The organism is Pseudomonas sp. NPDC087614, from assembly GCF_044743485.1.
GTDB classification, from domain to species: domain Bacteria; phylum Pseudomonadota; class Gammaproteobacteria; order Pseudomonadales; family Pseudomonadaceae; genus Aquipseudomonas; species Aquipseudomonas baetica_A.
This window is the reverse complement of the sequence record NZ_JBIUWN010000047.1, coordinates 1-49,024: the sequence shown is the minus strand read 5'-3', so window position 1 is coordinate 49,024 and position 49,024 is coordinate 1. Positions and strand designations below refer to the sequence as shown.

The 49,024-nt window shown below is 58.2% G+C and carries 44 protein-coding genes and 1 pseudogene; 26 read left to right on the top strand and 19 right to left on the bottom strand.

Annotation, left to right across the window (positions count from 1 at the left end; translation table 11 throughout):
• Window positions 1-208: 208 nt before the first annotated feature.
• Entirely contained in the window at window positions 209-505 is a 297-nt protein-coding gene (locus ACIOWA_RS17835) for a hypothetical protein (protein ID WP_401161036.1), read from the bottom strand.
• Between the two features lie 496 nt (window positions 506-1,001).
• Here ACIOWA_RS17835 and ACIOWA_RS17830 point away from each other — a divergent pair, with 496 nt between their 5' ends.
• Both ACIOWA_RS17830 and ACIOWA_RS17825 read left to right on the top strand, forming a co-directional pair.
• Window positions 1,002-1,271 (top strand): DUF2790 domain-containing protein, encoded by a 270-nt coding sequence (locus ACIOWA_RS17830; protein WP_401161034.1) that lies wholly within the window; start codon window positions 1,002-1,004, stop codon window positions 1,269-1,271.
• 89 nt (window positions 1,272-1,360) lie between these two features.
• On the top strand, window positions 1,361-1,759 hold the full coding sequence (locus ACIOWA_RS17825) for a hypothetical protein (protein ID WP_339466507.1): 399 nt from the start codon (window positions 1,361-1,363) through the stop codon (window positions 1,757-1,759).
• Here the strand turns inward: ACIOWA_RS17825 and ACIOWA_RS17820 are convergent.
• Entirely contained in the window at window positions 1,756-2,025 is a 270-nt protein-coding gene (locus ACIOWA_RS17820; RefSeq protein WP_221729859.1) for a DUF1652 domain-containing protein, read from the bottom strand. The genes ACIOWA_RS17825 and ACIOWA_RS17820 overlap by 4 nt on opposite strands.
• 371 nt (window positions 2,026-2,396) lie before the next feature.
• On the opposite strand from ACIOWA_RS17820, the gene eco reads away from it, so the two are divergent.
• Window positions 2,397-2,882 carry a serine protease inhibitor ecotin gene (gene eco, locus ACIOWA_RS17815; RefSeq protein ID WP_401161032.1) on the top strand — a complete coding sequence of 162 codons (486 nt, stop codon included), beginning with the start codon at window positions 2,397-2,399 and terminating at the stop codon, window positions 2,880-2,882.
• A gap of 21 nt (window positions 2,883-2,903) precedes the next feature.
• Complete coding sequence (locus ACIOWA_RS17810; protein WP_339466513.1) at window positions 2,904-3,209, top strand: NIPSNAP family protein; 306 nt, start codon at window positions 2,904-2,906, stop codon at window positions 3,207-3,209.
• A gap of 28 nt (window positions 3,210-3,237) precedes the next feature.
• Here ACIOWA_RS17810 and ilvA read toward each other — a convergent pair.
• A pseudogene (gene ilvA / locus ACIOWA_RS17805) lies at window positions 3,238-4,227 on the bottom strand (threonine ammonia-lyase, biosynthetic); the annotation flags it as partial.
• Window positions 4,228-4,479: 252 nt separating this feature from the next.
• On the opposite strand from ilvA, the gene ACIOWA_RS17800 reads away from it, so the two are divergent.
• From ACIOWA_RS17800 to pncA, 5 genes are all read left to right on the top strand, one after another.
• Window positions 4,480-4,815, top strand: coding sequence for a DUF2834 domain-containing protein (locus tag ACIOWA_RS17800; protein WP_339494540.1), 336 nt, complete (start codon window positions 4,480-4,482; stop codon window positions 4,813-4,815).
• Between the two features lie 311 nt (window positions 4,816-5,126).
• Window positions 5,127-5,660: a hypothetical protein gene (locus tag ACIOWA_RS17795; protein WP_401161029.1), complete on the top strand. Its 534-nt coding sequence runs from the start codon at window positions 5,127-5,129 to the stop codon at window positions 5,658-5,660.
• Window positions 5,661-5,679: 19 nt separating this feature from the next.
• Window positions 5,680-6,210 (top strand): RNA polymerase sigma factor, encoded by a 531-nt coding sequence (locus tag ACIOWA_RS17790; RefSeq protein WP_401161038.1) that lies wholly within the window; start codon window positions 5,680-5,682, stop codon window positions 6,208-6,210.
• Window positions 6,207-6,965: a transcriptional regulator gene (locus tag ACIOWA_RS17785; protein WP_339466516.1), complete on the top strand. Its 759-nt coding sequence runs from the start codon at window positions 6,207-6,209 to the stop codon at window positions 6,963-6,965. Before ACIOWA_RS17790 ends, ACIOWA_RS17785 begins: the two co-directional genes overlap by 4 nt.
• 50 nt (window positions 6,966-7,015) lie before the next feature.
• Entirely contained in the window at window positions 7,016-7,642 is a 627-nt protein-coding gene (gene pncA / locus ACIOWA_RS17780; RefSeq protein ID WP_339494544.1) for a bifunctional nicotinamidase/pyrazinamidase, read from the top strand.
• A gap of 43 nt (window positions 7,643-7,685) precedes the next feature.
• On the opposite strand, the gene ACIOWA_RS17775 is transcribed toward pncA, so the two are convergent.
• On the bottom strand, window positions 7,686-8,987 hold the full coding sequence (locus ACIOWA_RS17775) for an ATP-binding protein (protein WP_339466518.1): 1,302 nt from the start codon (window positions 8,985-8,987) through the stop codon (window positions 7,686-7,688).
• A 4-nt stretch (window positions 8,988-8,991) separates the two neighbouring features.
• The gene (locus ACIOWA_RS17770) at window positions 8,992-9,693 is read right to left on the bottom strand and encodes a response regulator transcription factor (RefSeq protein WP_122607702.1); all 702 of its coding nucleotides are present in this window, start codon (window positions 9,691-9,693) and stop codon (window positions 8,992-8,994) included.
• A gap of 221 nt (window positions 9,694-9,914) precedes the next feature.
• Between ACIOWA_RS17770 and ACIOWA_RS17765 the strand changes: the two genes are divergently transcribed.
• From ACIOWA_RS17765 to ACIOWA_RS17750, 4 genes are all read left to right on the top strand, one after another.
• Window positions 9,915-11,072, top strand: coding sequence for an efflux RND transporter periplasmic adaptor subunit (locus tag ACIOWA_RS17765; protein ID WP_339494545.1), 1,158 nt, complete (start codon window positions 9,915-9,917; stop codon window positions 11,070-11,072).
• Between the two features lie 15 nt (window positions 11,073-11,087).
• The gene (locus ACIOWA_RS17760) at window positions 11,088-14,186 is read left to right on the top strand and encodes a multidrug efflux RND transporter permease subunit (protein WP_401161026.1); all 3,099 of its coding nucleotides are present in this window, start codon (window positions 11,088-11,090) and stop codon (window positions 14,184-14,186) included.
• A 104-nt stretch (window positions 14,187-14,290) separates the two neighbouring features.
• A complete protein-coding gene (locus ACIOWA_RS17755; RefSeq protein ID WP_339466523.1) occupies window positions 14,291-14,932 on the top strand; it encodes a DUF1345 domain-containing protein in 642 nt (213 codons plus the stop codon).
• 167 nt (window positions 14,933-15,099) lie between these two features.
• Window positions 15,100-15,606 carry a hypothetical protein gene (locus ACIOWA_RS17750; RefSeq protein ID WP_339494548.1) on the top strand — a complete coding sequence of 169 codons (507 nt, stop codon included), beginning with the start codon at window positions 15,100-15,102 and terminating at the stop codon, window positions 15,604-15,606.
• Window positions 15,607-15,658: 52 nt separating this feature from the next.
• Here the strand turns inward: ACIOWA_RS17750 and ACIOWA_RS17745 are convergent, their stop codons facing one another.
• From ACIOWA_RS17745 to ACIOWA_RS17735, 3 genes are all read right to left on the bottom strand, one after another.
• Entirely contained in the window at window positions 15,659-18,100 is a 2,442-nt protein-coding gene (locus ACIOWA_RS17745) for an autotransporter outer membrane beta-barrel domain-containing protein (protein WP_401161024.1), read from the bottom strand.
• Between the two features lie 250 nt (window positions 18,101-18,350).
• Window positions 18,351-20,435 (bottom strand): hypothetical protein, encoded by a 2,085-nt coding sequence (locus ACIOWA_RS17740; RefSeq protein ID WP_401161022.1) that lies wholly within the window; start codon window positions 20,433-20,435, stop codon window positions 18,351-18,353.
• 104 nt (window positions 20,436-20,539) lie between these two features.
• Entirely contained in the window at window positions 20,540-21,394 is an 855-nt protein-coding gene (locus ACIOWA_RS17735; protein WP_401161020.1) for a hypothetical protein, read from the bottom strand.
• A gap of 234 nt (window positions 21,395-21,628) precedes the next feature.
• On the opposite strand from ACIOWA_RS17735, the gene ACIOWA_RS17730 reads away from it, so the two are divergent.
• The 5 genes from ACIOWA_RS17730 (at window position 21,629) to ACIOWA_RS17710 (ending at window position 26,951) form a co-directional block, all read left to right on the top strand.
• Window positions 21,629-22,654, top strand: a complete 1,026-nt coding sequence (locus ACIOWA_RS17730; protein ID WP_401161018.1) for a LacI family DNA-binding transcriptional regulator — start codon at window positions 21,629-21,631, stop codon at window positions 22,652-22,654.
• A 155-nt stretch (window positions 22,655-22,809) separates the two neighbouring features.
• Complete coding sequence (locus ACIOWA_RS17725; RefSeq protein ID WP_401161016.1) at window positions 22,810-23,592, top strand: sugar phosphate isomerase/epimerase family protein; 783 nt, start codon at window positions 22,810-22,812, stop codon at window positions 23,590-23,592.
• The gene (locus ACIOWA_RS17720) at window positions 23,585-24,604 is read left to right on the top strand and encodes a sugar kinase (RefSeq protein ID WP_401161014.1); all 1,020 of its coding nucleotides are present in this window, start codon (window positions 23,585-23,587) and stop codon (window positions 24,602-24,604) included. The genes ACIOWA_RS17725 and ACIOWA_RS17720 overlap by 8 nt, the downstream gene beginning before the upstream one ends.
• A 57-nt stretch (window positions 24,605-24,661) precedes the next feature.
• Entirely contained in the window at window positions 24,662-25,960 is a 1,299-nt protein-coding gene (locus ACIOWA_RS17715) for an MFS transporter (protein ID WP_339466535.1), read from the top strand.
• A 13-nt stretch (window positions 25,961-25,973) separates the two neighbouring features.
• Window positions 25,974-26,951, top strand: coding sequence for a 2-hydroxyacid dehydrogenase (locus ACIOWA_RS17710; RefSeq protein ID WP_401161012.1), 978 nt, complete (start codon window positions 25,974-25,976; stop codon window positions 26,949-26,951).
• 111 nt (window positions 26,952-27,062) lie between these two features.
• Here the strand turns inward: ACIOWA_RS17710 and ACIOWA_RS17705 are convergent, their stop codons facing one another.
• The 4 genes from ACIOWA_RS17705 to ACIOWA_RS17690 all read right to left on the bottom strand — a co-directional run bounded on the left by ACIOWA_RS17705 (window position 27,063) and on the right by ACIOWA_RS17690 (window position 32,556).
• Window positions 27,063-28,250: a pyridoxal phosphate-dependent aminotransferase gene (locus tag ACIOWA_RS17705; protein WP_401161010.1), complete on the bottom strand. Its 1,188-nt coding sequence runs from the start codon at window positions 28,248-28,250 to the stop codon at window positions 27,063-27,065.
• 41 nt (window positions 28,251-28,291) lie between these two features.
• On the bottom strand, window positions 28,292-29,917 hold the full coding sequence (locus ACIOWA_RS17700) for a methyl-accepting chemotaxis protein (protein WP_401161008.1): 1,626 nt from the start codon (window positions 29,915-29,917) through the stop codon (window positions 28,292-28,294).
• Window positions 29,918-30,150: 233 nt separating this feature from the next.
• On the bottom strand, window positions 30,151-31,290 hold the full coding sequence (locus ACIOWA_RS17695; RefSeq protein WP_401161006.1) for a glycerate kinase: 1,140 nt from the start codon (window positions 31,288-31,290) through the stop codon (window positions 30,151-30,153).
• 147 nt (window positions 31,291-31,437) lie between these two features.
• Window positions 31,438-32,556, bottom strand: a complete 1,119-nt coding sequence (locus ACIOWA_RS17690) for a sugar diacid recognition domain-containing protein (RefSeq protein WP_401161005.1) — start codon at window positions 32,554-32,556, stop codon at window positions 31,438-31,440.
• Between the two features lie 172 nt (window positions 32,557-32,728).
• Between ACIOWA_RS17690 and ACIOWA_RS17685 the strand changes: the two genes are divergently transcribed.
• Window positions 32,729-34,039 (top strand): MFS transporter, encoded by a 1,311-nt coding sequence (locus ACIOWA_RS17685; RefSeq protein WP_401161003.1) that lies wholly within the window; start codon window positions 32,729-32,731, stop codon window positions 34,037-34,039.
• A gap of 48 nt (window positions 34,040-34,087) precedes the next feature.
• Here ACIOWA_RS17685 and ACIOWA_RS17680 read toward each other — a convergent pair whose 3' ends face one another.
• Window positions 34,088-34,444 (bottom strand): hypothetical protein, encoded by a 357-nt coding sequence (locus ACIOWA_RS17680; protein WP_401161002.1) that lies wholly within the window; start codon window positions 34,442-34,444, stop codon window positions 34,088-34,090.
• Window positions 34,445-34,542: 98 nt separating this feature from the next.
• On the opposite strand from ACIOWA_RS17680, the gene ACIOWA_RS17675 reads away from it, so the two are divergent.
• From ACIOWA_RS17675 to rarD, 3 genes are all read left to right on the top strand, one after another.
• A complete protein-coding gene (locus tag ACIOWA_RS17675) occupies window positions 34,543-35,442 on the top strand; it encodes a LysR family transcriptional regulator (protein ID WP_401161000.1) in 900 nt (299 codons plus the stop codon).
• Between the two features lie 68 nt (window positions 35,443-35,510).
• On the top strand, window positions 35,511-36,524 hold the full coding sequence (locus ACIOWA_RS17670; RefSeq protein WP_401160998.1) for an aldo/keto reductase: 1,014 nt from the start codon (window positions 35,511-35,513) through the stop codon (window positions 36,522-36,524).
• A 197-nt stretch (window positions 36,525-36,721) separates the two neighbouring features.
• Window positions 36,722-37,603, top strand: coding sequence for an EamA family transporter RarD (gene rarD / locus ACIOWA_RS17665; protein ID WP_339538487.1), 882 nt, complete (start codon window positions 36,722-36,724; stop codon window positions 37,601-37,603).
• Window positions 37,604-37,669: 66 nt separating this feature from the next.
• On the opposite strand, the gene hppD is transcribed toward rarD, so the two are convergent.
• Window positions 37,670-38,746 carry a 4-hydroxyphenylpyruvate dioxygenase gene (gene hppD / locus ACIOWA_RS17660; RefSeq protein WP_339466548.1) on the bottom strand — a complete coding sequence of 359 codons (1,077 nt, stop codon included), beginning with the start codon at window positions 38,744-38,746 and terminating at the stop codon, window positions 37,670-37,672.
• A 448-nt stretch (window positions 38,747-39,194) separates the two neighbouring features.
• On the opposite strand from hppD, the gene ACIOWA_RS17655 reads away from it, so the two are divergent.
• Both ACIOWA_RS17655 and ACIOWA_RS17650 read left to right on the top strand, forming a co-directional pair.
• Window positions 39,195-40,730: an EAL domain-containing protein gene (locus tag ACIOWA_RS17655; protein ID WP_401160995.1), complete on the top strand. Its 1,536-nt coding sequence runs from the start codon at window positions 39,195-39,197 to the stop codon at window positions 40,728-40,730.
• A 235-nt stretch (window positions 40,731-40,965) separates the two neighbouring features.
• Entirely contained in the window at window positions 40,966-41,331 is a 366-nt protein-coding gene (locus tag ACIOWA_RS17650; RefSeq protein ID WP_401160993.1) for a histone-like nucleoid-structuring protein, MvaT/MvaU family, read from the top strand.
• Window positions 41,332-41,550: 219 nt separating this feature from the next.
• On the opposite strand, the gene ACIOWA_RS17645 is transcribed toward ACIOWA_RS17650, so the two are convergent.
• Window positions 41,551-42,069 (bottom strand): DUF4946 domain-containing protein, encoded by a 519-nt coding sequence (locus tag ACIOWA_RS17645; protein ID WP_339466561.1) that lies wholly within the window; start codon window positions 42,067-42,069, stop codon window positions 41,551-41,553.
• Window positions 42,070-42,209: 140 nt separating this feature from the next.
• Here ACIOWA_RS17645 and gloA point away from each other — a divergent pair, with 140 nt between their 5' ends.
• Entirely contained in the window at window positions 42,210-42,731 is a 522-nt protein-coding gene (gloA, locus tag ACIOWA_RS17640; RefSeq protein ID WP_339466550.1) for a lactoylglutathione lyase, read from the top strand.
• Window positions 42,732-42,814: 83 nt separating this feature from the next.
• On the opposite strand, the gene ahpF is transcribed toward gloA, so the two are convergent.
• From ahpF to ACIOWA_RS17625, 3 genes are all read right to left on the bottom strand, one after another.
• On the bottom strand, window positions 42,815-44,377 hold the full coding sequence (gene ahpF, locus ACIOWA_RS17635) for an alkyl hydroperoxide reductase subunit F (RefSeq protein ID WP_339466551.1): 1,563 nt from the start codon (window positions 44,375-44,377) through the stop codon (window positions 42,815-42,817).
• Window positions 44,378-44,501: 124 nt separating this feature from the next.
• Complete coding sequence (ahpC, locus tag ACIOWA_RS17630) at window positions 44,502-45,065, bottom strand: alkyl hydroperoxide reductase subunit C (RefSeq protein ID WP_007958941.1); 564 nt, start codon at window positions 45,063-45,065, stop codon at window positions 44,502-44,504.
• Between the two features lie 138 nt (window positions 45,066-45,203).
• On the bottom strand, window positions 45,204-46,142 hold the full coding sequence (locus tag ACIOWA_RS17625) for a site-specific integrase (protein WP_401160990.1): 939 nt from the start codon (window positions 46,140-46,142) through the stop codon (window positions 45,204-45,206).
• 177 nt (window positions 46,143-46,319) lie between these two features.
• Between ACIOWA_RS17625 and ACIOWA_RS17620 the strand changes: the two genes are divergently transcribed.
• The gene (locus ACIOWA_RS17620; protein WP_401160988.1) at window positions 46,320-47,336 is read left to right on the top strand and encodes a DNA-binding protein; all 1,017 of its coding nucleotides are present in this window, start codon (window positions 46,320-46,322) and stop codon (window positions 47,334-47,336) included.
• On the opposite strand, the gene gorA is transcribed toward ACIOWA_RS17620, so the two are convergent.
• Entirely contained in the window at window positions 47,333-48,691 is a 1,359-nt protein-coding gene (gorA, locus tag ACIOWA_RS17615; RefSeq protein WP_401160986.1) for a glutathione-disulfide reductase, read from the bottom strand. The genes ACIOWA_RS17620 and gorA overlap by 4 nt on opposite strands.
• Window positions 48,692-49,024: the final 333 nt, after the last annotated feature.

Genomic DNA, 49,024 nt, shown 5'->3' with positions numbered 1-49,024 from the left:
AGCGGGCAATCTGATCGTTTTTGATCGGTCTACCGCTTTCAAAATTGGATGAGGTTGAAGTTGGCCGGAAATACAGGGCTACTTCAGACCATCCCAAGGATCTGGTCGAATACGCTCGCAACCTGCAACCACAATGACCTTTTCGAATGCCGCGCTACTCCCCCCTCAGCCTGCCCTCTTTCCACGGCAGGCTTTTTTGAGGGTGAACTCAAGCAGGCGCTTTCCAGTTCAACATTTGCTGCTGCGCGACCTGGAGCAAGTCATTGCCATCCTGCGTCAGCAGGTAAAGCGCATGGGTAATGTGTGGGATGTCCTGCACGTCGGCGTGCTTGAAGCACAGGCAATGCAGGGTTTCGAGCAGGTCGGCGGCGGCGCGGATGCGCTGGACGGCGGCTTCGAGGATGTCTTTCGGGTTGGCTTGGGTGTCGATGAGCAGTGCCGGGGTTTCGGTGACGTTGCTGCTGAGGGGGAGATAGCGGTTTTGTAGCATTTTAATTATTGGCATTCTGAGTTACTCAACTGTATTAGAAGGTAACCGCCATAGCCGTGACCAAACGGTGGGAGGCGGCCGTGTACAGGCTTGGTCAACCGAGAACAGTTCAAACTCAGCTCGCCCGAAGGCGTCCTGCACACAGCCGCCACAGCAATGCACTTCACGGATCGTGAAATCCGAACGGTGCAAATGATGGCACATATGCAATGAACTTTTCTCAGGTGACCAAACCCGAACCACTGATTTTGCAGCGGCAACCGACAATAACTGTCCCGCTCCAGCCGCCGAAAGCAGACAAGGCACCAGCCTTTGTAGGAATTCGCCAAACGTTCCTGAGAAAACCGCCGCACTCCCTGACAGCCGGCGTTCAGCTCGGTTAACCATCTCTTAACGCCGTGGTCAAAAACTCTACTGAACTGCACGCCCTCAGCCGTTTTGGCTGTCGCCCAGTGCGGCAGGTTCGGGTGCATCACGCCGAACTCTAGAACCGCCACTCGGGAGTCCTTTCATGAACATTTGTCCTTTATTGCTCACTGCCGCCCTCGCCTGCACCGCGTTTGCCGGGCTGGCCCAGGCCAATGACACCTCTGCCACTTCCAAAGCCGTGCCGTATGAGTACGGCATGCCGCTGCATGTGGCCAAAGTGGTGTCGTTGACCGAGCCGCTAACGCATCTGTGCAAAGTGGTCACGGCCGATATGAAGTACATCGACAATGCCGGTAAGCCTGAGGAAATCAGCTACCGGAAATTGTCTGACGCATGCAACTTCCAGAACTGACAGAAACGTCTGATTTGCGGGTTTGCGGTAGGCGTGGGGAGTTTCGGCGGGTATGCTCGGAGCCCTCCCCACTGCCGCAAGGATTCGCCATGCAGTTGTCGTTTCGCACGTTGTCGGGCTTCACGTGTTCGTTGTGTTTTTTGCTGGCGCTGGCCTGGGGCGTTTTCCCGCAGAGCCTGCTGGCGATCTGGAGCATCGAGTACTCCGAAGGTGCCGGATTTGTCGCACGGCGCAGCGCGGTGCTGTTTGCAGCGTTGGGCGTGATGTTTTATCTGGTGCGCAAAGCGCCGGTGTCACTCGCGCGTAATGCCCTGAGCAACGGTTTTATCGTTGGGTGTTTTGGTCTGGCGGTGCTGGGTTTTGCTGAATGGTTGAACGGCCACGCCGGCCCCGGGATTCTGCTCGCGGTGCTGGTCGAGTTCGCGCTGGGCCTTGGTTTTTTGCAGGCCCGGCGCGTGACGGTCGAACTGGGTGAAACAGTGCGTTAAACGGCTTTTGATCGAGGACTGTAATGATGTGGCGTCGCTTGTTGCGCCAGATCCGAGCGCAATCCGGCAATGAGGTCGTTGATTGCGCGAGAGCCATTGAGGTGGCTGGCATCGATGCCGCTGACGAGCAAATCGACCTGATCGGTCTGGTGATCGCCGAAGACCTTGACGGTCATCGACAACTCCGGCGACAGCGTGCATTGGCAACGTTTCGGCAGAAAACTGCTTTCAATGATATTGCGTAGTTCCAAGGCAGACAGAAACATGGTGAAACTCTCCTTAATAATGAAACCGCCAATCAACGCTTCACGCTGACCGTTTTTACTGCCCCTGCACGGGTGGATCCCCGCTATTTCCCTGGGTGCGGCAAACGGTTGTACGGCGAAATGCCTCTTGGAGTGTAGGCGCCCGAACCCGGTGCGCCGCACCAAACAGAGGCATAAAACGTGCCTTTCATCGGATCGTTTTGCCCCTATAAAAATCAAGCACTTGGCGAAGAGGCCAGTATTTGGCCAGTTGCAAAATGCAAGAAAAGGCCTGCCAGTCCCTGCAAATTGCAACTCGGCGTCGGTTTGCATTCGACGCGCGTGAGGGTAAGAATGCCGCTCAACCACACTACACCCGCAAGGAGGCTCCCATGGTTTCTTTCCGCGCCTGCGCGACCACCGGCCTGATCATCGCCAGTCTGTCCACGTTTGTTCACGCCGCCAAACTGGAAGATGTGGCGCCGTATCCCAAGGCAGAAACCGGCTTCACCCGCCAGGTCATTCATCTGCCCAAGCAGGATCAGGAAGAGAACTTTCAGGTCGAAATCCTCGCGGGTAAAATCCTTGAAGTGGACTGCAATCGCCAACACCTGGGCGGCGTGCTTGCCGAGAAAAACCTCGAAGGTTGGGGCTACCCGTTCTATCGACTGGAAAAGGTCAGCGGTCCGATGAGCACGATGATGGCCTGCCCTGCCGGGATCCCGAAGAAACGCGCGTTCGTGCCCGTCGTCGGTGACGGCTTCCTGCTGCGTTACAACAGTAAACTGCCGGTCGTGGTTTATGCGCCCTCGGACGTCGAAGTGCGCTATCGCATCTGGTCGGCTTCGGACAAAGTCGGCACTGCCATTCAGGAATGACCTGAGCAAGGAGCGACATCTGTGATTACCTGCCACGTCAGATACGTGATCGACCCTTACCAATTGACGGAGTTCGAGGCCTACGCCAAGGCTTGGCTCGGCATTGTCGAGCGACTGGGCGGTACCCATCACGGCTACTTCCTGCCGTCAGAGGGTGCGAGCAATATCGCTTACTGCCTGTTCAGTTTTCCGTCGCTGGCGGATTACGAAAGCTACCGGCATATCACCCTGACTGATCCGCAAAGCAGCGCGCTGGTGCAATCACTGCTCGAGAAGAAGTTCATCGTCAGCTACGAGCGCAGCTTTCTGCGCCCCTTGCTGGCTTGAGCGCTTACGCCGGAACGCCGCATGCAGCGGCGCGCTCGGCGACGTGGCGCAGGCTGTCGAAGTTGATGTTGGCACCCGAGTCGATCGCCACGAAGGTCTGATCCCGCACACCGCTTCGCGCCACGTACTGTTTGATCCCGGCCACCGCCAATGCACCGGAAGGTTCGGTGATCGAGCGGGTATCGTCGTAGATATTCTTGATTGCCGCACAGAGGTCGTCGTTGCTGACCGTGAGCACCTCATCCACGCAAAAGCGGCACACCTCAAACCCATACTCACCGATCTGCGCCACGGCCACACCGTCGGCGAAAGTACCGACATTGGGCAATACAACCCGCTCTCCGGCGTGCATGGCCGCTTTCAGGCACGCTGAATGTTCGGACTCGACGCCGATAATGCGCACTTGCGGGCGCAGGTATTTGACGTAGGCGGCGATCCCGGCGATCAAACCACCACCGCCAACCGGGATGAAGATCGCGTCCAGCGCGCCTTGATGCTGACGGAGAATTTCCATCGCTACGGTGCCTTGCCCGGCAATCACCTCCGGATCGTCGAAGGGCGAAACAAAGGTGCGCCCGGTCTGCTCGGCCAGTTGCAGCGCATGGGCCAGGGCAAACGGGAAGCTTTCGCCATGCAGCAGCGCTTCGGCGCCGCGACTTCGAACACCCAGCACTTTCAACTCCGGCGTTGTCGACGGCATGACGATGATTGCAGCGATCCCTAACTCCCGCGCCGCCAGCGCCACACCTTGGGCATGATTGCCGGCCGAGGCGGTGATCACCCCGCGCGCCTTTTGTTCGTCGCTTAGCTGCAGCAGTTTGTTGTAGGCGCCGCGGATCTTGAAGGAGAACGTCGGTTGCAGGTCTTCACGCTTGAGCAGGATGCGGTTGCCCAGTGCTTCAGACAACGCCGGCGCGGCCTGCAACGGCGTGCGTATGGCAATGTCGTAGACCGGCGCGGCAAGGATCTTTTTCACGTATTGCTCAAGCAAGGCTTGCTGGTCGGGGCTGTGCGGCATGGTCGTCTCCTGACGTTTTGATCAGAACCCCGGAGACAGAAAGTAAAAACCCGCCTCTAGGGCGGGTTGGGTGCTGCAGTCGTGAGCTAACCCGCCAAATGAGGAATGGCGGTAATAATGCTTGGCTGGCAGCGCAATACGATGGAAATCATGGCCTGAAAATTAGCCCGGGCGTTGCTCACAAGTCAATGGTCAATTCTGCGTGGCAACGCTAGGCTGTCGATTGCACTCATCACTTCAAGGAACGAACGCATGATGTCTATCGCCCTGCCCCTCACCGCTTTGCTTGCGTTTACCGGTTATACGGTTTCGGTGATGCTTCAGGCTGAACAGTCGTTGATCGACTTCGGGATCAGCCTGATGTCGCGCCCCGATACCGCGCAGGTGGTGATTGATTTGTACCTGCTGGCGACACTGGCCGGCGTCTGGATGGTCAAGGATGCCAAGGCCCGTGGGCAGTCAGGTTGGTCGGTGGTGCCTTACTTGCTGTTGACGGCGGTTTTCGTGTCCGTTGGGCCTTTATCGTATTTGGTGGTTCGTGGGGTTCGGGAGCGGAAGAAAATTGACGAGGCGGCTCAACTGAGCTGAACCGGATTTGGTGTTGATGCTCAATCAGCGTTCGCGGGCAATTCCCAAAGGTTTCAGTGTCAATTGCGGTGTTATGCCCATCAAGGCCCGCCGTCGCGGTCAGCCATTCACTGACTTGCCGCTTGCGGCGCAGTGATGGCCCTGATCTTTCCTGGCAACTCTCCTGCGCCAAAGCTTCGGATCAACGGCAGATGCCCATAAGCATAGCGCCCGAATTCAGGCCTGCCTTGAACAGTCACTGACAAAGCAATGAATAAAATTTCGCTCTGTGGTGTTCAAAGTCAGACACAACCCTCTGTGGAGCCTTGCCCATGACTATCCGTTGCGTTATGTTCGCCGCCCCGTTGCTGCTGGCCGCAGCCCTGTCCAGCCATTTGGCGTTTGCCAATGGCGATGAGGGCGAGCCGGTCAAGAAGCCCGAATGCCCCAAAGGCCAGGTCCGGGACAGCAAAACGCAGAAGTGTGTGTTGCAAACCAGCAGCCTGTTGCCCGACGCCGATCGTACCGATTACGCCTATCGTCTCGCCAAGGACGGTCGCTACGAGGAAGCACTGGCGCTGCTCGACACCCTGCAACAACCGAACACCGCCAAGGCTCTGAACTATCGCGGTTACGCCACACGCAAACCGGGCCGTACCGATGAAGGTATTGGCTATTACCTGCAATCGGTGAAACTCGATCCGCACTACGCGCAAGTGCGCGAATACCTCGGCGAGGCCTATGTGATCAAAGGTCGCGTCGATCTGGCGCAGGAACAGTTGCAGCAGATCAAATCGATTTGCGGCACGTCTTGCGAGGAGTACCAGGACTTGGCTGAAGCCATCAACGATTCATCGAAAACCTGAGCATCAACTAGCGGAGGCGATCATCGTCAGCGATCAGGCATTCAGAACAGAACTCGGGCAGCACCTGGCGCGATTGTGGCGTTACGGTTTGTTGCTGTCGCGCAATCGGCATGTGGCCGAGGATCTCGTGCAGGCCACATGCGTGCGGGCGCTTGAGCGTTCTGCGCAGTACGTGACCGGCACGCGGATGGATCGCTGGCTGCTGAGCATTCTGCATTCGATCTGGCTTAACGACGTGCGCGCCCGACGTGTGCGTCAGGGTTCGGGTCAGGTCGATGCCGATGGGCGATTGGCGTTCGATGGCGAGTACGCAGCGCAGACTCACGTCATGGCGGCGCAGGTGATCCGCCGGGTCGATGCGTTGCCGGAAACCCAGCGCGAGACGGTGTATCTGGCCTACGTCGAAGGCCTGTCGTATCGCGAAGTCGCCGAGATTCTACAAGTGCCAATCGGCACGGTGATGAGCCGCCTGGCGACCGCACGCCTGAAACTCGCCGAATACCCGCCGTTGCAATCAGTGCCGAAAACCACCGAAGGAGACCGCTCGTGAACACACCTTCGGATGAGCAACTGGTGGCGTATCTGGACGATGAACTCGACCCGGATTATCGCCGCCAACTCGACCACGCCATCGCCGACGATCCGTTGCTCAACCTGCGCGTGCAGTGGCTGAGCCGCAGCAGCCTGCCGTTCAGGAATGCTTACGATGAACTGGCGCAACAGGCGCCACTGGATCGACTGCAAGCGCGGCTCGACGCCATTGCTTCGCCGCAAAAGCCAGGGCTGAGCCGACGCTGGTTTACCGGCGCGGCAGCCGCTGCACTGGTCGCCGGTGGCGTGCTGGCGGATCGTTTGTTTCTCGGCTGGCAGACGCAGCAAGCGCATAACTGGCGCGGTGTGGTCGGCGACTATATGGCGCTTTACGTGGTGCAGACGCTGGAGCACTTGCCCACGGATGAGGCCTCACAACGCGCGCAGTTGCGCAGTATTGATGCAAGGCTTGGTCTGAGCCTTTCGCCAGCCGCGTTGAAACTGCCCGGAGCTGAACTCAAACGCGCACAAATGCTTGAGTACGACGGTGTACCGATTGCGCAGATCGTTTATCTGGATGCGGAACATGGGCCGCTGGCGCTGTGTGCCACGCGTTCGAACAGCGGCGCCCGGCCGCTGGCACATGAACGTCGACATGAGATGAACGTGGTGTTTTGGACCGAGCAAGAACATGCGTGGATGCTGATCGGCCGTGAAAGTAGCGCAGGACTGGAAGACAAAGCAAATTTGTTGAGAAGTCGTTTAGCGGTATGAGAAAAACCGCTTCTATGCTGGAAAGTCATCTTCCAAGGAGTATTTAACCGATGCCGATTTCGTCTCGCACTGCGTTACTGGTGATCGACGTTCAAAACGACTTCATCCCCGGCGGTCACTTGCCGGTGCCTGAAGGCGGCCGGATTGTACCGCTGATCAATCGCATTGCCGGCAGTTTCAAACAGGTCGTCATTGCCCAGGACTGGCACCCGAAGGGTCATGTCTCGTTCGCCTCCAGCCATCCTGGCCATCAACCCTTCGAGGTCATTGAACTGCCTTACGGTGAGCAGACACTGTGGCCCGACCATTGTGTGCAAGCCACACCCGGTGCCGACTTCCACCCGGAACTGGACCTGCCCCACGCCCAATTGATCATCCGCAAGGGCTGCAATCCGGACATCGACAGTTATTCAGCGTTTCTCGAGGCAGACCGGCGCACCACCACGGGTTTGTCCGGTTATCTGAAAGAGCGCGGTATCGATACGGTGTACATGGTGGGCCTGGCGCTGGATTTTTGCGTGATGTTCTCGGCACTGGATGCGCGGGCGGCGGGGTTCAATACTTTTGTGGTGCTGGATGCCTGCCGGGCGATTGATCTGGATGGATCACTGGCGTCGGCGATGGATCGCATGAAAGGCGCCGGCGTCGGGTTGATTCAATCGACCGACCTGTTATGAACGGTAGGAGCTGCAGCACGCAGCGCCTACAGGCATTTGATGATCAGGCGTTGGTGGGTAGCCACAGGCGGAATCGCGCCCCACCCAACGGCGAAGTCTGGACGGTCAATGTGCCGCCCTGCGCTTCCAGTGCGCGGCGACTGATCGCCAGCCCAAGGCCGAAGCCACCTGTGGCCCGATCTCGGCTGCGATCGAGCCGATAGAACGGTTCGAAAACCCGCTCACGCTCATCGTCGGGAATACCGATGCCGTCGTCATCCACCCAGATCTCACAACCGGCAGCGCTAACCTGCACGCCGATCTGAATACGCTTTTCGCAATAACGCATGGCGTTGCGCAGCAGATTCTGAATGGCCCTTGCGGTCAATCGAGGATCGAGCGAAAAACGCTCCAACTGGCCGTGCAGCAACACATCGATGACGATATCCGGCGACTCCAGTTCTTCGTCGACGCTGCCCAAAATGCTGTCGATGAACTCATCCAGCGATACCTCGACCTGCTCGGGCAACTGCGCCGGGTTTTGCAGCCGACTGTAAGACAGCAACTCCAACACCAGCTCGTCCAGCTCACGAATGTGCGCAACCAATCCCTGCAAACGCTCGCGGCTCGTGGCTGGCAATTCGTCGGACAGCGCCAGCGCCAGGCCGAAATCCAGGCGCGTCAACGGCGTGCGTAATTCGTGGGAGACCGCATTGAGCAAATCGCGCTGCTGGTTGAGCAGGTTCTCGATGTCGCCGGCCATGGTGTCGAACACATTGGCCAAGCTGCCGATGTTCGAACTCGGGGCGATTTTTGTGCGTTCACTCAAATGGCCTTTACCAAAACGCTCAGCGGTACCTTTGAGGCGCTCCAGATCACGCCAGTGAGGGCGCAACCACATCAACAGGCAGGCGAGCAGCGTCGCGCCGACCAATACGTTGATGCTCCAGTACAACAGATTGACGTCCAGTGGATCCGGGGGCACGACCATTTGCACCACAGAGGTGTCGTCAAGCGGCGTGACGGCAAGCGTACGCCAGCCCCAGTCGCCGATGCGGACCACGTTCTCGCCGCGCTGCAATCGCTCTCGCTCAATGGCGGTGAAGTCGGCATCGTCGATGCGCGCCAGTACGATGTGCAGCGGCTGGAAATCTTTGTCCATGGATGCCGCCACAGCGGGCCATTGTTCCTTGGGCACCGCATGAAACTGTTTGGTGATCAGCGTTTGCAAACCACGGGAAAAATCAAGGTTATAGGTGACGAAGCGCTCCCTGAAAGCCATGACCACCAGGTCCGGCACCAGATAGATCGCTGCGCTGTACGAGACAATCGTCACCAGATAGAGACGAAACAGGATGCGAAACATCAGCTCAACATTCCCATTCAGAGCGACTGAACAAGTAACCCTTGCCCCACACGGTCTTGATCTTGCGGGCCTCACCGGCATGGTCATCGAACTTGCGTCGCAACTTGGAAATCGCCACGTCCACGGAGCGGTCAGTGCCGTTGAACTCTATGCCGCGCAGACGTTGCAGAATCTGGTCGCGGCTAAGCACTTCGCCGGCGTGTCGCGCCAGCACCACCAGCAAGTTGTACTCGCCGCTGGACAACTCGACGGGCTGCTCGCGCCAGGTCACGGTGCGTTCCGACAGGTCGATGCACAGGTTACCCATGAGGATGCGATCGTTGGCCGTCAACGGCTCGCCAAGGCTGCTGCGGCGCAATAACGTGCGCACCCGAGCCAACAGCACCCGTGGTTCACAGGGTTTGGTGACGTAATCGTCGGCGCCCATTTCCAGGCCCAGCACCTGATCGTGGCTGTCGTCGCGTGCGGTAAGCATCAGGATCGGTAGCGTCGCCGAGTCGGCGCGCAGCAAACGACAGACTTGCAAGCCGTCGAGCCCTGGCAGCATCAGATCGAGGATCACCAGATCCGGCGGATTGACCCGCGCCCGCTCGCGCACATGGTCGCCACGGCCAATGACGCTGACGGAATAACCGTTGCGCTCAAGGTAGCTGGAAATCAGTTCGGCGAGGGCGGTGTCGTCTTCGACCAGGAGGATGTTGGGCATGGGGTGTTCCAGAAAGTGCTGTGGCGACCGGGTGGGCCTCATCGCGAGTTTGCTCGCGAAAGCGGTTTATCTGTCGCAATAAATTTCAAGGCCTGAAGGATATACGCCCTCGCCCATTCCTGAGTAAAACCCTTACACAATTTCACACAGCGCCTACAAAGCTTCACCGCTACTCTCGGCAACTGCCCGTAGGATGCGGGCATCAATATTGGGGGTGGTAAATGTCGAACAAACTGTTGGCCGGTCTCGGCCTGATCGCGATAGCACTGACGCTGGGCGCCTGCGATTCTTCCTCGAACGCCGAAGAACAATCCCCGCCAGCCACCGTGCGCATCGAGACCATCGAAGCCCACCCCCTGTCGATCAGCAGCGAACTCAGCGGTCGAATCGCCGCGCCGCGTATTGCCGAGGTGCGCGCCCGGGTCGCCGGCGTGGTATTGCAACGCACCTACCGCGAAGGCAGCGACGTGAAAAAGGGCGACGTGCTGTTCCGCATCGATCCGGCACCGTTCAAGGCGGATCTGGACAGCGCTCAAGCCTCATTGCGCAAAGCGGAAGCCAATGCATTCCAAGCCAAACTGCAGGAGCAGCGCTACGCCCAGTTGATCGACGACAACGCCATCAGCGCTCAGGACTACGACAACGCCCGCGCCAACACCCGGCAAACGGCCGCCGATGTCGCCGCCAACAAGGCCGCGGTGGAGCGCGCGAAGCTGAACCTCGGCTACGCCACCGTCACCGCGCCGATTTCCGGACGTATCGGCCGCGCGCTGGTCACCGAAGGCGCGCTGGTCGGGCAGAACGAGACCACCCCCTTGGCGCTGATCCAGCAACTCAACCCGATCTACGCCGACCTCACCCAGTCGACCCGCGAGCTCAATGAATTGCGCCGCGCGTTCCGCTCCGGGCAATTACAGGAAGTCGGCCAGGACGAGGTCAAGGCCACGCTGATTCAGGATGACGGCAGTCTGTATCCATTGCCGGGGAAACTCTTGTTCAGCGACATCACCGTTGATCCGGGCACCGGCCAGATCATCCTGCGCAGCGAATTCCCCAATCCCGACCTCGACCTGTTGCCTGGCAGCTTCATTCGCGTGCGTCTGGAACAGGCAACCATCGCGAACGGCATCACCGTACCGCAACGCGCCGTGCAGCGTGACAGCGCCGGCATTGCTCAGGTGCTGACCGTCGATGAGCAGATGCGCGTCGCTGAGCAACCAGTGCAACTGGGCGCGGTGCAGAACAATCGCTGGATCGTCACCGGCGGCCTCAAGCCCGGCGACCGCATCGTCATCGAAGGCCTGCAACACGCCCGCCCCGGCGAGAAAGTACAGATCGACGACACCCCTCTTCCACTTGCCCAGACCTCTGGTCAGTAAGCAGGACGCTTCTATATGCCGCAGTTCTTTATCGATCGCCCGGTGTTTGCCTGGGTGGTTGCACTGTTCATCCTGTTGGCCGGCGCACTGGCCATCCCGCAGTTGCCGGTGGCGCAGTACCCCGATGTCGCGCCGCCACAAATCGAAATCTATGCCGTGTACCCCGGCGCGTCAGCGCAAACCGTCGATGAAAGCGTGGTCAGCCTGATCGAGGAAGAACTCAACGGCGCCGACCACCTGCTTTACTTTGAGTCGCAAAGCAGCCTCGGTAGCGCGACGATCAAGGCCACGTTCCAACCGGGAACCAACCCGGAACTGGCGCAGGTCGACGTGCAAAACCGCCTCAAAGTCGTCGAATCGCGTCTGCCGCAAGCGGTGACTCAGCAGGGTTTGCAGGTGGAGAAAGTGTCCTCCGGCTTCCTGTTGCTGATCAGCCTGACGTCCAGCGACGGCAAGCTCGATGACGTGGCGCTGAGCGATTTTCTGGCGCGCAACGTGATGAACGAGATCAAGCGCCTGGACGGCGTCGGCAAGGCTCAGCTGTATGGTGCCGAGCGGGCCATGCGTATCTGGATCGATCCGCAGAAACTCATCGGTTTCAATCTGACCCCGGCCGACGTCAACGCTGCCATCGTTGCGCAGAACGCCCAGGTGTCGGCAGGCAGCATCGGCGATCTGCCGAACCCTTCCAGCCAGGAAATCACCGCAACGATTCTGGTCAAAGGTCAGTTGTCGACGCCTGAAGAATTCGCCGACATCGTGCTCAAGGCCAACCCCGACGGCTCCACCGTGCGCATCGCTGACGTCGCGCGGGTCGAGATCGGCAGTCAGGAATACCAGTTCGGTACGCGTCTCAACGGCAAGCCGTCCACGGCGGTGGGTGTGCAGTTGTCGCCGGGGGCCAACGCGCTGAGCACCGCGACCCTGGTGCGGGCGAAGATGGATGAGCTGTCGCGCTACTTCCCGACCGGTGTGGAATACAAGATTCCGTACGACACCTCGCCGTTCGTCAAAGTCTCGATCACCAAAGTGATTTACACCTTGGGCGAAGCGATGCTGTTGGTGTTTGCGGTGATGTTCCTGTTCCTGCAGAACGTACGCTACACGTTGATCCCGACGCTGGTGGTGCCCGTGGCGCTGATGGGCACGTTCGCGACCATGCTGGCGCTGGGCTTCTCGATCAACGTGCTGACAATGTTCGGCATGGTCTTGGCCATCGGTATTCTGGTGGACGACGCCATCGTCGTGGTGGAGAACGTCGAGCGGATCATGGCCACCGAAGGCCTGTCGCCCAAGGAAGCCACACGCAAGGCGATGACGCAGATCACCGGCGCGATCATCGGCATCACGCTGGTGCTGGTCGCGGTGTTTATTCCGATGGCGTTCATGCAAGGCTCGGTCGGGGTGATTTACCAGCAGTTCTCGCTGTCGATGGCGACGTCGATTCTGTTCTCGGCGTTCCTCGCCCTGACCCTGACGCCGGCATTGTGCGCGACGCTGCTCAAGCCGATTGCCAAGGGTGAGCATCACGAGAAGCCCGGGTTTTTCGGCTGGTTCAACCGCCGCTTCGAGCGCCTGACTGATCGCTATCAGGGCTGGGTCGGCTATGCGTTGAAACGCAGCGGCCGTTACCTGCTGATCTACGCTGTGCTGCTGGTTGGACTGGGCCTGTGCTTTGCGCGTCTGCCCTCCTCGTTCCTGCCGGTGGAAGATCAGGGCTACACCATCACGGATATTCAACTGCCGCCCGGTGCGACCAAGAATCGTACGGTGGCCGTGGCTGAACAGCTTGAGGCACATAACGCCGGCGAGCCAGGGATCAGTGACACGGTGGTGATTCTCGGTTTCAGCTTCTCCGGTAGCGGCCAGAACGCAGCCTTGGCGTTCTCGACGCTGAAGGACTGGTCGCAGCGCAGCAGTGATGATGCCGCCAGCTCGATTGCCGATCGCGCCAATATCGCACTGACTGAAATCAAGGACGCCATGGCGTTCTCGGTGCTGCCACCGCCCGTGGATGGCCTCGGCACGTCCAGCGGTTTCGAGTTCCGTTTGCAGGATCGCGGCGGCCTCGGCCATGCGACCTTGATGCAAGCGCGCACCGAACTGCTCGCCGCCGCCGAGAAAAGCCCGGTACTGATGAACGTGCGAGAAAGCGCGCTGGCCGAAGCGCCGCAGGTGCAGTTGGTGGTCGACCGCAAGCAGGCCAATGCCCTTGGCGTATCGTTCGCCGATATCGGCAACGTGCTGTCGACTGCCGTCGGCTCCAGCTACATCAACGATTTCCCCAATCAGGGGCGCATGCAGCGTGTTGTCGTGCAAGCCGAAGGCGATCAACGCAGCCAGGTGGCCGATCTGCTGAAAATGCACGTACGCAACAACACCGGGCACATGGTGCCGCTGTCAGCGTTCGTGCAGGCCAACTGGATTCAAGGCCCGGCGCAGTTGACTCGTTACAACGGCTATCCGGCGATTGCGATTTCCGGCGAACCGTCGCCGGGACACAGCACCGGTGAGGCCATGGCGGAGATTGAACGTCTGGTGGCGCAGGGGCCGAAAGGTCTGGGTCAGGAATGGACCGGGCTGTCGTTGCAGGAACGCTTGTCCGGCAATCAGGCGCCGATTCTGCTCGGTCTGTCGCTGCTGGTGGTGTTCCTGTGTCTGGCAGCGCTGTACGAGAGCTGGTCGATCCCGACTTCGGTGTTGCTGGTGGTGCCCTTGGGCGTGCTCGGTGCGGTATTGGCGGTGACGCTGCGCGGCATGCCCAACGACGTGTTCTTCAAGGTTGGCCTGATCACAATCATTGGCCTTTCGGCGAAGAACGCGATCCTGATTATCGAATTCGCCAAGAGCCTATACGACGAAGGCCACGATCTGATCGATGCGACGTTGCAGGCAGCGCGTTTGCGTCTGCGGCCGATCGTGATGACTTCGCTGGCATTCATTCTCGGTGTGGTGCCGCTCGCGATTGCCACTGGCGCAAGCTCGGCGAGCCAACAGGCGATCGGTACTGGTGTGATCGGTGGGATGATCACCGCCACGCTCGCAGTAATTTTCGTACCTGTCTTCTTCGTCGTCGTCATGAAGCTCGTACAACGATTCACCAAACCCCACTGATAGCAGGCTCGCTCCCATAGGAATTTTGCAAACATCCAACGTTGTGGTCACAACTGTCATCGCTGGGCTAAGGTGTCTGAACCACCCTGGCCCATCGAGTCCTCATGCGCTTCCTCGCCCGCACCCACCCTCGCCTGTCCGCCGCCGCCCTCCTCGGCCTCGCCAGCGGTTTGCTGGTCCCCGCCGATTCCATCGTCAGCAAAATCCTCATCGGCTGGAACGCCGGTGTCTGGACTTACCTGATCCTGATGTTCTGGCTGACCGTGCGCGCCAAGGCCCCGGACGTCAAACGCATTGCTGAAGTCGAAGACGAAAATGCCGGGCTGGTACTGTTTGTGGTGTGCATCGCCGCGCTGGCCAGTCTGGCGACCATCACCTTCGAACTGGCGGGCAGCAAGGATCTGGAAACCACGCGCAAACTCATGCATTACGGTTTTACCGCGCTGACGGTGATCGGTTCATGGCTGCTGATCGGGGTGATTTTCTGCGTGCACTACGCGAGGTTGTTTTACACCTGGGATGGAAAGGAGCCGGCACTGCGATTCTCCGAAGGACTTACTACCCCCAATTATTGGGACTTTCTGTACTTCTCGTTCACCATCGGGGTGGCTGTGCAAACGTCGGATGTGGGTGTTGCGACGCGGGAAATTCGAAAAATCGTGCTGGCGCAGTCGTTGATCGGTTTTGTGTTCAATACGGCGATCCTCGGGTTCTCGATCAACATTGCAGCAGGGTTGTTCGGCTGAAAAACACGGCAGGTTCCTGCCGTTCAAAGATCACAAAAAAGCACGCCTGTAAACTGTCAACACTGACAGTTTACAGGCGTGCTGTATTCAGGCTTCCATACAACATCCAGAAGTAGGACGGGTCAGTCTTTGGATGTCCCCCACCATATCGTATGGAGATAAAACTCATGAGCTATGCAGCCCGTGCCTACGCGACAATCTTTCCGGCTTCAGCGCATACCTATTTGTCAGCCACGATCAACGGCGATGCCAATCCACGCTACAGGTTTGTAAAAGTCCCTCAATTCATGGAGTTTCGATCTACCTCTGCGCCTACCTTCGGGCCGAAGCCCTACCCGGAAGGCACGCGTTACGTCCTGAGCGCTGGATACACGGTGAATGGTGTGACGCGAACGATTGATTTTGTGTTCCCTTCCAAACCCCAATCGATGACATATGACCTGTCCGAAGATAGCGATGATGTCAGAAGCACCTACTATTCCAATCCCGCGACGGGTGATCTGCACATCTCTGTGAGCGGGAGCCTGACAGTGAGATATGACGACATTGAAAAAACACTGAGTGGCACCTGGTCCGGCGCCTTTGACCATGGTGGAGAGAACGGCAACGAAGAATTCCCGATCACAGGGGAGTTTGTCGCTGTCGCCGACCTGAGCAAAAGAAAAAACGCTTAATGACTACGGAAAAAGGAAGCTGCGAAGCTTCCTTTTTTTAATGCTGATGCGATCAGAAATTGAAGCTCAACCCGACACTCGCTCCTAGCTCCTGGTCAGCTTTGCTGCCCCTGCTAGTCCCTATCTCACCATACATCTGCCATTTGTTATTGGCTGGCACCCAGTTCAGGCCAGCGGTCAGCTCAAGACTGGTGCTGGACAAATCGTTGTTGAAGTCAGTGTCATTCACGCTGACACGATTGTTGTTGACGAATTCATGACTTACCGCCGCGTGCAGCCTGGGTTGCAGTTTGCCGCCATTGTTCAGCACCACCTCGCGGCCAACTGTCATTCCGACCTTGCCGAGCAATGAGCGGGTCTCGTTGCTGTCTACCTGCAGTCCATTGTCCAACTTGTAGTCTTTGCCTTTCACAGTCGCGACACCAAACTGAGCAGAGGGCTCGATGAAGTAACCTCGGTTCAAGACGATATGCTTACCCACTTCGACGGTTCCACTGATGCCGATATTATCGAAGTCTCCCTTTGTTCGAGTGTCATCGCTCAAGGTGACTTTGACGTCATTACTAAAACGGTTGATTTTGCCAACGGTATCCACGTAGTACCCGGTCATTTCGTCATACCACGACAGATACATCCCGCCATAGGTGCTGTCGATCGTGCCGGCGCTGCCACGGGCAAGGTTAAGTCGAGTGGTGCTGTATCCACCAAAAACTCCGATCAACCATTGGCCATCACCTATCGGTAGTGGCGTATCCACCCCCAACGAGACGCCAGTCTGATTTTGTTTATAACCATCACCGTAGGCATTCTTGACGTTGTACTGATTGGCATGTGTCCGTATCCACAGGCCGGATGTCGCGTTCTGATTATTTGAGTCCAGTGCAGCAACCGATCGCGACCGGGGTTGAGTACCGGCCATGCGACGGTCGCCGAGGCGGGTATTGAGAGTGGTCATTTCCGAATAGATAACCGTCGGTGCGGTACCGGCAATAGCCAGTGCTGTTTGTGAACCTGTGCTCGGCGTTGTCCCATCCGTTCGTAGGAAAATACCTTCGCCCTCTCGCACCAGTTTGTACGCCAAAGCACCAAGATCAACCTGACCGTTTCTCAGATCGAACTGAGCATCCCCGCCAGCGATGTTAGCCACTTGAACGGGTGCACCAGTGACAGGTTCGCTGGCGCTTGCACCGACCACCAGCTCATGACGGCCACTGGCTGACTCCGTGACATTGAGAAAGTCGGTTTCACCGGTGGACACGTCAGCATCCAAAAAAAACCGGCCATTGCCTGACAAGTTGGCAACGTCCAGGCGGACGAACTCGGCGGGCGTGCCGAGTCTCACGTTCCCGCCATGCATTTGGACATTCGATAACGAATTGTTGCCAACCAGGTTCCATTCAGCACCACGCCCGATGGACATAGTACTGACGCCGGTAACCGAACCGTGCAGGATCGAGTCGTTGTCCAGCGTCACGACGCCAGTCCCCGAGCCCTGAATGTTACCGGTGAGTATGCTTCGGGTATCGAGCGAAACAGAGGCAACGTTGAGCAAATTGCCATCAAGGCTGGCATTGTTTTGCAAGAAAACGGCGGCGGTTCCACCGTCAGCAACCTCTACATTGCCCGTCAACTGGCTGTTGTCGACCTGAAATCGCGCCGCTGCGCCATCGATGACTTCGAGGATATTGCCGTTGCCGCCGATCAGGTTCGAACGGTTGGCTATTTCGATCAATACCGGTTGATCGTCCGGCGTCGCAAAATCGACTTTGATCGCTGCGCCGGTGCGGCCCTGCACGGTTGACCCATCAACCTTCAATACGCTCTGTGCGGTGACATCGCTCGGGTTCAAAACGGTGTCCTCGCCGAAGATGATCCCGTTCAGTTCTCCGATGACCCGGCTGTCTGCACTGATGTTGGCGTTGCCGCCATAAAGCTCGAGGCCAACACCACCTGCGTCGGTCCCTTCAACCCGGCTGTCCACCAGATTCAACGTACTGAGGGATGTCACCGCGGCACCCGAGAAACCTCCTGTCAGCGTACTGCCAGTGACGGTCGCTGTTGAGCCAACGGGTATGTTCAGGTCGCGCGCAAGCAACATAGCTCTGCCATCGCTGGACAGCGTACTGCCGGATACCACTGCCGAACTGTCGGTCAAGCTCAGCGCAGTGTCAAAATTGCTACCGGTCACCGTCGCCCCATCCAGAGTCACGAGGGCATCTGCGGAGGCTTCAATCTGTGAAGTGTTGGCGGAAATCGCGTTTAACGTCCCACCGCCGACAACGATGTTAAGCGCATCACCACCATTGAGGTTGAGCGTGGCAGTGGTAGGGATGAACCAGGCCTCTGGCGTAGCACCGACGGATACGGTTTCGACCTCGCCAGGGTTGAGATTTCGCGAAAAAGAAACCTCCGAGAACGCAACTAGCACTGCCGCGTATGAGAGCGTGCCAGTAATTTTTAAAACTGTCGGCCCCAGTCTTTTTTCAATCGTCATATTAACTTCTCATTGAGTTTAATCGGGACTGAAAAACGACGGCTCAGATAATCAAGCCCCTTCAGTCACCCGTGGTTGAGGGGGGGCAGAGGATACCTGCAGGCCCGAACCATCTCTGTAGGAACAATCCTCTTTGTTAGTGGGTTTAATCCTTCAGAATCGAGATGCAACGTACGTTTTTAGTCGTCAACGAGGTTGCATTGCCGGAGGAGTTTCGCTCTCCCGGCAATGCAATAACACCGATTGCCGATTAAGGAGCAGGCGCAGGATCCCAACCCGGTTCCGTCTCGCAGTACTTGAGGTCACCGTTGAGCAAGTAAACCACCATTTCTTCAACTTCCGATGTAGGCACAGTCGGCGTGGAGTACCAGATTTTCACATAGCCCGCATAAAAATCGGCTGGATCAGCTGGGGTAGCAGGAGGACGAGGAAGATTGCGAATATTAGGTGTATACGGAATGTCCCAGATCATGCCAGCCGTTAGTTCTGTCGCGGTGATAGCACGAGTCTCACTAAACACGGTATCGGCCGGCGCATCTATCGTATAAGCTTCGTCATGCCAGCCTTGCCAATTGAATGTGATTTGCATCCCATCGGTGAAATGATCATTTGGCTGGATCTTGAACCTCGCAACGTGTTCATCTCCCGTCAAACTTCCGCAAATGATGTACGGGTATCCGGTGCCATCGGTAGGTGGACGTTGGAATTCCGGTTTATCGAGGACGATGACTACAGTATTGACAGTTACCGTCTCTTTTTCCGACTTTTGAGTATTATTTCGAGCCGGGTTTTCATATACCCACCAAGCGTCTTTAGATCCAATACCACCCGGGCCGACAACGCTATATGGCAAATCTACCTCAATGATTGTATTGATATTCGATAGATTCATTAGCATTGAATTAACGATAATTTCGCCTTGATCCCCGAGATACATCAGAGTGACCAGATCGCCCGCTTCGGGATCGGGAAATGTCGTCCCGACTGTGACAGGCGATACATCGATGTGAGCCTTGGCTGTTTGATTGACGTCATGAGGGCCGAGCACGTTGTCCGTAACAGGGGCCTGTCCGCGGACAATAAGTTTCTTGAACTCGGTATTAACCTCAGGGGGTGGGTTCGCCGGGTCGACGGTATAAGGCGGATGCGTCGAGAAATCTGTTTTGACAGTTATCGTTCCATCGTCGATCGATAAACCGCTACGCATCAAGTCAGCTTTGACGACCACGTCCAGCTCAAAATTCGTCCCCGTCTGGTTATCAAAGTATTGTTTGCTCAGACTCGACCATGGAATGGTGAACTCCAGCTCCGTGAGTGCATTGAAATCGAGATCCTGGGCAGGTTGAGTGCCATACGTCAGGCTCACTCCATCGGTGTCGAGCGTATCTACCAACCGGCTGACTTTTACCTTCACACCTGCACGCGCATCTTGTAAATCGATCAGACCATCTTCGTTTGCCGGGACGGTAATTACGCCCAATTTAGGAAGTGGCAGAAAACGTACGTTTCTGTAATACACACCCCATGCGCTCTGGTTGCTGGCAGCGTCAGTTATGATGAACCAGATGAACACCCGGCCGCTCGTTACCTTGCGCAGCTCTGCGGTCGGGATGGACAGCTTGCCATCGGTGGGCATTGGCCCGTCGAAAAAAGGCGGCACTTGCGGAGGGTTGGTACGTATACCTGCCACGAACAGGGTCAACGTGTCATCCGACTGAAAGTTGGCGTAGCCGGTATCAATTTCTACCTGCAATCCCCCTGAGTTACCTGGCAGGTTCGCCCATGTGTCATCGAGATCGCCGGGGGCATTTGGAAACGTGGCTGGTGGAATTGTTTTGGCGCCAGGGATTTGCCCGGGATTTGTACCTGTTTGTGCAGGTTTAGCCTGCCAGGCACCGGTGCGGTCGATAAAAAACTGCATCACAGGGCCGACCAGCGGGTTGAGCCCCCGCTGATACAGCGAGCTACGAACCCAGATCGGCGTCGGTCCGTCAGGGGTTGCATCTTCGCCCAGATATTCGGTAGGCACTGTGATCGGAAAATCTACAGGGCGGCTGGCCACGTTACCGAGTCTCACCCGTGGTAGCTGCGTGAAGTCTGTCGGCAACGGGGTGGCGGGAGGTTGGGTTCGCGTGACATCAAGGGTGATCTCATCCAAGTCGTGGGGGTTCAACCACACATTAGTCTTGACCATAAGTGTCAGCGGGCCGCCCACAGGAATCGCGGCTATCGGAATAATGTTCTTGTTTGGACCGCGCCCATCCGGTAACTCCGGGGTCGGCGCAGCCAAAATGCCCACTGGTGACCCTGACGCCGCTGTTTGAATACTTGTCATGTGCTTTCTCCATTGCGTAGAAAATGTCTTCAACCCATGCATCTTCGACAATGGCGAACGGCGCCAACTGCAGTCGTGATATCGCTGCCACTATTACGCTCTGATCAAGTCATCCAACTTGAGTCAGCGCAATATTCGGTTTCTCCCGGAATCACCCTGTCTACTTTCACCAGCCCGGGAAAAGAGCGAAATATAGCAACTCCATTTCGCAATAACTGGTAATTGACGGTCGCTGAATGCTTGTTTCGCATCGGCTCTATATGTGAGGCAAATGGTTTTATCACCAACTTTACCGGTTGCTTGCTTACAACATCAGTTACAACCTCAGTGAATTCGAACTCTGGCGTTAATGGATCTACTAATTCTCCTGGTCCGTTTAGAGAGTTCCATGCTTGCCAATACACCATGAGAACATCTTTTGGTTCAAATAAATCATCAAAGGGGATCTCGACGCGAATCCCTTCCCAGATAAACAAGGACTCCGGATCGTCGGGATAATTTTTATGACAACCGATGTATCCCCAAAGGTCTGCGTCGGGAAAACCCGCCTCTTTCAAACGTTGCGGTGGCGCAACGATTGCGTAGGTGAGGCGTCGTTTATCCGACGTCGTAGGGTTGATCGAACGGACCGTATAAAACAACTCAAACGTCGCCACATCCGGTAGTTTCTCGGGAGCCACTGAAATACGAAATTCCACAGCGTCGTCCGCGGCCCCATATTCGCCCCAGGCGACAAAATCGGGATTACCGGCAATGAAGATCTCGACACGGTCTTTGCGCGCGCCAGAAACAGGAAAATTCAGCCAGCGGTCAATCACGCAGACGATGCCGACTTGTTTTGCGTCCGGCGGCAATGTTCCCGCCGGATCTTGGGGGTCAACTCCGTCCACTCGCGGAAGGCTCAGGAGCACAGCGGAATTCAATGTGCTGCTGGCAGTAATTGGCGCTTTGGTCGGCATGGAATTTCTCACTGGATGGTCACCTTGGCCTGAAGAAATTAAGCGCTGTTATCCAGAAACTGCCTACTGTCAGATCTGACAGGTCAAGTAACCGCCTGTCGGAAATCCGGCTTGCCATGAATGCTTTTGACGTATTTGAAGGTTGACGACCCAGGGTTTGATAGTGTCTTCTGAAACCGGTTTCAGTGGTATTTCATATTGAACCGCTACCCTCCAAAAATAAGGTCTACCGAATTGAACGTCCTTTCCGCCGCTCAGCACAGCCGCGTCACCATGCTTGATGTTGCCAGACGCGCAGGCGTGTCCAAGGCCAGCGTCTCGCGCTTCATCGGCGATGATCGCGCCCTGCTCTCGGATGCCATTGCCCTGCGCATAGAGCAGGCAATTGCCGAACTCGGCTATCGTCCCAATCAGATGGCTCGCGGTCTGAAACGCGGGCGTACGCGCCTGATCGGCATGCTGGTCGCCGATATCCGTAACCCTTATTCGATTGCCGTGATGCACGGGGTGGAAACCGCCTGCCGTGCGCACGGCTACAGCCTGGTGGTGTGCAACACCGACCGTGATGACGAGCAGGAACGCCAGCACCTGGCGCTGTTGCGCTCGTACAACATCGAAGGCCTGATCGTGAACACACTTGGCCATCACCGTGACGAGTTGCATGAGTTGCGCCGCGAGATACCGCTGGTGCTGGTGGATCGCAAGGTCGACGGTCTCGACAGCGACATGGTCGGGCTGAATAACCCGCAGGCTGTCGAGATGGCGCTTACCCATCTCGAGCAGCGCGGTTATCGGGATCTGGTGCTGGTCACTGAGCCGTATGACGGCACCAGTTCGCGGATCGAGCGGGTCAGCAGTTTTCAGGCGCAAATTGCTCAACGTTCCGATTTGACCGGGGCGGTGCTGGAAACCGGCAACGATCTGGCCACTCAGCTTCACATTTTTCTAAACACGCCAGATACCGGGCCGAAGGCGCTGTTCTGCGCCAACGGTGTGGCGGCGCTGGCGGCGACCCATGCGTTGCGGACGATCGGTTCGCGGCTGTTCGAGGATGTCGGGCTCATCGCCCTGGATGATCTGGATTGGTATCCATTGGTGGGCAGCGGGATCACTGCGCTCGCCCAACCGACCGAGGAGATTGGCGCGCGGGCGTTCGAGTGTTTGCTCAAGCGTTTGCGTGGGAATGATGAAGCGGCGCGGGTGCTGGATTTTGCGCCGGTGCTGGTTGAGCGGGGTTCGACCCTCGGGATTTTGCGGTGACTGATCTGGCCTCTTCGCGAGCAAGCCCGATCCCACAATGGGATCGCATTCCAGGGTGGCAGCGGGCTTGCTCGCGAAAGGGCCCGAAGGAACAACAGAGAAACATCTGAAAAAAATTTAAACAAAAATGAAACCGGTTTCAGAGGTACACAACAATGAATAGACCTGCTGTTTCCATCAGCCTGTCCAGCTACGGCGCCGAGCTTGTACGTCTGCGCGGGCAAGATTTTTTTATCGACGTATTGGCTGCCGCCGGAGCTGATCGCATCGAGTGGCGCGAGGAATTGCTGACCCGAGAAGTACCCGCGCAGTTGAGCGCCGCCACTCAGGCGCTGGGTTTGCAAAGCATCTATTCGTCGCCGACCGAACTGTGGCTGGCCGGCCAGTCCCATCCCAACCCGGAGTTGATTACTGCCCTGCAACACGCCGAGGCGTTCGGTTCGAAGTGGCTGAAGGTTTCACTCGGCTACTTCACCGACAACTGCGATCTGTCAGCCCTAAAGCCATTGCTCGGCAATATCGAGGTGCAGTTGCTGGTAGAGAACGACCAGACTCTGCACGGCGGGCGGATCGAGCCGTTTCAGCGGTTCTTCACTGCCATCGAAGCACACAACCTGCCGATCAAAATGACCTTCGACATCGGCAACTGGCAGTGGCAGGACCAGTCCGCCACCAACGCCGCGCGCCTGCTCGGTCGCCACGTCGGTTATGTGCATTGCAAAGCCGTGGCCCGCCGCGCCGACGGCAAACGGGTGGCAGTGCCGCCCGCCGCGAGCGATCTGCATTTGTGGGAACAACTGCTGAGGCACATGGCTCAAGGCGTTATGCGCGCGGCCGAGTATCCATTGCAGGGTGATGATCTGGTCGAGTTGACCCGCGAACACGTCGCCACCCTCGCCCGTCTCGGCCAATGCCGTCTGGAGCCTGCTCATGTCTGAGATCGATATTCTGTCGTTTGGCGAAACCATGGCGATGCTGGTGGCCGAGCAATGCGGTGATCTGGCGGCGGTCGAGCACTTCCATAAACGTATTGCCGGAGCCGATAGCAACGTGGCAATCGGGCTTTCGCGGCTGGGTTTCAATGTGGCTTGGCTGAGTCGGGTCGGCAACGATTCGCTCGGACGCTTTGTGGTCGAGACCTTGATCAAGGAAGGTCTGGATTGCAGCCATGTTGATGTCGACAAGGCGCACCCCACTGGTTTCCAGTTCAAGTCCCGCACCGACGATGGCAGCGACCCGCAAGTCGAATATTTCCGTCGAGGCTCGGCGGCCAGTCAATTGTCGCCACAGTCGATTACGACCCATCTGCTGAGCGCTCGCCATCTGCATGCGACGGGCATCCCTCCAGCGCTCTCGGCCTCGGCGCGGGAGATGTCCTCTGAGTTGATGACCCGCATGCGCAACGCCGGGCGCAGCGTATCGTTCGACCCCAATCTGCGCCCGAGCCTGTGGGCCAGCGAGCGCGAGATGATCAGCCAGATCAACCGCCTCGCCGCCCTCGCCCATTGGGTACTGCCGGGGTTGAGTGAAGGTCGTTTGCTCACCGGTTTCGACGACCCGGCGGACATTGCGGCGTTTTATCTGGACCAAGGTGCTGAGGCGGTGGCGATCAAGCTTGGCCCAGAGGGTGCCTATTACCGCACGCATCTGGATCAGGGATTTGTCGCCGGGGTGCCGGTGGCCAATGTCATCGACACGGTGGGTGCCGGCGATGGCTTCGCAGTGGGGATGATCAGTGCCCTGCTTGAGCACCAGAGTTTTGCCGAGGCGGTGCAGCGTGCGAACTGGATTGGCAGTCGGGCGGTGCAGAGTCGCGGGGATATGGAAGGTTTGCCGACCCGCCAGGAGTTATCCGCTGAATTTGAAGCCGCCTTCGCGAGCAAGCCCCCTCCCACATATGAAACGCATTCCACTGCCGGAGCGGGCTTGCTCGCGAAGAGGCCCGCTTGATCAGCGTCAAAATTTGAACCTGCTGCGACAAAAACAACAAGCTCAGGAGCAAGACCCATGAAAACCGCAACCCTCGCCACCCGCCGCTGGTGGTACATCATGCCCATCGTGTTCATCACCTACAGCCTGGCGTATCTGGATCGCGCCAACTACGGTTTCGCCGCTGCGTCCGGCATGGCCGCCGACCTGATGATCACCCCGGGCCTGTCCTCGCTGCTCGGCGCGCTGTTCTTCCTCGGCTACTTTTTCTTCCAGGTCCCGGGCGCCATCTACGCGCAAAAACACAGCGTGAAGAAACTGATTTTCGTCAGCCTGATCCTTTGGGGTGGCCTCGCCACGTTGACCGGCGTGGTCTCCAACGCCTATTGGCTGATCGTCATCCGCTTCATGCTCGGCGTTGTCGAAGCGGCAGTCATGCCGGCGATGCTGGTGTACCTGTGCCATTGGTTCACCCGCGCCGAACGCTCGCGGGCCAATACCTTTCTGATCCTCGGCAACCCGGTGACCATGCTGTGGATGTCGGTGGTTTCCGGGTATCTGGTGCAGCATTTCAGTTGGCGCTGGATGTTCATCATCGAAGGCTTGCCGGCGGTGCTGTGGGCGTTTATCTGGTGGCGTCTGGCCGATGATCGTCCGGCCCAGGCCAAGTGGCTCAACGACCAGGAAAAGCAGGATCTGGAAAGTGCCCTGGCCGCCGAACAGGTCGGGATCAAAGCGGTGAAAAACTATGCAGAGGCATTCCGCTCGCCGAAGGTGATCATTCTGGCCCTGCAGTTTTTCTGCTGGAGCATTGGCGTCTACGGCTTTGTGCTGTGGCTGCCGTCGATCCTCAAGGCCGGCGCGCAAATGGACATGATCGAGGCCGGCTGGCTGTCGGCGCTGCCGTATCTGGCGGCGGTGATCGGCATGCTCGTCGTTTCGTGGGGCTCGGACAAACTGCAAAAACGCAAACGCTTCGTCTGGCCGCCGCTGCTGATCGCCTCGATTGCGTTTTATGGCTCCTACGCGCTCGGCGCCGATCATTTCTGGTGGTCGTACACGCTGCTGGTGATTGCCGGCGCCTGCATGTACGCACCTTACGGGCCGTTCTTTGCCATCGTCCCGGAAATTCTGCCGGCCAACGTTGCCGGCGGCGCGATGGCGCTGATCAATAGCATGGGTGCGCTCGGTTCGTTCGGCGGCTCCTATCTGGTCGGTTATTTGAACAGCTCCACCGGCTCGCCTGGCGCTTCGTACCTGCTGATGAGTGGTGCGCTCATGCTGTCGGTGGTGCTGACGATTTTTCTCAAGCCCGGCGCCAGTGATCGCGTCGTCGCCAAAGCCGTCGCCAAGCGGGCCGTGCCAGCTCATTCCTGAAGAGACTTTTGCCATGAAAAAACAGGTCGTGTTGTACAAGAAACTTTCGCCCGCGCTAATGGCGCGTTTGCAAGAACAGTGCGAAGTGACGCTGATCGACAGCCTCGATGCCGACGGCCTCATGCAACTGCGCGATGCCCTGCCCCGCGCCCAAGGCTTGCTCGGCGCCAGCCTGAAACTCGATGCGCCGTTGCTCGATCTGGCGCCACAACTCGAAGCCATCGCCAGCGTTTCGGTGGGCGTCGACAACTACGACATCGACTACCTGACGCGGCGCAAGATCCTGCTGACCAACACCCCGGACGTACTCACCGAAACCACCGCCGACACCGGTTTCGCCTTGATCCTGGCGGCGGCCCGGCGCGTGGTGGAACTGGCCAACATGGTGCGCAGCGGCCAATGGCAGCGCAGCATCGGGCCGGCACATTTCGGCACCGATGTGCACGGCAAGACGCTGGGCATCATCGGCATGGGCCGCATTGGCGAAGCATTGGCCCAGCGCGGACATTTCGGCTTTGGCATGCCGGTGATCTATCACAGCCAGTCGCGTAAGCCGGCAGTAGAGGATCGCTTTGATGCGCAGTACCGCAGCCTTGAAGACTTGCTGAAGCAAGCCGATTTCATCTGCCTGACCTTGCCGCTGACCGCGCAAACCGAAGGGCTGATCGGCGCTGAGCAGTTCGCGCTGATGCGCCCGCAAAGCATCTTCATCAATATCTCCCGGGGCAAGGTTGTCGATGAGGCGGCGCTGATCGATGCACTGCGCCATAACCGGATTCGCGCGGCGGGCCTGGATGTGTTCGAGCGTGAGCCGTTGAATCAGGACTCGCCGTTGTTGCAGCTCAATAATGTGGTGGCGACGCCGCATATGGGATCGGCGACCCACGAGACACGCGAGGCGATGGCGCGCTGTGCCGTGGAGAATCTGTTGCTGGCGTTGGGTGGGGAGAAGCCTTTGAATCTGGTCAATCCATTGGCCTGGCAAGGCTGAAAAACCGTCGCCTGACAGACCGTTTTCGCGAGCAAGCCCGCATTTGAAATGCACGCCACTGTGGGAGCGCGCTTGCTCGCGAAGGGGCCCGTTCAGGCAACACAAAACCCCTCAGGCACGGCGCATCTGTAACAACTGCGCCGCACACAGGGCAATCCGCGCACAGGCATCGGCCAGTTTCACCCGGTCCACCACCAACCCGATGCGAATATGCCCCGCCGCACTCGGCCCGAAGGCTTCACCGGCCAGCACCGACACGCCATAGCCCTCCAGCAACCGCTCGGCAAACGCCTGCGCGCCGAGCCCGGTCTGGCGGATATCGACCATCACGAACATCCCGCCATCCGGCCGGATCGGCTGCAAACCCGGACAGCCGCGCAACCGCTCGCACACCAGATCGCGACGCAGGCGATACTCCTCGCGCATCTGCGTCACTTCGGGCAAATCCGTTTCCAGCGCCACTTGCGCGGCTTTCTGGACGAAATCCGGCAAGCCGAACAACATGCTCAGCGACAGGTTTACCAAATGCTCAGCCAATGATTTCGGCCCGATCATCCAGCCGATGCGCCAGCCGGTCATGGCGTGGGATTTGGACAGGCTATTGATCGTCGCGGTGCGCTCGGCCATGCCCGGCAGGCTCGCCGGGCTGACGTGCTCGCCCTCGTAAAGCAGTTCGCTGTAGACCTCATCGCTGATCAGCCACAAATCGTGACGAATGCACAAGGCCGCCAGTTCCTGCCAGATCAGCAGCGGCAAACTAGCCCCGCTGGGATTGTTCGGACTGTTGAGCAGCATGGCGCGGGTCTTGGGGGTGATGCGCGCGGCGACATCGGCGGGGTCTACGCGAAAGCCGTTTTCCGGCCGTACCGGCACCGGCACCACCGTCGCGCCACAGGCGCCAAACACGCCTTCGTAGGTCACGTACATTGGCTCGGCGACAATCACCTCGTCACCCGGATCAAGTAGGCATTGCGCCACCGAATACACCGCGCATTGCGCGCCGGGCATGACAATCACATGGTCGGCATCGACCGCTTGACCACTGCGCCGCCGATGGCGTGCGGCAATCAACTGGCGCAGCGCCAAACGGCCGCGCACTTCGGAATAATGGGTATCACCTGCCAGCAAACTGTCGATGGCGCCGTGGATAATCGGCAGCGGCGTATCGAAATCCGGATCGCCCACGCTCAGCAGCAATATATCGACACCCTCGGCGCGCAACGCCAGCGCTCGGTCGTGAATCTGCCAGGCCGCTGCACCCTCCCCGGCGATTCGTTGGGTCAAGGCTGAATAGCGCATGTACGTCTCCTGATGGCGCGGTCTCCAGCCTTCACCCTATCTCAAATCACAAAACGCGCCACCATGGCGTTCAAATCCGCCGCCAGACGCGACAGTTCGTGGGTCGCGGCGCTGGTCTGGTTGGCGCCTGCGGCCGATTGCGTGGCAAGGTCGCGGATGTTGACGAGATTGCGGTCAACTTCACGGGACACCTGCGCCTGCTCTTCCGAGGCGCTGGCGATCACCAGGTTGCGCTCGTTGATCTGGTGGATCGACTGAGTGATTTGCTCCAGTGCCACACCGGCGGCGCGGGCCATTTCCAGCGTGGTTTGGGTGCGCTGGTTGCTTTGCTGCATCGACGAAACCGCTTCGCCAGTGCCGTTCTGGATGCCGGCAACCATTTTTTCGATTTCCTGCGTCGACTGCGCCGTGCGATGGGCCAGCGCTCGCACTTCGTCGGCAACCACGGCGAAACCGCGTCCGGCCTCACCGGCACGCGCCGCTTCGATGGCTGCGTTGAGAGCCAGCAGGTTGGTCTGTTCGGCGATGGCGCGGATCACGTCGAGCACTTTGCCGATGTCGCGCCCCTGAGCCGCGAGGCCTTCGACCATGTGCGCGGTGCTCTGCACGTCGTGGGTCATGGTCTGGATCGCGTCGACGGTTTTCACCACCTGATCGCGACCTTCGCGCGCGGCGTGGGTCGATTGGTTCGAGGCTTCGGAGGTCGACACGGCATTGCGCGCCACTTCTTCAACAGCGGCGGTCATCTCGTTGACAGCGGTAGCCGCTTGTTCGATTTCGTTGTTCTGCTGTTGCAGGCCACGGGAGGCCTCTTCGGTCACGGCGCTGAGTTCCTCGGCGGCGGCCCCCAACTGTGTGGCGGAGCCGGCAATCTGCTCGATGGTTTTACGCAGGTTCGTTTGCATGGCCACAAGGGCTTCGAGCAGGCGCGCCGGTTCGTCCTTGCCATCGACTTCGATGAGGGTGGTGAGGTTGCCGCCTGCGATGGTTTGCGCGGCCGCCACTGCGCGGTTCAGCGGTGTGACGATGCTGCGGGTCAGCAGCCAGGCCAGCAACACGGTCGCCAGCGCGGCAACGACCGCGACGATGATGATGCCGGTGATGGCGCTGTCGTAATAGTCACTGGCCTGCTCGGAGGCTGCTTTCGCCCCTGTACCGTTGATCGCGATCAGTTTGTTGAGCTGCTCGCCCATCCGGTCGGTGCCGTCCTTGATCCGCGTGTTGATCAGCGTGCGCAACTCATCGAGCTTGTCCTGACGGGACAGCTCCAACATCTGGTTTTGCGCTTGCAGATAGTTGTCCAGCGTCGCCGTGAAGGTCTGATACAGCGCTCGCTCTTCTGTGCCTGCCGGCAGCGCGGCATAGGCGGCCTGGGCGCTGCGGACTTTATCGACCAGCACAGCAATGCGGGTCTGTGCTTCCTGTAGACCGGCGGGTTCGCGATTGACCAGCACGCGAAACGACAGAATCCGCAGGCGCAGAACGTTTTCCGTCATGACACCAAGCTGCGTCACGCTCGGCAGTTGGTTGGTGTCCATGTCGATGGAGGCCTGGCGGATGGTCGACATGCGATTGACGGCGAACATGCCGAGCACAATTACCAGCAAGGCGATAAAGGCAAAACCGAGGAAAGCACGGGGCGCGATATTCAGGTTACGCAAGGACATAGTGGACTCTCGAAAGATAGAAACTACGAGCGTCCTTGCCGTGATCATTGGCCTGTGGAGCAGGCTTCAGTCCGGCGTCACGGGGGGTGATGTTCTTGTGCGCGCCTATTGGTTGTATCGGCCATGCTTTAGGAAGTTTTTGGGTCAAGCGCAAATATTTTTCAGGGTGTTACACAATTGGAACAATGTGCACACCCTGATTGCGGAGCAGCCGAAGGTGGCTCCAGAGTGGGTCAGCGTTGGCTGGAGAGTTGCCAGACACGCGCGATATCAGTGGCGCGCTCACGCAACAGTCGAGGCGCTTCGGCGCAGGCCTGTTCCAGCGTCATCGGGCCACTGGTCACAGCGAATGCTGCATCGATGCCATGGGCGTAGAGCTCCTGATAACCCTCGCCCAATGTCCCGGCGATGACGATCACCGGCACCTTGTGCTGTTTGGCAATTCGCGCCACGCCGAACGGGGTCTTGCCGCGCAAGGTCTGCGCGTCGAAACGCCCTTCGCCAGTGATGACCAGATCGGCGCCTTTTACCGCTTCTGCCAGCCCCACCAACTCGGCGACCACCTCAACGCCCGCCTGAAATTGCGCGCCGAGAAATGCCTTGGCGGCAAAACCCAAGCCACCCGCCGCCCCGCTGCCCGGTTCATCACGAACGTCTTTGCCTAACGCCTGCGCGCACAGTTCGGCGTAGTGCCCAAGGGCCTGATCCAGTTGTTGAACCTGCGCAGGCGATGCACCTTTCTGCGGACCAAAGATCGCCGAAGCACCGTGGGGGCCGCACAGCGGGTTGTTGACGTCCGCCGCGATGTCAAAACGCACCTCGGCCAGACGCTCGTCCAGGCCAGTGAGATCCAGCCTTGCCAATTGCGCCAACGCCAGACCGCCCGGCATCAGCGTCTGCCCTTGTGCATCAAGCAGTTTGATCCCCAACGCCTGCAGTGCCCCGGCGCCGCCGTCATTGGTCGCACTGCCGCCAATCGCCAGGATCACCCGCTGTGCCCCGGCATCCAGCGCGGCGCGAATCAGCTCGCCGGTGCCGAAGGTGCTGCTGATACAGGCATCACGCTGCCCCGGCGGCACCAATTGCAGGCCGCTGGCCTCGGCCATTTCGATGATCGCCGTGTGGTTGTGCGGCAACCAGCCCCACGCCGCGTCAACCGGTGCGCCCAACGGGCCACGCACGCGGGTGCGGCGCAACTCGCCTTCGCACGCGGCGAGAATCGACTCGACCGTACCTTCGCCGCCGTCAGCCATGGGGCATTTGACCAGCGTGGCGTGCGGCCAGACTTGCGCCAGCCCCAGCGCAATGGCCTCGGCGACGCCTTGGGCACTCAGGCTGTCCTTGAACGAATCGGGGGCGATGACGATCTTCATGTGAATTCTCCAGTTCCAATGCCCCTCATGCTGCCAGTCGGCATGCGCATTGACGCCTGTCCGTCGCACAATTGTTGCGGGCGTTTATTGTTCATTTCTACAAAAGCCATGAAGACGTGCTCGCGAAGGCGTCATTGAGATCAGCGACTAACCCGGGTCTGTCTGCGGCAAAAGCTGCACGCCAAGATACAGCGCCAGCATCCCCTCCAGCCGTAACGGGTCCACTCCACTGATCTCGGCAATCCGCTCCATCCGATAGCGCAGGCTATTGCGGTGAATCCCCAGCGCATCGGCACACGCCTGACTCTGCCCATCGTGTTCACACCAACTGCGCAGCGTCGCCAGTAATTGACCGTTACCGTCCTTGGCGATGACTTTGCGTAACGGTTTGAGCAACTCGTCCAGCGCATCATCGTTACGATGGCGCCACAGCATGACCGGCAGCCGATAACGATTGAGGATCAGCAATCGCGAGTGCGGCAGCACCTCACGGCCATAAGCGAGCAAATCGCCAACCCGTCGATAACAACGACGCAACCCGACCAGCCCATCCGCCTGCCCGCCGACGGCGATGCGCAGAACATTCCAGCCCAGGCCATCGAGTTTCTCCAGCAAACGATCATGCTCCACGCTCTGGCTCGCCGGCCGACACCAGAGCAGCGACGACTTCGCCGAACTGACGCACCAGCTATCCGGGTAACGCGACATCAACCAGGCACTCAGCGCCTCGACAGTTTGCCCCGGCCCGTGTTCCTGCCCCAACTCGAACAGATACGGCACGCGGGTCAATTGCGGCTTGAGTCCCATCTGCTGCGCTTCGTCGACCAAGCGCGGCGAATCCCCTGCTTCGCTCAGCAACAACGCCAACAGATCATCGCAACGCTGACGGCGCCATTGCTGTTCGGCCTGCTGATTGCGCTGGCCCACCAGCATTTCCGCCGTCATGCGTACCAGTTCGGCGTAGGTGCGCAATTGCTCCGGTTCGCCAGTGATGCCAAGCACGCCGATCAAGCGTTGATCGAGCAGCAGCGGCAGGTTGATGCCAGGCTGCACACCTTTCAAATGCAGGGCAGTCGGGCCGTCGATCTCCACCACCCGACCATTGGCCAGCACCAGTTGCGCACCTTCATGACGGGTGTTGATGCGCTCCGGTTCGCCGCTGCCAAGGATCAACCCCTGGCTGTCCATGACGTTGACGTTGTAGGGCAAAATGGCCATGGCCCGGTCAACGATGTCTTGGGCGAGGTCGTGGTCGAGTTCGAACATAAGCGCTGAAATCCTTGAAAACAGGTGCGGACACGTTGTTCAGCCGCACAGGGTCTGGCGGTAAACCCTGTGCTCAGGCACAAAGACAATCCGGCCACAGGTGGCCGAGACTCTCGGGGCGATCAACGTTACCCGTTGCATCGCAAAAAATCATAATAAAGAGAGAGCCGCTATGTCGCAGAGCGCCGCAGCTACCCAGACCATCGAAGACGTAAAGAATGCCGTTTATAAACGCGTCACCTTGCGTTTAATCCCCTTCATTTTCATCTGCTACTTGTTCAACTACCTCGACCGGGTCAACGTTGGATTCGCCAAACTGCAGATGCTCGATGCACTGAAATTCAGCGAAACCGTGTACGGCCTCGGTGCCGGCATCTTCTTCATCGGCTACGTGCTGTGCGGCGTACCGAGCAACCTGGCGCTGAGCAGATTCGGGCCACGGCGCTGGATCGCGCTGATGATGATCACCTGGGGCGCCTTGTCGACCTGCCTGTTGTTCGTCACCACACCGACCGAGTTCTACACCTTACGTTTGTTTACCGGTGCGGCTGAAGCCGGGTTCTTCCCGGGCGTGGTGTTGTACCTCTCGCAGTGGTTCCCGACCTTGCGCCGTGGCCGGATCATGGCGCTGTTCATGTCGGCGATCCCGGTCTCCGGGTTGCTCGGCAGCCCATTTTCGGGTTGGATTCTCAACCATTTTGGCGCCGGACAAGCTGGTTTGGCCGGTTGGCAGTGGATGTTCCTGCTGCAAGGCATTCCGACCGTGGTGCTGGGCGCGCTGGCGTACTTCCTGCTCAGCGATAACTTCGCAACGGCCAAATGGCTGACCGCGCATGAGCGCTCTGTACTGGAAGCGGATCAGGCCGAAGACCTGGCGAACAAGCCGAAAACCACTTCGGATTCGCTGATCGCTGTGTTCAAGAATCCGGCGATCTGGGCGTTTGGCCTGATCTATTTCTGCATCCAGAGCGGCGTCTACGCGATCAACTTCTGGCTGCCGTCAATCATCAAGAACCTCGGTTTCAGCGACAACCTGGTGATCGGCTGGCTGAGCGCGATCCCGTATCTGCTGGCAGCGGTGTTTATGCTGATGGTCGGTCGCTCGGCAGACTTGCACAAGGAACGTTGCTGGCATCTGGTGGTGCCGATGCTGATGGGGGCTAGCGGTCTGATCATCGCGGTGAATTTCGCCGCTAACCCGGCGATTGCGATTCTAGGGCTGACCATCGCGACCATGGGCGCCCTCACCGGCCTGCCGATGTTCTGGCCAGTGCCGACGGCGATGCTCAGTGCAGGCGAGGCGGCGGGTGGTCTGGCTTTGATCAACTCGATGGGGCAGATGGCCGGGTTCCTCAGTCCGTATCTGGTGGGTGGGGTCAAGGACAGCACCGGCTCGACCGATTTGGCGTTGTACCTGCTGGCGGGGGTGATTGTTGGCGGGAGTTTGCTGGCGCTGCGGATGACGCGCACGCTGCGGGCCTGATCACGTCAGAACGTTCAAAAGATCGCAGCCCGCTGCGATCTTTTGCTTTCAGGGCATCGCATCCAGTTCAATCACCACGCCTCCCGGCATCTGCACGAAAATCTGCCAGATGCCATCCTCCGGCACTTGCGCCAATTGATACGGCAACCCACTTTCACGCACCCGCTGCAACACGGCTTCTGCGGGCTCATCGGTACGAAACGCGATGTGGCTCAACGCCGTGTCATCCAGCATCGGTTGCTCGATCACATGCACCATGGCCTGCGCGTCCTGATAGAGCCAGCGACCGGGAAACGGAAACGGTGGGCGACGCCCCGGCGCGAGGCCGAGCAGTGCTTGAAAATTGTCTTGCAGCGCTTGGCCGTCAGCGGTGTTGAACGCCAGATGATCGAATGTCCAGGTCATGCTCATCTCCTGCGATTGTTGATTGATTGCAGTATCCGCGCTTGCCAATCACCGAAAAATCCGGATAAAACGCAAAGATCTTTAAAGGATTTTTACCAATGAGCTCGATTCTCGATCTGGAGATCTTCGTCCGTGTCGCCGATGCCGGCAGCATTTCCGCCGCTGCCCGCACGCTGGAACTGACGCCGGCCGCCGCCAGTATTGCGTTGAAACGCCTGGAAACCCGCCTCGGTACCCGCCTGCTCGCCCGCTCCACTCGTAGCATGCGCCTGACTGAAGAAGGCCGGCGTTATCTGGACAGTGTCCGCTTGGCACTGGCGACGCTGGCCGAGGGTGAGCAGGCGCTCAAGCAACAGACCGAGGGCCTGAGCGGCGTGCTGCAACTGGCGGCGCCGTCGGATTTCGGGCGCAATGTGTTACTGCCGTGGCTGGATGATTTCAAGCGCGCGCACCCCAATATTCAACTGCAACTGCTGCTCAACGACCGGCATGCGGATCTGTTTCGTGAAACCGTGGACGTCGCACTGCGCTTCGGCGTGCCAAGTGATTCGACGCTGGTGGCGCTACCGATTCTGCCGCAACACCGACGCGTTGCCTGCGCCAGCCCCGGCTATCTGGCCCGACATGGCACTCCGTACTCCCCGACTCAATTAAGTGAACACAGCGCCCTGCTCTACTTGCGTAATGGCGGGCTCTATAACACTTGGCACTTCAGTCGCGGCGATCAAATGCTGGACGTCGATGTGGATGGTGATTACCTCAGCGACGACGGCGAAGTCGCCCGCCGCTGGGCATTGGCCGGCCATGGCATCGCCTACAAGGCGTGGCTCGACGTCGCCGAAGACGTGCGCGCCGGGCGACTGGTAACGCTGTTTGATGACTGGCAGGGTGAAAGCGTGCCGTTCAATTTACTGTGCCCGCATCGGCTGCAGGTATCGGAAAAGGTCAGGGTGTTGCAGGCGTTTTTGCGCGAGCGCTGCCTTGTGTTGAGTCGATAATTCACTTTGCCGCATCCGATGGTTCTGGTATTTGATTAGCGCTTTCCCACTGACAAAAGGATTTCGGCATGAGCTATCGCACACTGGGTCATTCGGGGTTGCAGGTGTCCACCCTCACCCTCGGCACGATGATGTTTGGCGAACAGACCAGCACCGAGGAGTCGCTGCGCATCATCGACAAGGCGTGGGATCAGGGCATCAATTTTATCGACACCGCTGACGTCTACACCCAAGGTCGCTCGGAAGAAATCGTCGGCGAAGCGATTGCCCGCCATCGGCATGAATGGGTAGTGGCGAGCAAGGTCGGTTTTGGCCCGGTGGACGGTGTGCCGAACCGCAGCGGTTTAAGCCGTAAACACATCTTCAACGGCCTCGATGCCAGCCTGACGCGGCTGGCCACTGACTATCTCGACATCTATTACCTGCACCGCGAAGACCACAACACGCCGCTGGAAGTCACCGTCTCGGCGATTGGCGATCTGATCCGTCAGGGCAAGATTCGTTACTGGGGCCTGTCGAACTACCGGGGCTGGCGGATTGCCGAGGTGATTCGCATCGCTGACAACCTCGGCGTCGATCGCCCGGTGATCAGCCAGCCGCTGTACAACATCGTCAACCGGCAGGCCGAGGCTGAGCAAATCACGGCTGCGCAAACCTATGGCCTGGGCGTGGTGCCCTATAGCCCGCTGGCCCGTGGCGTGCTCAGCGGCAAATACGCGCCGGACGTGAAACCCGACGCCAACAGCCGCGCCGGGCGTCAGGACAAACGCATTCTGGAAACCGAATGGCGCGTGGAATCGCTGCGCATTGCCCAACAGATTCACCAGTACACCGAACAGCGCGGGGTCGGGATGGTTGAATTTGCCATTGCCTGGGTGTTGAACAACAACGCCGTGACGTCGGCGATTGTCGGGCCGCGCACTGAAGCTCAGTGGGATGCGTACACCAAGGCGCAGGCGGTGAAGATCACGGCTGAAGATGAGGCGTTTATCGATTCGCTGGTGACGCCGGGGCATTCATCGACACCAGGCTTCAATGATGTGAGCCATTTTGTGTCGGGCCGTACACCGCGTCAGGCCTGAAAGCATCGCAGGCAAGCCAGTTCCCACCATGCTCTGTGTTGAAACGCAAGCTATCGTTCAACATGCAATCTGCGGGAACTGGCTTGCCAGCGATAGCATTCACGACCATGTCCTGAATATTGAACATCCGGCCAATATTCAGCACAAAAACCACGTATCCTTCGCGCCCCGTTCGATCACCCACCCGCGAGGACAGTTTGTCTAAAGGTATCGCTCTATCGGTTTCAGCCTCGGTGCTGTTTGCCGTCATGTATTACTACACTTCGCTGCTCACCCCGTTGAGTGGCGTGGAGATTTTTGGCTGGCGAATGCTGCTGACCGTGCCATGCATGACCGTGTTCATGCTGGTGTCCGGCGAATGGCGTCGGGTGCTGGAGCTGGTTCGCCTGATGGCATCGAAGCCGAAACTGATCACCGGGCTGTTCGTCTCGGCCGCCCTGCTCGGCGTGCAGTTGTGGCTGTTCATGTGGGCGCCGCTCAACGGCTACAGCCTCGACGTATCGCTGGGCTACTTCCTGCTGCCTCTGGCGATGGTGCTGACCGGCCGGATCGCCTACGGCGAGAGCCTGTCGTACCTGCAAAAGGTGGCGGTGTTCTTCGCAACACTCGGCGTGTTGAACGAGCTGTATCAGGTCGGCGGTTTTTCCTGGGCGACGCTGGTGGTCGTGGTCGGTTATCCGCTGTACTTCGTGCTACGCAAATACCTGAACACCGACAACCTCGGCGGGCTGTGGGTCGACATGAGCCTGATGCTGCCGATTGCCTATTGGTTCGTGCACGGCGGCGAGCAGGGTTTTACTGTGTTCGATCAATACCCGGGGCTGCTGTGGCTGATTCCGTTGCTGGGCCTGATCAGTGCTTCGGCGTTGGTGGTGTACATCATCGCCAGCCGTTTGTTGCCTTTCAGTCTGTTTGGGTTGTTGAGTTATGTGGAGCCGGTGTTGCTGCTCGGTGTGGCGCTGTTGCTCGGTGAGAGCATCAAGTCGGGTGAGTGGCTGACGTACATTCCGATCTGGCTGGCTGTATTGGTGTTGATCTTCGAAGGCTTTAAACACCTGATGCGCCAACGCAGATCTTAAATCCAGCACAAAAAAAATCCCGGCCCTGCATCACTGCAGGCCGGGATTTTTCATTTCAGTTGCGTATTACTCAGTGGCGAGCACACCACGACGCACCTGATCACGCTCGATCGATTCGAACAGTGCCTTGAAGTTACCCTCGCCGAAACCATCGTCGCCTTTGCGCTGGATGAATTCGAAGAACACCGGGCCCATCAGGGTTTCCGAGAAGATCTGCAGCAGCAAACGCTTGTCGCCCTGCTCCGACGAACCGTCGAGCAGAATGCCGCGCGACTGCAATTGATCAACGGGTTCGCCGTGGTTCGGCAGACGGCCTTCGAGCATCTCGTAGTACGTTTGCGGCGGCGCGGTCATGAAGCGCATGCCGATTTTCTTCAGTTGATCCCAGGTCTTGATCAGGTCGTCGGTGAGGAACGCGACGTGCTGGATGCCCTCGCCGTTGAACTGCATCAGGAACTCTTCGATCTGCCCGGCGCCCTTGGACGACTCTTCGTTCAGCGGGATGCGGATCATGCCGTCCGGCGCGGTCATGGCTTTGGAGGTCAGGCCGGTGTATTCGCCCTTGATGTCGAAGTAGCGGATCTCGCGGAAGTTGAACAACTTCTCGTAGAAGTTCGCCCAGTAGGCCATGCGACCGCGATACACGTTGTGGGTCAAGTGGTCGATGATCTTCAGGCCTGCACCAACCGGGTTGCGATCAACGCCTTCGATAAACACAAAATCGATGTCATAGATCGAGCTGCCTTCGCCGAAACGGTCGATCAGGTACAGCGGCGCGCCGCCAATGCCTTTGATCGCAGGAAGGTTCAGCTCCATGGGACCTGTTTCGATGTGGATCGGCTGAGCGCCGAGTTCCAATGCGCGGTTGTAGGCTTTTTGCGAATCCTTGACCCGGAATGCCATGCCGCACACCGACGGGCCGTGCTCGGCCGCGAAGTATGAAGCAACGCTGTTCGGTTCGTTGTTGAGGATCAGGTTGATCGCGCCCTGACGATACAGGTGCACGTTTTTGGAGCGGTGGGTCGCGACTTTGGTGAAGCCCATGATCTCGAAGATCGGCTCCAGGGTGCCGGGTACCGGCGACGCGAGCTCAATGAATTCAAAGCCCATCAGGCCCATTGGGTTTTCGTATAAATCTGCCATGGTGACGCCTCATCATTCTTATCAAATTAACCAGAGTTATTTGTCAGTAATGCTGAGAGCGGTGGGCGGAGCGCAGGAGATGCCACGCACGCTGCGGGCGAGGAAGTCACCGTAGATCAGTTGAAACCCGAATATCTTCATTGTCGACCCAAGGCTCTTGCGGGCGAGGCTTCTGCTGCCAGAAGACGATTATTATTGTATGCGTAAACCGATTCTACACAGCGTAAATAAGGTTGTCTGCCCTCTCTATAAAATCCGCTTTTCTGCGGGCGATGCAAGGGGTCTGTTGCGGCGCACAGAACAGCACTGGCTTTACCGGGCAGGCTACTGATCGGCTGCACAAGCGTTATCCGCCATCTATCATCCCCCTGAACGAACTGTTTGTAAGCGTTGCACCGGTGCCCGGTCTGCATTCGAGAGCCCCATTTTTCAGCCACAGGATGCGCCTATGCCGCTAACCGTCAGATCTCGCCGCAAACGTAGCACCCGTATTGCCGTGACATTGCTCTGCGGCCTGCTTCCAATGTTGCTGGGCAGTGTGATTCTTTACCTGCAGGCCGAACGTACTCTCCAGCAGAGCTCACAGCAGACAGCCGTGGAGGCATTGCGCCAGTTTGAGCTGATGCTCGACAACACCGCCCAAGCGGCCCGCGAGTTATTGCCGCTGGCCGGCCAGCGTTGCGAGGACGTCAAACTGGCCCTGCGCGAGCAAGTCACCCGCCGGCCCTTCGTGCGCTCGACCAATCTGGTGTGGGATCACAACCTCTATTGCAGTTCGTTGTTCGGCAACTACAAGGAAGCCGTCAACCCTGGTGATTACACACAAGGCAAGTTGTGGTTGATGAACGGCAACCCGGTAACACCGAATACTGCGTTGCTGGTGTATCGACTCAGCGAAGGTCGTGGCAGTGCATTGACGACACTGGACGGCTATCACCTGAGCAACGTGCTGCGGTTGATTGGCCCGCAAAGGTTGCTCTTGCTGCAAGTGGGCGACAACTGGCTGTCCGCCAATGGCGAGGTACACAAAGGTGCCCTCCCCGTACTGCCGATAGCGCAGAGTACGCTCGACTCTTCGCGCTACGCATTCAGTGTGTCGGCGGGCTATCCCAAGGGTGAAGTCTGGCGCTACATGACCCACGAGTATCCGCCGCTGTTCAGCCTGCTGGTTTTCTTTGGCGTGGTCTCGGCCGCGATCAGCCATGTCCTGCAAAAACGCGCCACCTCGCCGAGCCACGAAATGCTCCGGGCCTTGGATGCCGGCGAATTCATTCCGTACTTCCAGCCGGTGGTCCATGGCGAGAGCAAAAAGTGGTCGGGCGCCGAGGTGCTGATGCGCTGGAACCATCCAAAAGAAGGCCTGGTGCGTCCGGACCTGTTTATTCCGTTCGCCGAACACTCAGGCTTGATCGTGCCAATGACCCGCGCCTTGATGCGACAGACAGCGGCGTTGCTGGGACCACCGTCATCGACCTTCACCACACCGTTTCACATCGGTATCAACATCACGGCAAGCCATTGTCAGGATCTGGAACTGGTGGAAGACTGCCGCGAATTTCTCACCGCCTTCGCACCCGGGAGCATCAACCTGGTGCTGGAGTTGACCGAACGCGAGCTGATCGAGCCCACCGAGACAACACGGCAACTGTTTGAACAACTGAACGCCATGGGCGTGATGATCGCCATCGACGATTTCGGCACCGGTCATTCAAGCCTGGGTTATTTGCGCAAATTCAATGTGGATTTCCTCAAGATCGATCAGAGCTTCGTCGCCATGATCGGCGTCGATGCGCTCTCACGGCATATTCTCGACACCATCATCGAACTCTCGGCCAAGCTGGATCTGGGCATTGTTGCCGAAGGTGTCGAAACTCAGGCGCAGGCCGACTATCTGACTGCCCACAACGTCAACTTCCTGCAGGGCTATCTCTACGGCAAACCCATGCCGGCGGCAGACTTCATTAGTGCATTAAGTCACCATTAACTAACCAGAGATTAAGCGTGGCGCGCCCACAAGGCGCACCAAATTGATACAAAAGACCACTGTTGTTACATAAGTACAACGTCAGGATTTACTCCTGAGGCATTAACAACTACAATTTTTCTTGCCTGTGCAAGATTGGCAGGTGAGCCAATTATCACCGAGTCGCTACAAGGCTCTTGGCTTTTAGCTTTGTTTGCGGTTGGTATCAGCCAAACACACTATTGGAGTAAAGATATTGTCCAGACTCGCTGAATTTCGTGCAGCTGAAAAGGCCCTTCAGGAACAGCTCAAGCATCTGGAATCGCTGAAGAACGATGCCGGGCTCAAGAAAGAAATCGAATTCGAAGAAAAGCTCCAAGGGCTGATGAAAACCTACGGCAAAGGCCTGAGAGACATCATCGCCATTCTCGATCCGAATCCGGCAAAATCCGGTCTGCAAACTACTGCAGCCCCTAAAACCCGCCGCGCTCGCGTGGTCAAGGTCTATCAGAATCCGCACACCGGCGAACTGATTGAGACCAAGGGCGGCAACCACCGCGGCCTTAAAGCCTGGAAGGAACAATACGGTGCAGCCACCGTTGATTCCTGGTTGCGCGGTTAATCCCACGCCAACAAACAAGCCCTGCATCAAGCAGGGCTTTTTTATTGACAATATCTAACAAATGAAATGAATTTCATCGTGCAAGTTGAGCGCTTTCTGTAGCCTCCCCGACTCGTGAGACCTAAACATTTTGCCGCGCAATGTTGCGGAAATGGCCATCATTAAACTTTGTGCTTAATCCCTTCAGGTATCTAACCATGCCTTGAAAAGTACAGGCACTTAAAGTTTCAAGCTGTTTCTCACCGCCACGATCTCCTCCGCGCTTGCTTTATAAACCTCGGCCTGGCCGGCATAGGAAAGTACATAAGCCTTATCCGCATCAACCGCCGCCACCAGCGTTTGCGATAACACATGCCGGCCGTTTTCGGTCACTGTGCAAGTCGTCTCCAGTGCAGACAAAGCACCAAGCATCGTCGGATGCACCTTATTGCAGACACTCTGATACCCCCCCTGGAAAAAGTCCTTTTGTATCGACTTGCGCATTTCCAGCAACACACCCTGCAAGTTAACCTGATGACCCGATTCGACCCGAGTCATCGTGAGTTCCATCACCATCACCTGATTGCCATCGGCATCGTTCTTGACCGCCCGCTGACGGGAAACCTGCGGCGCCACATCAGTCAGCGCTTCGACCTCCCAGCCTGCGGGCCAGGTGATATCGGGCTCGCCAGCGAACACGCTCATGGCGATTAGCGAAAAGACAAAGTAAACAAACAGGGATTTGAACAGTCGGATCATTGCCGCAGACACTCGCAGATTGATCGGCAAAGTCTGAGGCTCGCCCGCGTGGAGGGCAAGCCTGCCCTTTCGTTTGGCGATGCCGACAGGCATGCGTATCATTGCGTCCATTCACTCGCCCCATCGTTATTGGAGGGCCCATGAGCCTCAAAGAACTGAACACCTTCCCCGGCGTCACGGCCACGCCAGACAGCGCAACCCGCAACTTCGTGTTCAACCACACCATGCTGCGTGTAAAAGACATCACCCGGTCGCTGGACTTTTACACCCGCGTGCTGGGTTTTTCGCTGGTTGAAAAACGTGATTTCCCGGACGCCGAGTTCAGCCTGTATTTCCTCGCACTGGTCGACAAGGCGCAGATCCCTGCCGACGCCGCCGCCCGCACCGAATGGATGAAGTCGATCCCGGGCATTCTGGAGCTGACGCACAACCACGGCACCGAGAGCGACGCTGACTTTGCTTACCACAATGGCAACACTGATCCGCGTGGCTTCGGTCACATCTGCATCTCGGTGCCGGACATCGTTGCTGCCTGCGCGCGCTTCGAAGAACTGGGCTGCGACTTCCAGAAACGCCTGAGTGATGGCCGCATGAAAAGTCTGGCGTTCATCAAGGATCCGGACGGCTACTGGGTCGAGATCATTCAGCCAGCACCTATGTAATTCAACACTCCTACGCTGTTTTTGTGTAAGGCACAAAAAACCCCATGATCACTCATGGGGTTTTGTGTTTTCAGGCCGGACGTTTACGCCGGAGCCGAAGTGCGGATCAAGTGATCGAAAGCACTCAGCGAAGCCTTGGCGCCCTCGCCCACCGCTATCACGATCTGCTTGTACGGCACGGTGGTCACGTCGCCCGCAGCGAAGATGCCGGGAATCGAGGTTTCACCACGGTTATCGACAATGATCTCGCCACGCGGTGACAACTCGATGGTGCCTTTGAGCCAGTCGGTGTTGGGCAACAGACCGATCTGTACAAAGATCCCTTCCAGCTCGACAGTACGCAACGCGTCAGCCTGACGATCCTTGTAACGCAAGCCATTGACCTTCTGCCCATCGCCTGTCACTTCAGTGGTTTGCGCACTGGTTATGACGGTCACGTTCGACAGACTGTGAAGTTTGCGCTGCAACACAGCGTCAGCACGCAGTTGTACGTCGAACTCCAACAGCGTCACATGAGACACGATACCGGCCAGGTCGATGGCTGCCTCAACACCGGAGTTACCGCCACCGATTACCGCTACGCGCTTGCCTTTGAACAGAGGGCCATCGCAGTGCGGGCAATAAGCCACGCCTTTGTTTCGGTATTCCTGCTCGCCCGGTACGTTCATTTCACGCCACCGTGCGCCGGTCGCCAGGATCACACTCCTGGCTTTGAGCGTCGCACCGCTGGCGAAACGGACTTCATGCAGCTCGCCGTTTTTGCCGGCAAGCAACTTGTCGGCGCGTTGCAGGTTCATGATATCGACGTCGTACTGTTTGACGTGCTCTTCCAGGGCCGTTGCCAGTTTCGGGCCTTCAGTCTCCTGTACGGAAATGAAGTTCTCGATGGCCATGGTGTCCAGCACCTGACCGCCGAAACGCTCGGCGGCAACGCCGGTGCGAATACCTTTACGCGCAGCATAGATAGCCGCTGAAGCACCGGCCGGCCCACCGCCAACCACCAGCACATCAAAGGCTTGTTTGGCGCTGATTTTCTCGGCCTGACGCTCGATGGCTCCGGTGTCGAGTTTGGCGAGAATTTCTTCCAGGCCCATGCGGCCCTGACCAAAATTTTCACCGTTGAGGTAGATGCTCGGCACCGCCATGATCTTGCGATCATTGACTTCATCCTGGAACAGCGCGCCGTCGATGGCGACGTGGCGGATATTCGGGTTGAGCACGGCCATCAGGTTCAGCGCCTGGACCACGTCCGGACAGTTCTGGCAGGACAGCGAGAAATAAGTCTCGAAGCTGAACTCGCCTTTGAGCGAACGGATTTGCTCGATCACTTCAACACTGGCTTTCGAAGGGTGGCCGCCGACTTGCAGCAAGGCCAGCACCAGCGAGGTGAATTCGTGGCCCATCGGGATGCCAGCGAAACGCAGACTGATGTCTGCACCCGGGCGGTTGATCGAGAACGACGGTTTGCGTGCGTCATCACCGCTGTCGATCAGGGTAATTTGGCTCGAAAGACTGGCAACGTCTTTGAGCAGTTCAAGCATTTCACGGGATTTCGCACCGTCATCGAGAGAAGCAACGATCTCGATCGGCTGGGTGACCCGTTCCAGGTACGATTTCAACTGGGCTTTAAGATTGGCGTCCAACATACGGGCGATTTCCTTTATTTAAGGCGAAAAAAAGCCCGAGCGAATCTCGCCCGGGCTTTTCTATTGGGCGGTGCAGCTTACTTAAGTAGGTGCGGAGTCCCGCCCTGAGTTGCGTGTCACAGACTTAGATCTTGCCGACCAGGTCCAGGGACGGAGCCAGAGTGGCCTCGCCTTCTTTCCATTTGGCTGGGCAAACTTCGCCTGGGTGAGCAGCAACGTACTGCGCAGCCTTGATTTTGCGCAGCAGCTCGGAAGCGTCACGGCCAACGCCGCCATCGTTCAGCTCAACGATTTTGATCTGGCCTTCAGGGTTGATCACGAAGGTGCCACGGTCAGCCAGGCCAGCTTCTTCGATCAACACGTCGAAGTTGCGGGAGATAACCTGAGTCGGGTCGCCGATCATGGTGTATTGGATTTTGCCGATGGCTGGCGAGGTGTTGTGCCAGGCCGCGTGGGCAAAGTGGGTGTCGGTGGAAACGCTGTAGATCTCTACGCCCAGTTTCTGGAAGGCAGCGTAGTTGTCAGCCAGGTCTTCCAGCTCGGTTGGGCAAACGAAGGTGAAGTCGGCTGGGTAGAAGAACACGACCGACCACTTGCCTTTCAGATCAGCGTCCGAGACTTGAACGAAGTCGCCGTTTTTGAACGCGGTAGCTTTGAACGGTTTTACTTGGCTGTTGATGATAGGCATTGATGACTCTCCGTCAGGGGTTATGAAGTTGATGGGGTGAATCCTACCCACTCACTCGACGGATGGCTCATTGGCAAACCTGATGCTGCTGATTTGTTTTCGCTATTAGCGGGCTGTATTAATAGAAGAAAACGATATCTAGGGCGACAGCGGCTTATCCGTAATCCGGGCCACCCCTTGAAAGGGGCTGGCTTCAACATAGCGCATGGCTGACTTCATGTCCTTCCAGCCGACGTAACTCATCAGAGACTTCAGATCCCAACCACTTTGGTGAGCCCAGGTCGCAAAACCGCGACGCAGCGAGTGACTGGTGTACCCCTCGGCAGCGATACCGGCGCGCTCAAGCGCCTGACGCAACAGCGGTATCACACTGTTGGCGTGCAAGCCCTCCTCGCACAGATTGCCCCAGCGGTCGATGCCACGGAAAACCGGGCCGCGCACCAGAGCGGCTTCGTTGAGCCAATCGATGTATGCCTGAACCGGGCACAACTTCAAAAGTGCCGGGGTTTGATACGTTTGCCCGAGGTTTTCCCGATCACTCTTGCTGCGTGGCAGATACAGCGTAATGCCGCTGCCGGCCTGCGCCTGCACATGTTCAATCTGCAAGCGGCACAATTCATCACTGCGAAAACCACGCCAGAAGCCAAGCAGAATCAACGCGCGATCGCGGGATGCCTTGAGCAACTGCGGTCGATCCTGTTTTTCCTTCGCGGCTTTGGCCTCCTGCTCCAACCAATCAACGACTCGCTCCAGATCCCGTAACTGCAGAGGTTCGGCTTGCTTCTCCTGGACCGGGTGCAAAGCGCGGATGCCCTTAAACACCTTACGCACTACGGGTGCTTTGGTCGGGTCGGCAAAACCTTGGCTGTTGTGCCACTGCGCCAGCGCCGACAACCGCAGCTTGAGCGTATTGATCGACAGCACGCCTGCATGCTCGACCAGATACCGCGCAACGTTGTCGGCCGTGGCCGGCAGAAATCCGCCCCAGCTCACTTCGAAATGTTCGATAGCCGCACGATAGCTGCGGCGGGTGTTGTCACGGGTGGCGGCTTGCAGATAGCGATCCATATCGCTCATGGGCTGTTTTCTCGCTGGCGTACTGATTCGCAGATCAAAAAGCGGATTTAATCACCTGACACTGGGTAATACCAGAATATCCCGCGTCTTAAATATCAAAGATTTATCTTTATTTTTGACATGGTACACTGCGTACTTTAGTGGCATGTACCACAGTACATAACCGTAGGAGCTCACATGGCCCGTGGCGGCATTACCAAAGCGCTGGTTCAGATCGCGCGCACAGCGATTCTGGCCCGAGGCGAACACCCGAGCATCGATGCCGTACGCATTGAAATGGGTAACACCGGTTCGAAAACCACGATCCATCGCTATTTGAAGGAGCTGGATGACGGCGCCCAGCCGATCGAGGCATCGGCGCAACCGATTGATGACGAGCTCACAGCACTGGTTTCACGCCTGGCGCAACGCCTGAAAGAGCAAGCCCAAGAGCCCATCGAGCAGGCCCGCGAGGCGTTTGGGCAGCAGCGTGAGGCATTGGAGTCGGAGCTTAAGCAGACCCGCCAGGCGCTCGAGCAGTTGGAGCAACAGCACGACATTCAGGGCGCTGCACTGGAGCGCGAATCCGAAGCACTGAACAACACCCGCTCGATGCTGCAAACCGAGCAAACCCGCAACGCCGGTCTGAATCAGGCATTGGCCGACTTTGAATTGCGCTTGCAGGACAAGGACGAGCAGATTCGCTCGCTAGAAGAAAAACACCTGCATGCCCGCGACGCGCTGGAGCATTACCGCAACGCCAGCAAAGAACAGCGTGAGCAGGAACAGAGCCGCCACGAAGGCCAGGTGCAGCAGCTGCAGGCGGAGTTGCGCCAAGCACAGCAAAGCGCACTGGTTCGACAGGATGAAATCACTCAGCTGCATCGCGACAACGAGCGCCTGCTCACCGAGAACCGTGGCACCCAGCGCGAATTGAGCCTGATGCAGGAGCAGCTCAAACAGAGCAATCAGCGTCAGGACCAACTACTGGAGCAGGCCACCCGGGTCGACAGCGAACGCACCCTCCTCCAGGAACGCTTGCGTATGGCATCACTGGAAAGTCAGACACTCAAGCAGAGCGTCGAAGAACAGACGTTGCTTAATCAGTCACTGGAAAAGGAGTTGACCAAGACTCAGGCGAGCCTGGAAGACAGCCTGCGCCTGGCGGCTACCGTTGCGGCAGCGCCAGACCCGGCCAAACCGAAAGACGCTTAAGCGCCGACCGGTGTACGCATGGTGACAAACTCTTCGGCGGCCGTCGGGTGAACCCCGATCGTGTCGTCGAAGTCACGCTTGGTGGCGCCAGCCTTCAACGCAATCGCCAGCCCCTGCACGATTTCCCCGGCATCCGGGCCAACCATATGGCAACCGAGCACTTTGTCGGTCTTGCCGTCGACCACCAGCTTCATCAGCGTACGCTCCTGACACTCGGTCAGGGTCAGCTTCATCGGCCGGAAGCGGCTTTCGTAAATCACCACAGCGTGCCCCGCCTCTCGGGCCTCCTCTTCGGTCAAGCCGACCGTACCGATGTTCGGCAGGCTGAACACCGCCGTCGGGATCATCTTGTAATCCACCGGACGGTATTGCTCCGGCTTGAACAGACGACGCGCCACTGCCATACCTTCGGCCAACGCCACGGGCGTGAGTTGCACGCGACCAATCACGTCGCCCAGCGCCAGGATCGAAGGCTCAGTGGTCTGGTACTGCTCATCGACCTTGATGAAACCCTTGTCATTGAGCTGCACGCCGGTGTTTTCCAGTCCCAGATTGTCCAGCATCGGACGGCGACCGGTGGCGTAGAAAATACAATCTGCTTCAAGGACTCGCCCATCCTTGAGGGTGGCTTTCAAGCTGCCATCAGCCTGTTTTTCGATGCTCGCGATATCGGTATTGAATTGCAGATCCAGCCCACGCTTGGTCAGTTCTTCCTGCAAATGCTTGCGCACCGCACCATCGAAACCACGCAAGAACAGATCGCCGCGATACAGCAGCGTCGTGTCTGCACCGAGGCCATGGAAGATGCCAGCGAACTCGACCGCGATATAACCGCCGCCCACCACCAATACGCGTCTAGGTAACGCTTTGAGGAAGAACGCCTCATTGGAGCCAATCGCATGTTCGTGCCCCGGAATCTGCGGGATGTGCGGCCAGCCGCCCGTGGCAATCAGGATATTTTTTGCAGTAAAGCGCTTTCCGTCGACTTCAACCTCATGCGGCCCCACGATCCTGGCATGAGCTTCATGCAGGGTCACACCGCTGTTGACCAGTAAATTGCGATAAATGCCGTTCAGGCGTTTGATCTCGCGATCCTTGTTGGCAATCAGCGTTGCCCAATCGAAACCGGCCTCCCCCAGACTCCAGCCGAAACCGGATGCCTGCTCGAAGTCTTCGGCGAAATGCGCCCCGTACACCAACAGCTTTTTCGGCACGCAGCCGACGTTGACACAAGTACCGCCCAGATAACGGCTCTCGGCCACGGCCACTTTTGCACCAAAACCGGCCGCAAACCGCGCAGCCCGCACACCACCGGAACCGGCACCAATCACATAAAGGTCAAAATCGTAGGCCATTTCTATCTCCTCGGCAGGCGATCAGCATACCTGTAGGCACCCATCGGGCAAGCATTGCATTGATATAAGGGCGCAAAATGAAAAAGCCACCCGAACAGACTGTGTGAAAACACACTGATGAAGGCCCAACAAAACGCCCCGACTTGTTCGGGGCGTTTGTTTTTGTGCGGGCAACAGACGAAAAAAGGCCTTTCAGCCCATTAGCGCCATCAACTGGCGGGCTCCGAGCACGCTAATAGCTCGCTTGAGGTTGTAAGCGTTCACCGCCAAGGCCATTTCCGCTTTTGCTCCCTCCAACTGACGCAGCAGGAAGCGACCATTCCCAAACAGCCA

Bases quoted from the DNA above. Each gene is read 5' to 3' on its own strand.
- ahpF (WP_339466551.1), bottom strand. From the start codon at position 44,377: ATGTTGGACGCCAATCTTAAAGCCCAGTTGAAATCGTACCTGGAACGG.
- ACIOWA_RS17625 (WP_401160990.1), bottom strand. From the start codon at position 46,142: ATGAGCGATATGGATCGCTATCTGCAAGCCGCCACCCGTGACAACACC.
- ACIOWA_RS17705 (WP_401161010.1), bottom strand. From the start codon at position 28,250: ATGCGCTATTCAGCCTTGACCCAACGAATCGCCGGGGAGGGTGCAGCG.
- ACIOWA_RS17750 (WP_339494548.1), top strand. From the start codon at position 15,100: ATGAGCTATGCAGCCCGTGCCTACGCGACAATCTTTCCGGCTTCAGCG.
- eco (WP_401161032.1), top strand. From the start codon at position 2,397: ATGGTTTCTTTCCGCGCCTGCGCGACCACCGGCCTGATCATCGCCAGT.
- ACIOWA_RS17775 (WP_339466518.1), bottom strand. From the start codon at position 8,987: ATGTTTCGCATCCTGTTTCGTCTCTATCTGGTGACGATTGTCTCGTAC.
- ACIOWA_RS17765 (WP_339494545.1), top strand. From the start codon at position 9,915: ATGTCGAACAAACTGTTGGCCGGTCTCGGCCTGATCGCGATAGCACTG.
- ACIOWA_RS17800 (WP_339494540.1), top strand. From the start codon at position 4,480: ATGATGTCTATCGCCCTGCCCCTCACCGCTTTGCTTGCGTTTACCGGT.
- ACIOWA_RS17735 (WP_401161020.1), bottom strand. From the start codon at position 21,394: ATGCCGACCAAAGCGCCAATTACTGCCAGCAGCACATTGAATTCCGCT.
- ACIOWA_RS17835 (WP_401161036.1), bottom strand. From the start codon at position 505: ATGCCAATAATTAAAATGCTACAAAACCGCTATCTCCCCCTCAGCAGC.
- ACIOWA_RS17680 (WP_401161002.1), bottom strand. From the start codon at position 34,444: ATGACCTGGACATTCGATCATCTGGCGTTCAACACCGCTGACGGCCAA.
- gloA (WP_339466550.1), top strand. From the start codon at position 42,210: ATGAGCCTCAAAGAACTGAACACCTTCCCCGGCGTCACGGCCACGCCA.
- ACIOWA_RS17760 (WP_401161026.1), top strand. From the start codon at position 11,088: ATGCCGCAGTTCTTTATCGATCGCCCGGTGTTTGCCTGGGTGGTTGCA.
- ACIOWA_RS17745 (WP_401161024.1), bottom strand. From the start codon at position 18,100: ATGACGATTGAAAAAAGACTGGGGCCGACAGTTTTAAAAATTACTGGC.
- ACIOWA_RS17645 (WP_339466561.1), bottom strand. From the start codon at position 42,069: ATGATCCGACTGTTCAAATCCCTGTTTGTTTACTTTGTCTTTTCGCTA.
- ACIOWA_RS17770 (WP_122607702.1), bottom strand. From the start codon at position 9,693: ATGCCCAACATCCTCCTGGTCGAAGACGACACCGCCCTCGCCGAACTG.
- ACIOWA_RS17795 (WP_401161029.1), top strand. From the start codon at position 5,127: ATGACTATCCGTTGCGTTATGTTCGCCGCCCCGTTGCTGCTGGCCGCA.
- ACIOWA_RS17720 (WP_401161014.1), top strand. From the start codon at position 23,585: ATGTCTGAGATCGATATTCTGTCGTTTGGCGAAACCATGGCGATGCTG.
- gorA (WP_401160986.1), bottom strand. From the start codon at position 48,691: ATGGCCTACGATTTTGACCTTTATGTGATTGGTGCCGGTTCCGGTGGT.
- ACIOWA_RS17695 (WP_401161006.1), bottom strand. From the start codon at position 31,290: ATGAAGATCGTCATCGCCCCCGATTCGTTCAAGGACAGCCTGAGTGCC.
- ACIOWA_RS17710 (WP_401161012.1), top strand. From the start codon at position 25,974: ATGAAAAAACAGGTCGTGTTGTACAAGAAACTTTCGCCCGCGCTAATG.
- ahpC (WP_007958941.1), bottom strand. From the start codon at position 45,065: ATGCCTATCATCAACAGCCAAGTAAAACCGTTCAAAGCTACCGCGTTC.
- ACIOWA_RS17670 (WP_401160998.1), top strand. From the start codon at position 35,511: ATGAGCTATCGCACACTGGGTCATTCGGGGTTGCAGGTGTCCACCCTC.
- ACIOWA_RS17675 (WP_401161000.1), top strand. From the start codon at position 34,543: ATGAGCTCGATTCTCGATCTGGAGATCTTCGTCCGTGTCGCCGATGCC.
- ACIOWA_RS17825 (WP_339466507.1), top strand. From the start codon at position 1,361: ATGCAGTTGTCGTTTCGCACGTTGTCGGGCTTCACGTGTTCGTTGTGT.
- ACIOWA_RS17690 (WP_401161005.1), bottom strand. From the start codon at position 32,556: ATGTTCGAACTCGACCACGACCTCGCCCAAGACATCGTTGACCGGGCC.
- ACIOWA_RS17655 (WP_401160995.1), top strand. From the start codon at position 39,195: ATGCCGCTAACCGTCAGATCTCGCCGCAAACGTAGCACCCGTATTGCC.
- ACIOWA_RS17620 (WP_401160988.1), top strand. From the start codon at position 46,320: ATGGCCCGTGGCGGCATTACCAAAGCGCTGGTTCAGATCGCGCGCACA.
- ACIOWA_RS17820 (WP_221729859.1), bottom strand. From the start codon at position 2,025: ATGTTTCTGTCTGCCTTGGAACTACGCAATATCATTGAAAGCAGTTTT.
- ACIOWA_RS17755 (WP_339466523.1), top strand. From the start codon at position 14,291: ATGCGCTTCCTCGCCCGCACCCACCCTCGCCTGTCCGCCGCCGCCCTC.
- hppD (WP_339466548.1), bottom strand. From the start codon at position 38,746: ATGGCAGATTTATACGAAAACCCAATGGGCCTGATGGGCTTTGAATTC.
- pncA (WP_339494544.1), top strand. From the start codon at position 7,016: ATGCCGATTTCGTCTCGCACTGCGTTACTGGTGATCGACGTTCAAAAC.
- ACIOWA_RS17725 (WP_401161016.1), top strand. From the start codon at position 22,810: ATGAATAGACCTGCTGTTTCCATCAGCCTGTCCAGCTACGGCGCCGAG.
- ACIOWA_RS17830 (WP_401161034.1), top strand. From the start codon at position 1,002: ATGAACATTTGTCCTTTATTGCTCACTGCCGCCCTCGCCTGCACCGCG.
- ACIOWA_RS17700 (WP_401161008.1), bottom strand. From the start codon at position 29,917: ATGTCCTTGCGTAACCTGAATATCGCGCCCCGTGCTTTCCTCGGTTTT.
- ACIOWA_RS17715 (WP_339466535.1), top strand. From the start codon at position 24,662: ATGAAAACCGCAACCCTCGCCACCCGCCGCTGGTGGTACATCATGCCC.
- ACIOWA_RS17685 (WP_401161003.1), top strand. From the start codon at position 32,729: ATGTCGCAGAGCGCCGCAGCTACCCAGACCATCGAAGACGTAAAGAAT.
- ACIOWA_RS17740 (WP_401161022.1), bottom strand. From the start codon at position 20,435: ATGACAAGTATTCAAACAGCGGCGTCAGGGTCACCAGTGGGCATTTTG.